We start from the raw sequence: 57,671 nt of genomic DNA on the forward strand, positions 1-57,671 counted from the left end.
TGAAACCGGACATCCCGCCTCCTGGAGAAAAGGGGCTTGACCTTTCAACTCGGATTACAGAAGGGATCGAAGCCGCACCGCGGCCGAGACGCAAAGCGGCTCGGTTCACGAGAGCCCGGTGCGGCGAAAGCCGCACGCGCGCAAGCGAAAGAACTCGCCAATCGAAGATCTAGATTTCCTCGCGCGCATTCGTCTGCGCGTCAAAGATCCTGATCTGAAGCATGGGAAAACGCCTCTTTAGTTCTTCTCCACCTGCCCTGGCTCCGTCTCTGGTTGCAAATTCGGCCTTGAGTCGACCGTCCACTTCAAGCGCATAACCAGAAGCCGGCAGTTCACGGGTGGCAGCAACCATGTCATTCCCATTGTGCAGCGAGGTATTGGGAATGATGACGTAGCGTGAGTCGCCCGAACCGCGCTAGACCAGAGCAGCCCGCAAAAGTGCGGTGATCGGCCGTCACACGTTATAGATAGAGGCCTTGCACTGAATCCTCATCTAGGATGGGCATTTGCATCGTCCGAACAGGCGGACGGATTTCCGTTTGCGCGGATGCAAGCGCGATAAAGCCACGGCTCGACATAGCTTCCCTTCCAGAGGCCCTGGCCAGCGCGCTCAGCTTCGCGTTGGGCTTCGCGATATCTGCCCTTCGAGTATTGGGGCCAATCCAGTGCAAGACCATTGCTCACAAGCCATTCCCCAAGATCCCTGCCTGCGACCGAACAGGTTGCCACTGTGCGGCCATACCGGTCGAGGCTGAGCGGGACACAGCTGACGGGGTGCCGGGCGATGTAGGCGTCGAGGTCGTTCGCAGCCTTCGAACCACAACGGTATTGTAAACTGTCCTCACCGCGACATAGCTGAGTGCTTTCCGGAGCATCCACACCCCAAAGGCGGATCCGCGTTCCGTGAATTTCCAACGTGTCGCCGTCAATGACGCTGGCCTGACCGACAAAGTCGTCGGCCAGAGCCGCGCTCGATAACAGCAGGAGCATCAACATGAGGACTGGGCGTTTGATCATGGCGTTGGGTACCAGCGATTACCGCAGATTGCGGGGATTGAATTTCGGCCAGTTCTCAAGCGGCTTCAGTACCGGCAGGTTTTCTGGTCGCTCGGGATAATGAAACTCGGTGCCACGGAGCCATCTTCCTTCGAAGCGGCCCCAGAACAGGATTGCATCCATCTGCCAGGCAAACTCGTACACCTTCCAAACGCCGTCGCTCTTGATGACTTCGCCAGTCGCATTGAACGGCAGGCTGTTGAGCTTGCAGAGCGCGTAGATTTCATCCCAGTGCTCGCGGATATAGCGATCCTCCAGGGCCACGTGATACGGCCGATCGGCGCGCCAGCGCGGGCCGCTGCCACGCGGATAGAAGCCCTGCCGCGGCATCAAGAATTCAGGGATGCGCGCAATTGCCTTGCCGATCCGGCGCGCCTCATCCGACGAAAGCTTGCCGACGCCGAAGCTGTAGCGCTGAGCGTCATCGCGGCAATACAGCCACGCGAGGGTCACGCCGTTGGCGTCCCTGACCACATAGCACTCGGAATTTTCCCGAACCAAGGTCCAGGGCGGCTTGAAACGGCGGCTTGACTCCATGAGAACAAAATAAGAACATACATCATCGACGGTCAACCTGGAACAGGACCGTGTCCTCCGTCTCTGAACCGAACGAACAGGACGATGGGCTGGATGCCGCCGTCGAGCAGGCGATCTCCGTTTGCGGCGGCGATATGCGCGCGACTATTCGCGCGCTGATCGTTGCGAACAATTTCCTGGGGTCGGAGAATGCAGAGCTGAAGAAGGCCGTCTCGCACGCCTACACGCGGGGGCGCTTTCGGACCTACACGGGATAGGCGACGCTGAATGTGCAATCTCTACTCGATCTCGACCAACCAGGCGGCGATCGCCGGTCTGTTCAGGCGCATGAACCGCTATGTCGGCAATCTAGCGCCGATGCCCGGTGTGTTTCCGGACTATCCGGCGCCGGTGATCCACAATGTCGGTGAAGCCGAAGAAATGGTGCTGATGCGCTGGGGCATGCCGCCCCCACCGAAGACGGGCGGGCCGCCGGTGACCAACATCCGCAACACGTCCTCACCGCATTGGCGCGGCTGGCTCAAGCCGGAGAACCGTTGCCTCGTGCCGGCGAACAGTTTCGCCGAATATGCGCCCGAGCCAAATCCGGAGACCAAGAAGAAAGACGTCGTCTGGTTCGCACTCGAGGAAAGCCGGCCGCTGTTCTGCTTCGCCGGCATCTGGACCGAGTTCAGGGGCGACCGCGGCACCAAGTCGAAGCCGATCCCGGGCTCTCACCTCGTCTACGGGTTCCTCACAACATCGGCGAACGCCGTCGTCGAGCCGATCCACTCGAAAGCCATGCCGGTGGTTCTGACCACTGAGGAGGATCGCGATATATGGATGCGCGCGCCATGGGACGAGGCAAAGGCGCTGCAGCGTCCACTTCCGGACGACGCGCTAAAGATCGTCATGCGCGGCGCCGACAAGGAGGACCAGGCGGCAGCTTAAAGAATAGCATAGCGATATTGATAGGAAGAAACGCGCCGTTATTCGGATGCTGCTCAGATGAGTGATTTCGATTCTCCCCCCCCGCGCTCGCGATAAATTTGGTTGAAAGAGCTAGTTGATTTCGGCAGCCATAAGTTGCAGCTTTCGTAGGGGACCAGTTGGAGGAACGGCCGATGCTCACAATACGACATCATAGCTCGCGCGATTACGCGGTGCTCCCGGACATCGATACTGCGGACGTGGGAATCATAACCGCCGATGATCAGGCTTGTCTGGACGAGGTAGGAAGTTGTTTGCTGGGAGCGAAAGTCCACTCGCGATTTGGCCTCACTCTTTTGCACAGCCACTTCCCGGTTTACGACGATGAAATGTTATTGGAGGAGGTGAACGCTGACGAGCGAGTGATTACCGTGCGGCCAGTTCGGGCCGATCTTTCGAGCGTCTTTGCCACAAACGTCTACTATGACGATGCAGGTCAGCTCGTGGGTCTGGAGTTCGCGTCTTACCAAACTCTCGCTGGCGTTGAGCCCATCAGCGATCTCGATTCCAATGTTCTGATCGGCATCGTCGAGATCCTTCAACGTTGCGCCAAGACAAAACGATTTGGTATTCGCCTTTTGCATGATCCACTCGGACTGGATGGAAGCGTACTTTTGGAAACGAGTGATCTGGCGCGTCGAATTCTGTCGAGTCGAGGCGAAACAGACAATCCAGCTCTGCTCCAATCGATCCCGACAGTGTTCCGTTGGGAAGAGGTCCGTGCAGGAAGCGGAGATGGACTTACGATCGACCAGGGATGTATGCAGTACTGCCGAACAGTGAGCCGCTGCGTACAACCCGTTCGCGGAAGTCACGATCGAAGCCGGAGCCACGAACCTACAGGGCACGAGAACGTTTAGACGGTTCGAGATCAATGGTCGTCTCGGATCGCAGGGCCCGAATCGGTAGCAAGAACTGAACCATGGAGCGCTTTACAAGTTTAAGCCATGTTCCTGCGGAAACCAGGCGACTCCTGCGAGACAGGCTGCGCCGTTTTTTACCCTCCTATCGCACTCCACGAGCAAGGGTGGATACAGCGTTGCTCGACGACGAGCTCGTACTCCGCTTGTTGTCGGGAATGCACATCGATATGGAAAGCGAACTGAATAGGGCGCGCGCGACTTATGAGGCCAACGCTCTAGCAGACGATGGCGAGCCCAGTTTTCAAGACTTGATCAATGACGGCTCGATTCGAGTTGTATGGGGACGCATCTCGGCGCCCATACACATGCGGGTTGCTGCAGCCCCGGAGAGGCCGAGGACCCGGTTTGGCGCCCTGATGGCAAAGCGCCATGGCCAAACATTGCGATTTTCGGATGACGTCCGGGCGCAAACCGATCTTGCTACCGCAATCGAGACCATGGAACGCAATGGCGGGGTTGCGTGTCAGACACCCGAATGGGTGGCGGCCCGGCTTTGGGATCGATCGTCAGCCGCTTCAGGCGCCCCGATTTCAGCGCTGCGGCTCTGGGTGGATCGTTGGCGAATGATAGGCGCGCCTTCAATCGTGCCGAGCCGTGTCTGGAGCGATTCGTTCGCCGAGGCATTCCGCGAAAGCGCGCTCGAGGTGCTAACGAGCGTCGACGGACTTGAGGGATGGAATGAAGCCCGCTCGCGCATCGTTGCCGAGTTAGCCTTGAGCGTCAATCAACCGACTTCAACTATCGAACTTCATGTCCCGGTCCCGCCCGCTACAGCGGTGGGTCGGGCGCTCTGGCTCGGCAACAACCAGATCGAACGCCCCCTAATGGAAGCACTTGTGTCGTGCGGAGATTTGTTTGGTCTGTTGCGACTGTTACTTGCCGATGTCAGGCACACGGACTCTTCGCCGGCCCCGAATAAGCTTGCTGAGCGCATTGTCGCCCTCGTCTTCGACCGGCCCGACCTCATGCACATGCTGATCCTGGCGGTTCGGCAAGATGCTGAGTTAATTGCTGATCTCTTGTTTTGTCCCTCCACTTCGGTCCTCGCCTGTCTCCTTGTCGCGCAATGGGAGGCCCCGCACAGCGCGTGGGATCGCGAGCTCACGTTGGGCGAACATCAGAATGCGAAAGCCAGTGCGTTCGCCGATACTGTTTCCGTTATGGGGCATCTTCTCAAGCGGGAGCAGGTCAATCCGGCGGAGGTCGCGGCCTTATTGACCTGGTTTCATTCAAATCCCGCTGGACGTGCCGCCAGCCTGCACGGCAGCGTCGATGCGATGCTTGAGATTTTGAGAAGCGAGCTCGTGGGCCAGCCAGTGAGTGTTCTTGAAGATTTGGCTACCGCACTAATGGTCTCGTTGCCAAGCTCTGGACTGGGAACGCCATCGTTCGCGGCGGCCCTCGATGTAATCCACACGGGCGGTCTGGCCGACAGAGTTGATCCATCGTCGATTGTCGACGCTTATGTGCGCAGCATCGCCGAAGGCGGCTACAATCTGACGGCCCACAGGATCACGCAGGGCTCGGCCTCGTCGCTGTCGGTCCTCGCGACCAGGCTGAGACCGGAACGACGTCATGGTTTTCTATATCCTGTTGACGTGAAGGGGCAGCTAAGCGCTGGGTCGCAAGAGAACCCTTACACTCTAGCCGACAATATCGCCCGCTCCATCCGGGCCCATGTTCGCGTGTTGAGCCGTGCGATCGCCGGTTCGACTGAGGTCGCGCCCGATGAACTGGTTGACGCACTAGCGGCGACGATACGTATGGGCTCCGTCGAGCATAAAGAGAAAGGGAGGATCGCGGCGTTTGCACCACGGTTTGAAGCGCAGACTCTGGATCGCCCAATCGCGGCCGACATTGGTGCTGCGATTAGCAGCCTAACCGCCAGCGCAAGAGAGCGTGTTTTGGCTGCGATTCTGACAACAGACGAGCCTATGGTTCTCGCTCAACTGTCGACGTTCGTACCCCATGCCCTTCGTGGGCAAATTGAAGCGCGTGTTCTTGAAATAACCCCCTCAGAGGCCGGCGCGGTCTGGTCTCTGACCGAGGTACAGGCTCGGATAGATCAACTGTTGGCTGCCGGGATGTCGACAGCGGCCGCATGGTTTATGGAGGAAGGACGGAATATCGGAACCTTGGGGAAGCCTCCGGGCCGGTCTATGACGCGCCTTTTTGCCGACCTGCGTTTGCATTTGCTACGGGGTGACTGGCAAGCCATTGCAGAAACGCAGCCGCCTCCGGACTTGTCGAAAATGGAGGAGTCCTCGGCTGCTGACACAATCAGCTTCTTTCGCGGGATTTCAGAACTGAAACGTCCGGACGGCGATGTCGAGGGTGCTGAACAGCTCTTTGCGCGTCTTTTCAACCGCCACCCTGAAACAGCTGCCTATGCTGTCAATCTGTTTGCCGCGCGAATCAGCTTGCTGCTGCGCCCGAATGCCTTTGCGGTGCTGGGGGGAGCAGCGCTGGCGCGCGGCCGCGAACTACTAGCGGAAGCGGAAAAGGCCACTCCACGCATACGCGGTACAGCCGATTCGGAGGTCTTTGCGAGCAATTTGGCTCTCTTGCGGCTTGCCGTCGGTCTGCCCGACTTGGCCCTCTATACGCTGACGCCGCTGCAAACGATCAACCTAAAGGATACGGTCGCGGCCTACACCGCAGTTGCGCTCGCGAGGTTGGGACGTGTCGCTGAGTCCTTGGCTGGACTGAAGGCCGCAGAAGAAAGCTTTGGCTTGACCGACGTTTTACGCGCCGCAGGAGAGCATATTCGAAATGGCACCGCTTTTTCTTCGATTGCGTCGGTCGCGTTGGAGAACGATTCGATCCCAGGCGCCAGACTTGCTCGCCTTGACTTCCTGCAAACGGATCATGAACGGCAAGCGCAGGTATTGAGTTCAGAGCCGGAGCCTTTCGACGGTTTGATGATTGATTGCATCCGGTCCTCGGCAGAGAGCGTCATATCGCTGGCTCCGGTGATAAGAAGTGGAGCCGCGGGCCCGGGCGAAGACGATCTTACAGCTGTCATCGGCCAAGTGCTCGCGGCTCATATCCTGTTCATGGGGTGGACGCTTGGTCCGTCGCCTGGAGGAGTCACCGCGAAAGGCAATCCGGGAAGGCGCGACCTCGTGCTCCAGAAGGGTAGCACGACTCTGGCCGTGGTCGAGGCAGTGCTATGCAACCGCCCGGTAACGCAGGAGTGGTCTCGTGCAGAGCTGATCAGTCATTTTCAAAAGCTTGTCGCTTATTCGACTTGTCGGCTCTTCTTTCACCTGACCTATGCCACGATCGAGAGCCCTGCTTCAATTATCGATCACTTGCGGCAGGCAGCGAAGAATGATGCACCCGCGGGGTTTGGCTACGTCGATTGCAAGAAGATACAACAGACAGATTCAAAGCCGACTGGTTTGATCGCCCGCTATCGGGGCGAATTTGGTGATGTCAAGGTCGTGTTTCTGGTCCTCGACTTCGGCCAGCACATTCAAAGAAGCGCTGCCAAACTCGCGAGCTCGACCAATCCGCGTAATAGGAATGCCGGATCCAGAGACTGACCAATAGACTTCAAGGCTGGTGAAATGACTGCACGTCTCGGCAAGAGGACCACCCGTGATATCGAGCGTCGTTATTTTGATGAGTTCAGCAAGGCATATAGCTTGCCGACGGGCACAATCGAATATGCCGATAAGCCGGATGTCGTGATCAGGGGCGACCGCACGACGGGCATCGAGCTGACACGTCTCTACTTGCAGGAGGGAAGCTCGCTCGCAAGCGAGCAAAGGCAAAAGCCGCTCCGTGAGGGCGTCGTATCGGATGCCCACAAGCTTCACTTGTATGCGGGCGGTAGGAAGTTCGAGCTTACCATTGGCTTTGACCCGGATCGGCCCATCACGCCCCCAAGAAGAAAGGCTCTTCCCAAGGAGCTGAGTGCTTTTGCCGCAACGATCAGCACTCATCCGAGCGGGCCGGTCGACCCGGAGCTGTTTCAATCGATGCCGGAAATCTCGACGCTTTATCTGAACAGCAAGGAGTACGACGACGCCAAGTGGCGCCTGGGCCAGGTGTACGCAGTCGACTTGATATCGCAGACGGAACTGGAAAGGATCATCAGGGAGAAAGAGTCCAAGGCCGCGGATTATTCTGCCTGCGATGACTATTGGCTTTTGATAGTCGTCGATTGGATGGACAATGCCCAAGAGCAAGAAATCAGTGTTGGTCATCTTAAGATTGCTTCGAACGTTTTCCAAAAGATCATCGTTTACAAGCCGGGCTTCGAGGACATCTTGGTGGTGTGGCCGTGACATACGATGGCTTAACCTCAAGATTTGCCGGCAAGCGCCCCCGGACTAGAAAAGTCATCGACTCAAATCAGCTACAAGAGGAGAGCCTTAGATCGTATCTTTCGGCATCGATCGACAACTACGCGGTCCTAACGGACTATCTGGCGATGGAGATCTACAAGGGAGACACCCTCACCTGGATCTATGGAACGATGGAGATCCTCTCCCGATACCCGAAGCAGGTGCTGATACTTAGGAGCACACGGGATATATGCCGTCTGCCAGGACGCGCGGCGGTTTCGCAAGAACCCTTAGTCGACGAGATGCAGACCCGAGGCTTTTCCGAATATTGCCAGACCTTGCTTGCCGCAAAACGCGGCGACGTCTCGCTTCAACGGCAGCTTTTGGACCATGGACGTGAAGCAACCGGTCATATTGCACGGATGCTCCAGGATATGCCTACCCTCGCGTTCGGAATCGACCTCGTCGAGAAAACCTATTCGCAGTCGGAGTTGAAGACGCTGCGTCGGCGCGAAGAAGACACGCCGCAAATGCGCGAGAAGTTCGTTCGAAATGTCATGTTGCTTACGGACGAACTTTTCAAAGATCATGGCGGCTTGAGAAAGCCGCCGCGAGTGCCGGAGGTGAGAAACACCTTCGTTTTTCGCTACGCGCTTTGCGGGTATATATCGATTCTGATGCGGATCGCTGATGGCGGCGCGAAGCAGACGAAACCGGATAGGCTACGTAACGATCTGATCGACGTAAATCTTGCGGCGTTCGCCACCTATTTTGATGGCCTGCTAACTGCCGACAAACGGGCGGGCAAGATATACGAGCACGCAAGCGTTTCGCTGCGCGAGGACTTTGCGATGCCACCATGGTGGTTGCGCCCTCTGCTTTGGCTTGGGGCGCGCGCTAGCAATACCGAGCCGGGACCCGTCAATATTTAGCTTTTGGGGCAGCAGCGTATCCAATGCGCTACGGTGGGCGAGGACGCATTTTGAAGACCAACACCTGTAGCCCGTGAACGACGACCAGGCCAAGAGGAACGAGCGCGGCCCAAGGCTTGACCGCGGCCGGTTGAGGACCGCCGAAGATGTACTCCCGCAAATCAAAGGGTCGCGGAAATGGATACGTCATCCAGAATGCAACGGCTTGTGCCAGCAGGGCAAACACAATCAGAACAATGAAGCTAAGAGAGCTTCGCGAGAAGCTCCTTATCGGACGGGATAGGATCCAGACCGCGAGGTAGCCGGTGCTGAGACCGATGATGATTTCGCCATTTTCAATCGATCTAGCAATTCCACGTAGTGAATTTACGATCAGAGTGTTGCAACCGTCGAATATCGAAGCCCAGGTGGGATACTCGATCTCAGGTATCGAGACGACCTTGGCAAGGTCCAGCAAGATCATTCCGAGCATCTCCGCCGAGGCTCGCGGCAGGAAATAGGCAAGCAATAGCCAGCAGGCCAAAGCCGCTTGGCTTGGAACGGATAGCGGGATGAGATCGGCCGATGCGCTATCGCAGGTGTGCACGACCGCAATCACGATCAAGCTAGCGCATGCGACTTGTTGCGCGCAAAAAACCCAGAAGACCTGCGGAAATGCCCATTGTGCCGGGCTGAGCGAGACAAGAATGGGGATGAAGATAAACGCAGCGAGATACTTGAACTTCGGCAGAATGAGGGAGCTACGATCGAGGAAATAGACAATGCGGTCTCGGAATGCAAAATGTGAAAAATTCAAGGTTAGGAGTGTCCAGGCGTCCGCAAACCAACGCCCAATGGCACCAAACTTCGCAGGCGGCCTATGATCTCGAAGGGTCTTCTCGAAAGACCGTGGAGCCTCGCAGGCGATTGCAATGCCGGCATCCGCTCGAAGTTCGATGAGTGAAAATATGTAACCGGCGTAGCGCATCGTCGCGACATAGCTGACTGGCGCGGGCAACAGAACGAATGCAAGAGCGACGAGATCGGTCAAGGGACCGCCGAGGCCGTTTTTGGTCTCCGGAATCAGAACCATGGACCGCACATCGTGCACACTGTCCACAAGCCAAAGCACGCTTAGAACCAGCGCGAGAGGAAGAAATGCGATCCGCGCAATGAACAGATATCTCCTTAAAGTGCGGTTGAGACGGGCAATGCGAGTAACATCGCCGTAGGCGATGTGGGAGAGCTCGTGAGCCAGAATGAGTGGCGTCAGCGGATCCTCCACTCCCTTGTCGAGCAGAGGTTCGCTCACGCAAATGCTCGCTTCGGTGCCGTCGGCGACAGCGAAAGCATCCAATACCGTCGTTGATCGAAAATAGCTGACAGACGGGACCGGTCCATTCCTATTGAACCGAGGCCACATCTCTGCGAGGACGCTCTCAAAAGAGACTCTCACATCATCCTCTCTGATCGGCCTGGGTTTCGGAGTCTCGAACGTATTCGAATTTTCGGCCGAGGGCAGATGGAGCCATATCAACGCGAAAGGCAGCGATTTTGCGCGTCGCAGCCACCAGAAAAATGCTAGGAGCAATATCAGGTAGAGACAGCAGGTCGCTCCAACAACGGAGAGGCTGACATTTGTCTGGAAAACGTAAACGGCAATGGTTTGCGCCACGAGCCCGAAGGAATAAACGGTAAGGGCTACAGTCGGGACAAAGAGGCTCAGGAGCGGGATAAGCACGAAAGTGAAAAAGAATTCGTGATACCCAATCTCCTTTGTGAGCGCGTCCAGAATGCGATGGTCGCTACTTCTTTCCAAGCTTGTCGACAGCTTCGAGGAGCTTCTTCAGTTTTGCCTGGCTGATCTTGCGCTTGTGCGCTTCGACCTCAAGACACTTCTTGATTTCGGAGATCGTTTTGTCTCGCTCCGAGCCCTCAAGGTTCTGTTCGAAAAGCTTGTCCAACAACGCTGCAGTCAAATTCGAGGCCTTTTCGGCCCCCGTTGCGACCAGTTTTTCCAGATAGACCTTCCAGAAAGCCTGAAGAGCCGAATATACGGCCAGGAGGATTGCCGAGTCCTCGAGGCCCGCGCCAAAACGACCCGGCCCCAACGGTTTGGTTTCGTTCAGCAGATCAGCGACGGGTTCGCCGGCCCGAAGATCGGCCAAAAGACGTGTCGCGCGTCGTTGTTCGGGGGCTTCGCCGGAGAGCTGAAGGATTGTTGCCGACGTGAGTAACGCCTGCTCATTGATAACCTGCTCGCTCATGCTTCCCTCAAAGACTGATGTCCCACGACAGGATCGGCTTAGCTGGCTCGAAAGGTTAGCACCGTGTCTCCTCTAAGTCTTCCCGGAGGAGCACTTGGACGATCTATCATCAGAATTTGACGGAGCGTGTGACTTACTGCTCAACCCAAACGACTGGATCAGGCAAGTTGGCTGTCCGGTTGTTGCGTGCGTCTCTTAGCGGGGAAATCCGATCCCGCATGATCTCCAGCATCTCAATTTTTTCGGCGAACGAAAGTGCGATAATGTTTCGCCGTCCTTCGGCTTTGCGCTGGAGGATATCCGAAATATCCGGGTAGATAGACTGGTTCTGCTTCACGGTTTAGACCCGTCGATGCATGGGTTGGCGATCTCAAATCTATCGCAGAAAGATTGCCATTTTGCCGCGAGGTTGTGCCTCTCCAAGACGCCGCGCAAGTATACGGGATCGAAATTACCCGCTTCGATGAATTGGACAATTCGAGCGTAATCTTTGGGGCGTCCGACGTCTAGGGCGGTCGCCATGAGGTGTTCAGCTCGCAAGATGCGACACTGAATCGTGGTTTCCGAATTGACCCGCAATTCGGTCGTGATTGCTTCCTTTAACCCCTCCTCATCGAGAGGTTTTGCTACCGGCAGAAACTGAACGGGCCAGCCAGAAACGACGACGCCCTCTTTTCTGAATTCGGTAAAGCCTTTTTCTGCCAGATATTTAAGGATAGGTCCGAGAGTTACCAGACCCGTGGCCTTGGCTTGGACCTGATCTTCGAATGAAACGAGAATGTCCAGATCTTCGGTGAATGACACCTCGATGTAATTGAAGGCGGCAACCGCACCGCCGATCGCATAGCGACCGACGACGCCGTCCGCTTCCATTTGGTTAATGACCGCGATCGTCTCTTTCATTCCCATCTCAAGCACCTTTCAGGCGGCACATTGGAAGTCTGTCAGGCAAAAGTCCATACGGTAATATTTTACCTCAAACCTACTAGCCTCGCTATCGAAGACATGAGGCGGGCGCTGGGGCTTGTCGAGACTTCCTTGCTGGGCGGCCGAGCGATCAATGCGCACGCCAAATTTCGACCTAGGCCGAAAGCGTGGGCACCGGCTCGTCAAATGGGAGGCGCAACTGCTCCCGGTAGGGAAATAGCGGAATCAGACACAGACGAAAGACCAGCCAACAAGCGTAAATCGCGTCAGGCCCATAGGGATCTCCGTCATGCAACAAGCCGTGAGCCAAGGCATGGCGGATGTGCGGGCCGGGCCTTTTAAGAAATACGCTCTCGATGTCAGTCGTGATAGCGGGGCCCAGTATCGCGTCGAGCTCGCTTCTCATTTGCTCGAAGAGGGATGAGATCGTCCGGTCCTGTTGCGTTTGCGTGGCGTCGTCGAAGATCGTGACATCGTGACCATTGGCCTTCAGCAGATGGCGGAGTGAGCTTTCCACCAATGGCGTGAGGATATAGAGGCCGCTCACAAAGTCTCCCTGAAAGAAGCGCAGGAAGCCGCGGCTGAATGTCCTTACCAATTCGTTCGGTACGAACGGAGTATGCACCAGAAGCGCGGCAAATATATCGTCAGACAGGAAATGCTCGCGGGCGATCGACTGGCGCGCAACCTCAATCTGCCCCGAGACGGTTATCTGGCGGCGAAAACTCTCGTCCCGTGTGATGTGGTCCTGGATCGCGGCTTCGTCAGCACCGTCGCCAAACCCCGCCCCTTCCGTGCGGTGTACCACCTTGCCCTCGCGATCGTGGTGCGATGCGCCAAAGAGCGATGAAAGCGGATGCTCCCTGATGGATTGCGATGCGCTCGCCGCGAGTTGCGCAGGGTCAGGCGACTGCTCGAGCGCCGCAAATACAAAGAGCTTTTCGCGAAGGGTCGGACGGACCATGGCTCGTTCGACGTCTCTTACGATCTCCTCCAGATCTAAAGGATGCGAAAACGGCGACATCTCTTCCGCGATTCCCGCCTGAACATCGATCAGGCGGTGACGCAATTCCCTTCGTCGATCCTTTTTACCGGGAACACCGTGGAGTTCGGCAATAGCGTCGGAGAGCAGGGACGACGCGATCATCGCCATGGGCTGGCGTTCAGCCATCAGAACGAACTGCTCGGCGGCCGCAGTTTGAGCACGATGTTTGTCGTCATCGCGCCTTGCAAGACGATATGCTCGCACGGCTAATCGCCAAAGATCGACAATGTGATGCCCGTCGGCATCTGGTGGTAGACCCGATATAATGGTCTCGACATCCGTCCCGATTGCCACTGGGTCCGAAATCCTGAAATCGAGATCAAGCTCGCTGAACCAAAAAGCAGGAAGTGCAAGCGATTCCTGGATTGACCTGGCGCGCAGGTGAGCCACCATCTCGCGGGCAGCAATCGCCTCTGTCTTGTCCCATCCCACCGCCTTGCCGATATGAAGAGCCCGTCGGAGCAGATCGCGCGCGTCGTGTTTCAACGCGCCCTGCCCTTCGTCGAACGGGAGTGTCAGTGCGCCGTCGTCCACGCGCTTGACAACGTCTGTGTAGGCCGCGACAGCGGCTGACCCCAGCTTTCCTTTCTTGCGATCGAGAACCCAGCAAAGGTCCGCAAGCCTCGCCTTCAGAGCCGGGTGTTTCGCTGCCTCAGCGGCAGTGGCTAGCACCTCTTCCGGTTGACCACGAAAGTCGGTTGGCGCCGGTGACCTGCGGCCATCTGGCAATACGAGCATCGGCCCGAATGGCTCGTTCTTCTGGTCGGGCCGGAGCATCATTCCTGCGGCCGCCGCAAGCATGCTGAATACGGACGCGGCCGACGTGTCTTCGTCGCCGGCGGCGGCGCGAAACAAGTCCCCCAGTTGACGGCTATCCGCACTTCTCGATCCGGCGATCGGCTGTTCGAAATCCAGCGCCTCAAGATCGGCGACAGATGCACGCAGCCAGATAGGCGGCGTCGTTCCTGTCTCGCTACTCTGCTCGCTTTCGGTGCCTGTCTCTTGATCCATGGAAAACCTGGCTCACCCTGCGCCGATATCAAAACAAGCTAGAGGCACCGCACTTTCGAGACTCAGGATGTTGATCGGGCGGAAGCGTGCCTCACTCGGATCGAGAAGCCACCGGGCACGTAGCACCGTCGGCATGGCCGTCGCTGGCGCCTTTTGAAAGCAGCGGCTCACATTGCTCTTACGAGAAAGCCGACACAGAGTAGTTCATTCGATTCGGGTTTGCTTGTCCATGCCGCAAAACAAAAAGCACCATTTTGTGCCGAAATTCTATCTTCGGAACTTCTCCGGGGATGGGAAGAGCATCGGGATTTACAACATCTCCTCGCAACGCGTGATATCCAAGGGAAATCTTAGAAATCAATGTTATCGGGACTATTTCTACGGCAAGGATCTGACGGTTGAGCATGCGCTTGCTGGTATGGAGGGCGCGGCCGCAGAGCTGATAAACAACACTATTCTTAAGAACGAAGCCGTTCCACGACCATTCTCTGCTGAGCATATCATCCTGTCGCATTTCATCGTGCTCCAAGCCGCACGGACAAGTTACGAGGCTGACGCGATGGCAGAGTCAACGGACAAGCTGTTTAAGACCATTTATCGTGGACAGTTTGACGATCTCGATCAATATGAGATCGGCTTCGAGGATCCGGTGCTGATGTCGCTTCAGGTCGCATCTCGGATGGTGCCGGCTGTGTACGATCTGAAGATCAAGCTTTTGCGGAACGACTCTGGACTCGGACTTATCACGTCCGATAATCCAATTGTTCGGCACAACCAGCATTTCGAAGGCAATGAACATGCCGGCCACACCGGGCTGGGACAGGCGGGGCTGCAAATATTTCTTCCTTTATCTCCGAAATATCTGATCCTGCTATACGATGCTCAAACCTACAAAATAGGCGAGAAAAACTGTCGCGTTGTCACTATCTCGTCGAGCGATGACGTCGCGGCGCTAAATGAGCTGCAGTGGCTCAACGCACACGAAAATATCTACTTCAGTGAGGGTGAAGAGGCCTCGGTCCATGCACAAGCTCTGCGCGCCGTCAGGCGCAGAAGAGACGAAAAGACTTCCGTAAAAGAACATCCTTTAGCGAACAGGGAGCCCGATCCAGAGCCGGAAACAACGCGCGGCTTGTTACACGAGTTTAGGCCGGGGTTGGATGTTCGGCTCAAGGTGGGATTCATGAAGATTCGTCGCCGCCCTAAGCATCAGCGGCATGACTTTCGCCCAGCACCGGAACGCGACAGCGACTACTCGGATCTAGTGGAAGAGTTCGGACGGCTCCTTGCTGCAAAGAAGGTAGCTCCCGAGGACTTTTTTGCGTTCGCAGCGAAGCATCGCCCTGCGACGCCACGGTAGCCCTCGCATCGTTGCTGGGTCCATAGAGAGCCTCATGATGATTGAATTTGCTGCCATACTTGATGGATATGTCGGACGCGATTTAGAGGTCAGCCAACGCATTCTGGCGAGTTCCAAAGGGCGGCGCACCCAACAATTTATCGCACGAAGGAACGGAGCTGAGATCGGCTTCGTTTCGTTCGACGAGCTTCCGGAAATGAATTGCCTAGCATTGTGCGAACTGTTTGTTGTTACCCGGTTCCGAGGACGCGGACTTGGCAAGCTGCTTCTCGAAGCGGTTGAGGCCCGTGCGCGCGCGGAAGGCTACGAATGGGTCACCCTCTCTCCATGGCCACTCGTAGGCTTTCCGGTAGACCGTCTTGCGACCTGGTACAGGAAGCAAGGCTATTCCGAACGAACCGGCTGCCCGACTGAGTTCGAGAAAAGGATAGAAGGCCCGCTTTAAAGTGGCCTTCGACTGCTTCTTGCCCTCAATTGGCATCAGCATCTCCTTCTGACCAGCGGCGGCGCGGCTTCTTGACGGCCTTCTTCGGAGACTTGGCTTTTCCCTCATTGGCGCGTTTCGCCGACGCTCCGCCGGAGCGCCTCCATCAGATTGACGACATTCTCGCCGCGCGGGACGCTCCTTCGCACGCGGTGGCGCTCGTCAACGTCAATCTATCGCTCGCGATGCGCAACGGCCTCGACCACCTGCAGGACGTCCGCGACGCACGGCAGACTGCATAGCTACGCCCCGCTCAGCCAGTCGGTCAGCGCTTTGACGTGCACGGCGAAATCTCTGGCCTCGCCCGGTCCGCCCTTATGATTGATTCCGGCGACCGCGCCGTCCTCGTCGAGCAGCGGACCGCCGGACATGCCTTGCGAGAGCTTTTGCGTCACCTCGATCATCGGTACGGCGCTCTTCGTGGGCAACGACGTTATCGGTCCGGATCGGACGTTGATCTTGTCGCCCGCCCCGAAGCCCGGAAATCCGAGCGCCGTCGTGATGTCGCCGACCTTGAGCGTACGTTTCGATATGTCGAACTCGTAGTACTCAGTGGCGGGTATTTCGTGCGTGAGAACAGCCAGGTCGCGATGCGTATCATGTTTGGCGACCGTCACCTTGAACTTATTCGAAGGCTTACTGGGGTGATAGATCTCGATCTCGGTCGCCCCCTCCACGCAGTGCGATGCCGTAATGAGACCGACCGATTTCAGGAAGAAGGCCGTGCCCTGCACGCTGCCTTCCGTCGCGGCATCGCCCCAATGCTCGACGACCCACACTGCACGCTCCCTGATCTCAAAAATCGTGGGCAGAATTTCGAGTTTCTCCGAGGGGAAGAGCTTGTTGTAGCGCGAGGCCAGACCGCGAAAGATCGGGTCCGAAGGTCCCTTGATGTGCCCCACCCAGGATATCCGTCCCCGAAGGTGCGAGGCGAGGGCCGCTTCGCGACCATACTTGTCCTTGAGAATCTTCTGGGCGGTCGTAGCGCCCTGCTTCTCGGTCACGAATAACGCCGCGCGGATGTTTCGCACAAATCTCCTGTCGACGTTGACGAGCTCGTTGATCTTCAGGCCGGTTACCGTTCGGCGCGAATACTTGTCGGCGTAGTGGACCTTCTGCGGATTGATCGCAAAGCCATTGGATCGGAAAGCTCCGCGAAGCCGGTCTTTGAGCAATTCGGGCGAGAAGCTGCCGGCCGGGGGCGTAGGTCCTTCGAACAGCAGTGTCAGCGGCTGGTAGCTGGAGAACGTGATATCGTCAGCGTACCTGGTGTAGATGCAGCGGCTTTCCTTCGCGATCGCCTGAAATTCCTTGTCCATCCGGAAGCAGATCATGTTGGAGATTATCGGACTGCTAGGTGCGCCTTGCGGCAGGACACCCTCGTTGCAGCAGATCCTCGCCAGGATTTCAGCGACACGGCTATCGATACCGAGCGCGCTCATCAGTCCGGAGACGCGCCCTTCCGTAATGGCCGAAAAGAAACCTTCGATATCCAAGTTCATCACGAACTTGCTTCGGAGATGAGCCGTAGCATTCGTTTTGACCGAACGGCCATCCACGAAACCATGAACGGGATTCCTGGGTCTGTATATCGGCGCGAGCGAAGACGCGATCTTGGTCTGCAGCATCTTCAGCCGGTGGTCCGGCGCGCTTATGACGCGCTTCTTTCCTTCGCCTTTCGAAATCTCGAATTTCTGATACATCCGGCCGCGAAACCACCAGATCTTCTTGAGCTCGGCTGTGGACAAGGCAAGAAACTTCAGCAGTTCGGCTTCGCTCGTAAGCTCGTTTGGAACGCTGACGCGGACCGGAGTGACGAAGAACGATGCGAAGCTGGGCACGAGGTCTCCCTTCCAATCACGCCAGGCATTCAGCGAGCAACGTGGCGCGCAAGATCCTTGATGAGACTTTCGCTCTTACGCCGCAGTTACGACAGCGCGTATGCGAGGGGAGACCTCGTAGATTCATCAATAGCAGTGCGGTCCGGAAACGCCACACGTCAGCAACAGAAATTCACATATTTTGCGCCGGTTAGAGCGGTCTTGGGCGGGCGAGACTTCCACAGCCGTCAACGAGGTTCGATACCCCCCATCGCGCTATTTGGCCAACGCACGCTTTCCATCAACGCCGCTTGGGACGTGGAGGGGTCGCTTTGCGGATTTTCGCGGCCACCGGGGTGAGAATGAACGCGCGCTCCAGGAAATTCTCTATGATGTTAAAGATGTGGTTCAGACGTTCGGCTTCAGGAGCGTAGCCGCGATGCGCCGACGCGTTGCCTGCGTCGGCGACCGCGTCGAGCGCCTCCTTGTCCGACTGGCTGATGAGCCCCGCAGTCGCCAGCGCGGAAAGTTTGCCTTCGAATCCACCCTTTACGTCACCGACGAGGATATTTCCGGCCCTATCGAGCAGAGTGCGAGCCCCAACCGACGCGAGCATCCGCAATCCACTATTGAGGGCCAGATAAGACTCGTCGAGAACATCCCGGAGGACGTCGTCGCTTAGGTCTTCGGCCCAGCGCGGTTTTGCGCGGACGGTCTGTGCCGGATGATACGTCACGTTGGCGCCGCGGCGCATCACCGGCTGACCTTGCTCGTCGAAGTCGGCCTCATCCCACTCCGACCGCCAGACCTCGTGTCGAACCGATAGCTTGTCGCAACCGCAACATTGCACCGTTTGATAGGTCTCGCTCCAAGCATCGGTGCCATCGCCTCCCTTCTCCGTGTACTCGGCGCGGAGCCAGGAATTCTTCTCTCCGTGGCAAACACCGCAGTGCGCCTTGACGGTCGCCCCCGCTTTCGTAGAGACCGGGGCCGGCACCACAGTTCCCGATCGCGTTTCCAACTTGGCCGCGGGTCGAAGTCGCTCCCACCCGGCCGGCGTGATCGAGATCGCATGATCGGGCATGAGTCGGATCAGTTTAACTTTGGCCGTCTCCGAGATCAGGTCGTCGACCCGCTGCCCGTCGAGCGTGCCGATCACCGCGGTGAGATCCTCCTCGTCGGGCAACTCGACCGAGCCGAGTTGGTCGTCGTCCAGATCCGCCGCGGCCCACGCGAGCAGGTTGGTCATCTGGCGATCGACCGAAGGAAGCGGCTGCTTGATCATGTCGTCCAAGTTGAACGAGTTAATCTCGGGCCATTCGACCTCTGACTTCAACGACATTGCGCGCGTCGCATGGCTCAAGCGCGCGACGCTCCTGGCGTCGTTCAGTCGCGAGTCCAGCATCGCCAATGCCGAACCCGTGATCTGGTACTTGCCACACTTGCGGCATTCCACGCGCCTGTAATCGCCGCCTGTCGGCTGTTCGAGGCTCGACGATGTCTTGCAGATCGGACAATAGCCCATCTCTCACCCACAAATTCCCGCTGTTCCGACTTTGGCGATCCCCGATATTCACAGGATCGCGCTTTGCCGAATCGGCTACATTGTAGCGGTTCGCTGGGGGCTGACGGAGGATCGCGATGAATCTTCTTTTCCGTCTTTTCGACCCGAAAGTGGCGCGTGCATTCTATGACTGGATGATGGGTTTGTGGGTGGCCGCCACGATCTTCGTGGGCGACGCGAACCTCGATCGTTTCCAAAGATGGCTCTGGGGCACGCCTCGGGAGCATCAGGCAACTCTATCGCCGATCAACGACCCAGCCTTGACCGAAAACGTCCAGGCACTGTTCGATCTATTTCAACGACAGATGGATGCTCAATACGGCGTGAGCGTTCTTCGACGCCAGCTGCTGACCTTACCGGCGGCTCCCGATCAGGGTTATTGAAGAGAGATCGGAGCAACTCGCGAAATCGTTCGCATCACCCGTAGATATCGATCATCTTGGGATCCAGGATCCGCAGAAGCGTCAGCGCTTCGCCCTCTATCGTCCGGACGCTTTGGACCTTGACGTCGAATTGCTCGATGTGCCGGCGATCGAACCAATAGCTCGCCGACTCCTTCTTGACGGGTCCGACCCGGTTGACGCCTGCGAGCGACACGCTCACGCTCGATCTCAGATCGATATCGTCCCGAACCCTCAGACCTCCGACCGTGATCCCCGGCCACTGCCATTTCGTGCCGGCCAGATCCTGTGCGATCAGGATCAAAGGCTCGCGCGTCATCCGCATGATCCGGATGCCCGTGGCAGCCAGGCTGGCCGAGAACTCGTGAGCAAGTCCTACTATCGCGTCGAGCGAAATCTCTCCAATCGCATGAAGCTTCGGCTTGATGAGGTATGGGGGAAGGATGAGGTCGGCGGAATAGACGTCGGCCATCCGCTCGGCATTTCGCGAGCGCTCGTCCAAGGGGCGACCGATGTCATCGGAACGGCAGACGAACGACTGGCCTCGGTGGTGATGCCAATGCCCAAGCTCGTGACCGGTGCTGAACCTTTTCCTGTTCGGTTTCGCTCCATCGCTGACATAGATGATCGCTCGGTCCTTGAAGCCGATGATTTGAGCCTCGCAGCCGACGAGCCGCCTGTACAGGACTTGCGCGCCGACGCAATCGGCGATGGCGAGGAGATCGATTTCCTTGGCCTCGGAAATGCCGAGTTCGACGAGGAGTTGTTCGGCCGGGCGCAAGAGGTCATTCCTTTAGCTTGCCGGATTCGTCGATAAGTCCGAGCCGCAGACAAGCTTCGAGGAAGCTGTCGAGATCGTCGTCGGATTCGATGCGCCGATTTCGCGCCGCTATAGTCATGTCGCCGGTGGCATCGACCTTCTTCTTGACGGCAGAGTGGATCTCGCGCTTCTTCGCCGGGTCGAACGATAGGATCGAAGCGCTGAGGGGGGCTTGAGATTCGCGCGGACGCTGCCGGGCGGCCGCAAATTTCCGGCGCTTCGCGGCGATCTCGGGACCCTGAAAAACCGCGTCGAAGCTCTCTAGCAGATCGTTAGGATCCATGCCCAATGCGATTAGATATTCATCCAACGCGGGTCCTTCGAGCGAAAGAATCTCCTGCTGTATTTCTTCCAGGAGCTCTTCGCGAAACGTGAGTTCACGATCGGTCTCCATCACAGTTTCCCTTCCTTGTAGAGGGAGGCACCCCACTTCTTCATTCTCTTCCTGACGGTTTCATAGTTCGTTACGTCCCACCCTGTTTCGGCGAGGATTTCGGCCCGCGTCGCATTGTCGTCCAGGAGGAGCAGCAGCGTTTTGACCTCCTCGTCGTCGCAGATCCGGTAGATCTGCTCGCGGAGGTACGCGTCATCCTGGGAGGGGCCCAGATCCTGCGCGAGTTCGATCGGGTCGGGCGCATCGGTGGACGCGGCGACGAGCCGTTTCCCCTCAACACGACGAACCGTGGCGCTTCGGCGCCTATCGTTGGACGCGATGCTGTTCACCGCGCCCGACAGAACTTCGAACGCATCGTGTCCGGCGGTCGAATCCGGATTCAGCCAGCGCGCCTTGGCGCCCTGCAGGAGGTCCTCCGCTTCCAAGGTGGTGCCGCGCGCCTTCACCCGCGCCAAGGCGGCCAGCTTCTTCCGCTGGTCCGCGGTGAGCGTCAGCAACGCCGCCGCTTTGGGAGATTGATCGGTCAATCGGCTTCCTCCGAAAGCCATAGCTCGCGAATCGAGCGAAGTCGGAAATAACATTTAGCGAATTTTCGCGTCCGACTTCGCGCCGGTGACGAGCTTTAGAGGTTAGGGGCTCACTTCGAGCCGAAATACCATTCAGAAAGACCACCGATATGACAGCTAAACTGACCTTTCATCCCCTCGGCAATGCCGACTGCACCCGCATCGACATGACCAACGGCCGCAAGATGCTGGTCGATTACGCAGACATGCGCAATCCCAACGACATGTGGGATGCCCGCATCGACTTGCCCGAGGTGCTCAAGGCCGATCTGCGCGCCGCCAAGCGCGATTATTATGACGTGGTCTGCTTCACCCATCTCGACGACGACCACTGTTGCGGTTCGGGCGACTTCTTCTGGCTCGAACATGCCGCGAAGTACCAGGGCGAAGGCCGGATCAAGATCGACGAGTTGTGGGTGCCGGCCGCGGCGATCCTCGAGGACGGTTGTGAGGATAGCGCCCGCATCATCCGTCAGGAGGCGCGGCACCGGTTGCGCGTCGGCAAGGGCATCCGCGTCTTTTCGCGCCCGACCAAGCTCAAGGAATGGCTGGAGAAGCAGGGTCTGACGCTGGAATCGCGCGCGCACCTGATCACCGACGCGGGCCAGTACGTGCCCGGCTTCTCGATGTTCGGTCCCGAGCGCGTCCAGTTCTTCATCCATAGCCCCTTCGGCTGGCATCAGAACGAGAGCGAGATCATTGACCGCAACCAGCACAGCGTGGTCTTTCAGGCGACGTTCCTGGAGGGACGCCGCGAGACCTGCGCGCTGTTCATGTCTGACATCAACCACGACTCGATCAACCAGATCGTGATCACGTCCAAGCGCCACGGCAACCAGGACCGGCTGCTGTGGGATATCTTCAAGATCCCGCACCACTGCTCCTACCTATCGATCGGGCCGGAAAAGGGCGTCGACGTCACCAAGCCGACCGATGAGGTCAAGTGGCTGTGCGAGACTCAGGGGCGCGAGCGGTCCATCATGATATCCACCAGTTGGTCAATCCCGTCCAAGGGCAGCGATGAGGACCTCGATTCGCAGCCGCCGCACCGCCAGGCCGCGGCCTACTACCGGTCGGTCGCCGATCTCAAGGACGGCCAGTTCAAGGTCACAATGGATTTGCCTTCAAAGAGCAAACCCAAGCCGAGCACCATCGAGATCACCGACCGGGGAGCCCAGCTGTTGCTTGTTTCGGCCACCGCCGCCGGCGCGGTGAGCGTCGCGGCGACCCCGGTGCGGGCGGGCTAGGCATGGCGATCCACGCGTGGTGGACGGCCTTCGGCGAGGCGATGACGATCGACGGCGTCGCCTCCGGTCCGGCGCGTTCGTTCGTGGAATCCGCGCTCGCCGGGCTCCCGGCGACCACGCTCGTTGAGATCAAGGAGGATAAGACGACCGGGTATGTCGGCGTCTATGTCGAGATCGACGTGGAACGCCCCCAGGACCTCGCCTACCCTATCCGCGCCAGAGAGCCGATCGGCATTCTCTTCTCGTCGCCGCACGTCCGTCCCGCGGTGCTGGCGCTGCGGGACGACTTCCCGCACACCATGCATCAGAACGGCGTGCCTGAAGAGATGCCGTTCTCGCTGTGCGTGGACGATCGGCCTTGGCCGGAAGCCCGCCTCACCTACACGCCGACGGAATTCTCGCGGCTCATCCAGCTTTGGCTCGCCAAGGCGGCGCGCGGCAAGCTCCACGATCCGGCGCAACCGCCGGATCCGCTATTTTACGGCGCGGACATGGCTGTGGTCTTGCCGCGCAGCGTCTTCGAGGCCGGCTCTGCGACCTCCGAATTCGCTGGCTTCGTGCGTGCCGACAACCAGGGCCTGGTGTTCGCCATTCCATCCAAGCAGGCCCCGCCAGGCGGTATCGCGCTGACGGTGATGGCTTTCGCGCTCCCGCCGCAAATCATGACCTCGATCCGGCGCCTGCCTCGGACGCTGGAAAGTCTGGCCGCAGAACTCGCGCCGACCGGCCTTAGGCTACTCGACGAGATCAAGGAGAGATTGAAGGCGTGGACCGGTATCGCCGACGACGGCGCCAGGCGGATGGCCGGCCGGATCGCCATCGTCGTCGGTCTCCCTATTACCGCCGAAGGAGGTCGCGGCGCCGACGACTTCCGCGCCTTCATCACCACTAACACCGCGGGCGAGATCGGGGTCCTTCTGGGCATATTGCACGCCAACAACAGCAACGTCGGCAAGGGTTACGTCCGGGCGTTCCCCGAAGTGCCGATCGCGGGAGCTCCGTTACCTGTCGCGCCGGCGCAGGTTCATTTCGCTTTCGATCGAGACCTCGCGGCTTCGATCGCCGGCAACACGGTCGCGGACCGAAGGAAGGCCGTCATGATCGGCGCGGGTTCGCTTGGCTCTCAACTCGGCATGGATCTCGCGCGCGAGGGCGCTTTCGAGTGGACCATTGTGGACAGTGACGCGCTGTTGCCGCACAACATGGCTCGCCATGCGCTGTTGGCCGACGAGATCGGTGCGCCAAAGGCCAACGCGTTGGCCAGGCAGATTTCGGTACTGCTCAACGAGGCCCAATCAGCGATCGTCACCGGCGTGCTCGCGCCGAACGCGGATCAACAAAAGGCGCTGGATGCCGCCTATGCAGCCGCCTCCGTCATCATCGACGCATCGGCGTCGGTCGGCGTCGCCCGCCATTTGAGCGATCTGCCCTTTGCCGCAAGACGCGTCTGTGCCTTCTTCAATCCCTCGGGCACCGCCGTCGTACTTCTCACGGAAGATGCACGGCGTGATATCACGCTGCGCGATCTCGAGGCGCAATATCACCGCCTGATCCTGACCGAGCCGTCGCTGGCAGATCATCTCGACGCTTCGCAAGGCGGCGTGCGCTACAGCGGCTCGTGCCGCTCGCTGACCAACAGGATCCCTGCGACCCGAGCCGCGCTCCTGAGCGCGCTGGCCGCAAGGGGCATCGCCGACTCGCTCTCGAGCGATGATGCTAAGGTGACGGTCTGGACGCTCGGCCCGGACGGCTCGGTCTCCGTCGTGCAGCGAAACGGCGAACCCGTTACGCGCGCCGAGATCGGCGCCTGGCAAGTAAGCTACGATCGCGGGTTCTTGGATCAGCTTTCCGCGCTACGCGACGAGCGTTTGCCCAATGAGACCGGCGGAGCCATCGTCGGCATCGCCGATTTCAGCCGTCAGGCTCTCCACCTTGCCCATGCGTTTCCCCAGCCGGAGGACAGTCTCGGCAGTCCGACACGGTTCGAACGTGGCGTGGTCGGCCTGGCCCAATCCATCGACGACGTCGCCCGCCGGTCGATGCACCAGGTGCGGTACCTCGGCGAATGGCACTCCCATCCGCGCTATGCGAATGCGCGTCCGAGCGACACCGACATCGCCCAACTCGCTTATCTGGGCGGCGAGCTCGCGGCGGACGGATTGCCCGGCCTGATGGCCATCGCGGCCCACCACGGCGACTTCTCGCTTCTCAGCTTCGACCCGTCGCTCTGCCGGGAGGAAGGGCGCATCCTCAGGGTTGCCATTCACCGTGGGCACGATTGAGTTTTCGGATGGAGGAAGCGATCTCGCCTAAAATCGGATTGGCTCTCTCAGGGGGCGGCTCCAGGGCAATGGCATTCCATCTTGGTTGCCTGAGAGCGCTCGACCAGCTCGGGCTGCTGCGTCGGATCGACGTCCTCTCGACCGTATCGGGCGGCAGCGTGATTGGCGCATTCTTCCACGCGCACAACGGCGACTTTGCGTCGTTCGAAACAAAGATGCGCGAGATTCTGTCTCAAGGCCTTGCCAGGCGCATGTGCCGGAAACTGCTCAGCCCGCTCGGCCTGAAGGTGGCCGCAGCCTTCGTACTGATCGGCGCCGTGGCCGTCGTTGTAGCGCTGCTCAGGACGATGGTAGGCGTACTCGAACTGATAACGCCTTCATCGCTCGCGCGGCATTTCGAATCTTTCGACGTCAGGTCACCTGTTCATCGCTTCGCGAGCCGAACCAGCCTGCTCGAAGCGGTGTTAGACGAGCTTCTTTTCAGCGGCGCTTCGATGAGCAACCTGCGGCCCGCGCCTCACCTTGTCATCAATGCCACCGAGCTTAGAACCGGTTCGGCCTTCCGGTTCGGAACCAAGGAGTCGGGCTCGTGGCGTTGGGGGAAGTTGCATCGAAACGACGTGTCGGTCGCGCACGCCGTCGCCGCGTCGGCCGCCTACCCGCTGTTTCTTCCGGCCTTCGACGAAACATTTACGTTCGACAACAAGGGCGCACTACGAGCCGAGCGGGTGGTCCTGACGGACGGCGGGATCTACGATAATCTCGGTCTCGGCTGCCTCTGGCCAGACCGCTCGCCGGACGTCAGCCTGAACGTGACGCCCGTCGATACGATCATCTGCTGCTCGGCGGGATACGGCCTGCGGCAGGAGCCTCCGAGCCAGTTCATGCTCGCGCGGATGTCGAGCGTCTTCGGCGCGCTGTTCGATCGCGCGCAGAATGCCTCGATCCACCGACTGCATGCGGCGCAACGCTCCGGGCAGATCAAGCACTTCATTTTTCCCTATCTCGGCCAACTCGACAAAACCTTGCCGGACCCACCTTCCAACCTGGTACGCCGGGAGGAGGCTCATTCGTATCCGACCGATTTCAACGCGATGCCGACGGAGTGGATCGACCGGCTTAGTCTTCGCGGAGAACAACTGACGTTATGTTTGGCTCGCGCTTATATTCCTCATCTGATCGGCAAACCCGCAATCTGCTGAAATGAGGACACGTAGGTCAGCAGATGGCTTCCGCCGGTTTCTTCTTTGTGCGTCATGCCAGCCGTAGCTTTTTGGCGCTTCAGCCGGAGGACGCGATCGGCTTATACTCTTGCCAGAAGACGACCTTCATAGCGTCCTTGAGCTTCCGAAGCTCCAACCCCTCGTGAGCATCGGGCTCGAGCAATCCAGCGACAATCGAGCCATATCGTGATGCACGCTCGTACTCGATGGCGGCGCTTTCCCGCGTGATATCCCTCGGCGAATTCTTAACCCGGCAGCTTTTGTCGACGTCAATGTAGATCGCGTCCTGTTTTGCTCGGTCCCTCTCGCCGATAGCGACCGCGAGCACATCCGGCTCATACTCGTTATCGTCGAAGAAATTGCCGCGTCGGATCATCTCGAAATAGAGAATATTGAGAGCGCTGCTGATGCGCGACGGGAAACAGTCCCCGAGATCGTATTCTGCCGTAAGCTTGGCTTGGAGTTCCTCGATGGTCTCCCAGTCCGGACTGACGTACTCCATGACGATCGCAAGCAAATGTTTGCAAGCATGGCTTCTCATGATGCGCAACAGGTCCGTATCCCACGGCAGAAGCTCTTCACGCACCATGTAAAGAAGGAAAGCCTTTGCGTACTCCTCCTGCGCCAGCACGCAGATGGCAAGGCGGCCGCCGCCCCGTTCTTGGAATTCGAGCATCAGCGCGTCGTCCATCAAGCGCGATGCATTTGCGAGGCAAGCATCGATCGTGGCTTCCACGTCCGACTTGCGAGGAGTTTTCAAGAGTTTTGCCTTCCGCATTCGTCACACCCCTGGCCAATAAGCCGGGCTAGCTGCTTCTCACGATACGCTGGACTTCCAGCATCGTCGCACAGAATCCAAGCAGATCAACTTGAAGCGCGGTGCTTCACAAAGCAAGGCACCCCGCCAAGCGGGCTTCGCCCCCATCACGCAGCTCGCACCCTGACTAGCGGAGCGACATAGCTCAGGACCTCATGCTGCTGCCCATCTTGGAAGAGAAAGTGATTGGAGCCTCCCTGGCTGAGCTTCCCGCGGAGCGCCTTGCTTACCCGAAGCTGCGTCGGCTCCATCCACGCGTACATCCCAGCATCAATGACCTCGTCTGAGAGGATATCGATGAACTGATTATGCCGACTGCCGACCGCGAGCTCGCTTTTCTGGCTAAGGCCCTCAGCAAGGCTGTCGAACGTCATGATCTTGAAGTCATCCGTTTCAGCGGCTCTCACGAGCCGCCGGCGATCCGCGTTGCCTTCGTATTCCGCGCGTCGCCCAAAGACGAGCACGTACTTGTTATAAGTCGGATTGCTGGCCATATGCCGCGGCACCTGGACGGCGCTGACGGACGCCAAAAAGCCCGCCTTGTTCTGGTCCGAGAGAAACCATGCCTTCCACTGATTGATCTGCTGCAACGCGCGCGAAAAATCGCCGTGATACTCGTTCGTGTTGCCCTTGAAAAAGCTCGACCAGGGCTTTTCCAGCTCGATAAAGACGGCGTTCCAGTCATCCGTGCTCTTCGAGAAATAGAAGAAATCGGTTTTGTAGTCGGCGCCGAAAGAGAGCTTGCGAAGAACCAAGCTAAGCCCGATACCGTGGTTCTGTACGAACTCCCGCGGGATGAAGCGCGTGTGCTGCTCAAGGTAAGCTTGATACGCTTGCTCCTCGCGTTTTTCGTCGAGCAACTGCACGAACCGCGCTGCTTCTTCATCCAAATTCATCTTGGCTCCAAAGGCTGGGCGCTAGTTTTAACCTACTATCCCGGCGCCCCCCGGCTTGAGCAAGGATTTTGATAACCGGGAAGCCCTGCGAAAACGGGCGCGGTTCGTCCTATTTGTACGCCACAGATACCCAGCAGCCATGCCTGCTCGCTCGATTTCTGTATTCCTGCTGAGGTCTGCGATCTTATTGCCTCAAACCGATCAGGGTTTGGGCTGAGGCATGAACGGCAAAGACAAAAAGCCTCCGACCGAGGCAATGGGGTCGCCAAATAGTGGTGAAATGCCGCCTGCCACAAAGCGGCGTCGCAAGAACCGTGGCATGCCGCCTCCGGCGACGTTTGATATCGATACACTGCCGAGCAGCTCAAATTTGACGGCATTAGAGGCGGCCGCGGTCATCCGGCGCACGCCCGGAGCGCTGGAACAGTGGCGGCGCGATCCAAACCACCCGCTGAAATGGCGCTACGTCGATGGCCGGCCCCTCTATCGTGTCGATGCGGTGCGCGACTATCTGGCGAAGTGCGATAGGACCACTAGGGCGCCTCAGCCGCATAATGCTCACGGAGACGGCCGAGGAGCTCGGCCTTGATCGGGTCAAGCGGATTCGTCCGCTGAAGGCGCGCGATTTTGCCGACCCGTTTCGCGCCGACCAATTCCGCAATGTAGTCGTGGGCCGCTTCGAACGCCATCTTGCGGATGATCCACTGTTCGTCGTGATTGTAGACCTGATCAATTCCGCCTGGCTTTTGCCCAACACACAGCCGCTGGATTTCGTTGTCGTAGCCGCAACGCGACATGATGGTGCGCAAGCTGCGCCTTAAGTCATGCATGGTGAACTTGGCGACGCTCGCTTCCTTGACCAGGCGATTGACCATCTTGGTGAAGCCGGACATCTGGCCGCCGGTCTTCGGTGATGGGAAGACATAGTCGGAGGTTGCCCGCTGGAAATGTTTCGCGGCCGTGAGGACCTCGTCAACCAGGTGAGTGCGCGGCACATCGTGGTGCAGCCCCATCTTGGTCCACGCCGCATCGAAGGTGATCCGGTCGTCCATGATGTGCTTTCGCCACTCGATCATGGTAGGCTCGCTGCGGCGCGGGCCGCCGAGCAGACACGTGCGTGCCAGGAGACCGAAAGCCCCGAGCTTGCCGGATGCATCCCAGACCTTGATGATTTCCTCATCGGACAGCGCGCGGCCCTTTGTTCGGCGCCCGACTCTCTGCGCGCGAGTTTCCTTGGGCGCGCGATAGCCGGCGAGCACGTTGTGCTCGACGTAGCCTTCGCCGACGCACCATTCGAGGAAGGTGTGCACGTGCTTGCGCAAGTCCTTGGCGGCACCGCGCTTGCCGGTCTTGGCAATCTTGTCGACCGCAGCCATGATCTGCCGTCGCGTCAGGTCCCCCACGCCGCTCTCGGCGTGATCCTTGAGCCCGCGCCGCAGCGCCGACATTGCTGGCTTCCAGTTGACGACTTGACGTTCGGTCAAGGACGTCTGGTAGGGACCATCTTCATCAATGAGGGTCCCTAGCGTGGTGCGCTGCTTCTCGGCTGCCTGTTGCCGCCTCGCCTCGCGCTTCGCGTCGTTCGGGTCCAAGCCCTTGACGACCTCGCCTGCGGCGATGGTGGCGGCCTTGCGCGCGGCCTTCTCATTATATTTGGGCCACGCGCCAAGGGTTTTGCGCTGGGTCCCCCTCACCCCCGGCTTGGTGAAGAGGTAGACCCAGGTCCGGCCGCCGGTGGCGCGCATGCGCAAGGCGAGGCCGGGCAGCTTGTCGTCGTGGAGATAATGCTGCGCCTTACCCGGCGGCAGCGTTGCGTTGCGGATCACCGCATCGGTGAGTGTCAGCTGGTTGGCCGGCTCCGTCATGTTTCCTTCCCTCTCTCTGTGCCCAGCGTGCCCGCAAGAAGGGCAGTCAGCCCTCGAGCAGAACCGCGCCTCAGACCCTCCCCTTGCCGTGTGCCCGCGCGGAGAGGATCCAGAGACCCAAACAGAACCGGGTCTCAGACCTCCGTTGCTTTTGTGCCCCAAGGGAAAATCCACGGCGGGCACAACGGGGGCATACAAAATGTAGCAAGGTCACCTATGGGCTCTTATGGCCAAACAAGGCCACAACCAACGTCAATTAAAGGGTTTTTACATTTCAACTATGGCCGGATTTGGTTAGCTCGGGTCTACGGATTGTGGTTCACACGGGAGAGGTCCAAGGTTCGATCCCTTGTGCGCCCACCACGCTTCGCCAAAAGGTTTCGCGTGGCGCAGCCACGCCCGATAATGACGAAGCGTGTCCGGCGTAGCTCGAAGAGCGCAGACGGACCGGGGCGTCTCCGTCAGAAGTGTCGAAACAACCCCATGCACAGTAGCCGACGCCCGCCGGATCAAGGGATTGCGAATTTTCCGAATTTCAGTTGACGCGTCGGGCAAAACACCGGCAGAATGGCAGCATCCCGGAAGAGGACCGCGCTGCCGACGACTCGCACCGGGCGATTGAAACCGTATCCTCACTGGTGAGCGTGACCTTCCGGCCATTCGCGAGGAGCGGCACGGCTCGATCCCGTTCGCGCAGTTGCGCTCCTCCCCGAGCCACCCGTATGCCCTCAGGCAATTTTGAGGAGCGCATTGGGAGATCGCGACGCTGAAGACGGCTATCGCGCCGCTTTTCTCGAACGCTTCTTGACTGCGGTGTGCCGGTGTCTTGGCACTCATGCTTCACTCCCTTGTGCAGACGGCAGAACCCGCTCAATCCTGGGATCGAGCGGGCCAAGCGGCCGTTCGTCATTCTGCAAGGATGGGCGCCGATTTGCTTCCACCGGTCGGCTCCGGTGCTCGGATCGAGTGTTCCTGCGAGATCCGTCGAGATGCAGGCAAGGTCTTTATCAATTGACTTGTCCGCACGAGAGTGGTCACGTGACCGCACCAGACCGCATCGCATGTGACAAGCGGATAGGCTGGTCCGGAGCTGGCGACGAATGTCGCTGCTACTATCCTGAAAACTCGCAATCAAGCTCCTGCGCAATTGGCTGCCTGCAGGACGTGTCGCATTTGCAGCCCCAAGCGAGGAGGATCAATGCAGGTCGTCGTCAGAGACAACAATGTCGAGCAGGCGCTTCGTGTTCTCAAGAAGAAGATGCAGCGTGAAGGCGTCTTCCGGGAGATGAAGCAGCGACGCTCCTACGAAAAGCCCTCTGAAAGGAAGACTCGCGAGAAATCCGAAGCCATTCGCCGAGCCCGTAAGCTCGCTCGAAAGCAGGCGATCCGGGAAGGATTGCTGCCCGCACCGCCGAAAAAGAAGCCCTTCGAGCGCAAACCGCCTTTGCCCGAGGTCAAGGCCCGGGTCCCTACGGCCTGAAATCGATACCGCGCAACACGAGCTCAAGAAAATGGCGCGCGAATACAAGGTCCGCGCTGATTGTGGCTGGAAGCGCATCAGCGAGACGATCAGGGAACAGCTGCCACGGACTGCCCTCTCTGACCAACGGCGCCTGTGGCAGGCGCCGTCGGTCTGCTGCGCGCCCTCACGGCTTCGCGCCGGGCTGAACTCACGCCGATGGAAACGGGTTTGCCGCCTTGGTGTATTTCAGCGCGCCGATGCCAAAGCCTTCCTGGCTGCGGTTCTGGATGAATTCCTTGTGCTCGTAGTGCGGCGACAATTCGCGCCATAGCTGCGGGACGCCGCCGGCCCAGGCGCTGGTGTTGCCGCTGGACTCGCAGATGTCGTGGAACAGGATGATCCCGCCCTCGCGAACGAAGTGCCGGTAGCAGAGAAAATCCTGCTTGACGCCTTCGTAGCGATGATCGCCGTCGATGAACAAGGTGTCGATCAACCTGCCGTTCAGAAACTTCTCGACCCGCTTGACGGTATCATCCGCGTAGGACGGCATGTCGAAGAAGGTCCATTGCTGCTTCGGCGTGGCGAGCAGCTTCAGCATTTCCTTGTTCTTCACGTGCAGATCGATGCAGATCATCGTCTCCATCGTCGGCAGAAATCGCCCGAACAGGAGCGAGGTGCCGCCGTTCAGCGTTCCGATTTCAACCACGAGCTTCGGAGCGGAGGCGGCGATGTAATCGAGCGCCGACGAAATCTCCGTCTCGATCTGACAGGAGCCTGTGCCCATATGATGCTTGGTGAAATCGATCACGTCCTGCACGCTCGATGCGCGCTTGTACTCGCCGATGATCTCGTCGCGCCTTTGCGTATTGAATTTGAGGCGCAGTGCAGGTCCGCTGTCGGCCAGACGCTTCTTGACCTGTCGGACCGCGAGGACGGTCGGATGAAATTTCAGTTCCGTGAGTCGCTCATTCAAGGCTTTGCTTAACGACATTATCGAACCTCAATTCACTGAGAGCCCCGCACAACCGAGTGCTAGGATCGTTGCGAATTTGGGACAACTTAAGGTTTTTGCTTGACGGCAAAATGACCCGACGAGCTGACCTCGCCGGGCGATTGCAAGAGTCTCGAGTTCCCGAAGGCCCTCGCCGGCGAAACCGCCCACAGACGCGACAGATCGGCACGCACCCGTGAGTGCGTCTTGCTCAAACTCTATGCACTGCGTTGTCACTGGTGGTGACCGTGATATCGGCGTAGCGACACGCGCCGTGGCGGCGCTGGAACGGTGCGACCGCCAGCAACCAGATTTTCGAGATCGCCTTCGCCGGTCCGCCGATATGGGCGGCGTAGTCTGCCGCGATGTCGCGTTCATGCGCTTGCCAGGTTCCGAGACCCGCCTTGCCGGAACGAACGATCATATGCGTCTCGATCGCTGTCCAGGCGGGCAGCGGGCATCGGAAGACCTTGCCCTCGGGCAAGTGCTCGCTCCAGATATAGGTCAGATCCTGCCCGTCTTCGAACTTCACGCCGATCGAAAGATAGTCATGCGTCGCAGCCTGGTCTTCCGCGACGACCGATGGCAGTTGATCGATCTTCCAGCGCCATGCGAGACGCGGACGGGAGGTCAACGGAACCGGCAGTGGCCGCTCGATGATACTGACATGGCCCGTGGTATCGCAGACGATCTCGCCGTCGGCGGCCTGATTGAAGACTTCCTGCCCACCACCGAAACCGAGCAGGTTCGACCACCCCGCCGGCAGCTTAGCTCCACGCTCAAGACGCGCGAGCTCGGACTTGAGCAGACCGCCGACATCGCCATGCGCCAGCAGGCTCTTGATGCCGACAGCCGCATCGCCGCGCCACAGCAGGGCAACGCCGGTGATTTCGACATCCGCCTTCTTGTAAATGTCTTCCGGCGTCCCCAGCACACCGTCCTCACTGGTCCATTCCGCGGCCGAGCGCGCGACCTCGATTGGTCCGTCATGGGAGACCGGCATCGTTCCCGTATCCAGCATCGGATTGTACATCGGCCGCAGCCCGCGCGAGCGTGCGTGGAAGACCAGACCCGGACCGAACCAGAGATCATGCTCGCGCGACAGCCACATGCGACCGCCCAGCAGGAACGTCACTTGCTGGCCGCGCGCCGCGTCGAGCCCGAAATCGGTCCACGGCAGATCGGCGCCCTTGAGCTCGAAAGCCCTGGTGGCGAGCAGCTCCGCTGAACTCGCCTTCGCGATGAGATCCTTGATGCCGCTGACGATGTCGACCTGAACGCTCTGCTCCGCCGCTTGCGCTGTCCGCAGCGCCGGGCCGGCAAAGGGCAGCGCCAGGCCGAGCGCGGAGGCACGTAACATGACATCACGCCGGGAAATCTTCCCGGCAGGAGACGAGAAGCCAAGACAAGCAAAGCACATACAATCCTCCCTGCCCCACCGCGATGCGGGCGTATGGCCGTAGTCCATCGGGACTCGCATGCTATGTTTCCGTGCCGAGTTCGGCCCGCCAGGATGCGCCGATCTCGCCGCCAATTTGGCGCATGAGGGCAGATGCACCAGACCGGTTACACGCGCGCGAGCACGCTCGGCCCGATCGCAGAGGTCGTAGCGGCGGCCGGAGGATCGATCGAGCGGGTGTTTCGCCGCGCCGATCTTCCCCTCGCCTTGCTGGACTCGCCGGACACGCTGTTGCCACTCCGTGATCATTTCCGGCTGTTGATGATGACCTCGCGGGAATTGCACGACGAGGTGTTTGCAGCGCGCCTCGGTCGCCAGGCGTCGATGGCCGGCCTCGGCGTTTTCGGCCGATGGGTCGCGCAGGCGCCAACCCTACTCGAGGCGATCCAGCGCGCTGGAACCAGCCTGCCGCACATGCTGCAGAATGCCACGCAGCTGGTGGTCCGCCGCTACGGCAACGAAATTCACTGGTCGTACGAAGTATCCGACCCGGCGCGCGACGGGCGCCTGCAGAACGAGATGCTCGCGATCTGGTACATGATCGCCGTCGTCAGGCATTTTACCGGCGCGTGGTGGCTGCCTGACAGAATCATCCTGGGCGGCCTTCCAAGCCGGCTGCGATGTCAGGCCGGCGAGTTGATGGGCACCGACACGGCCATCGACAACGCCGCGAGCGCGATCGTGTTCGATCGACGGTTGCTGAGGTCAGTCAATCCAAATCTTGGGCAAGACGATGGGCTGGCCGCAAGCGAACTTGGACGCATTTTTGACCTGCCGGATCCGGACGACCTGCCGGGTCGTCTCTCCGTGCTGATCGAACTGGAGCTGCTCGATCGTCGTCCGTCTCTCGCGCACATGGCAGCCCGATCGGGACTCGCGAGACGAACGCTGCAGCGCCGGCTCAGCGAAGCCGGCCTGAGCTACAGCGACCTGCTGCGAAACGCGCTGCAGCGACGGGCGGTGAGACTGCTATCTCAGACCGAGCGCTCGATCAGCGAAATCGCAGCCATGCTCGGCTATGACGACCCCTCTCATTTCAGCCGGGCCTTCGAACGCTGGAGCGGCGTTCCCCCCACCCATTGGCGGCGTCTCCTGGAAGCGCGCGCGCAGCCGGACACCCACCCTTCAAGTTCCTGACCGCGTTCCTAAGCGATCTCGACGAGCTCAATCTCCTGCGCGCCCGCCCCCACGACATCGCCCACGGCTTTTCCCATCAGCGACTTCGCGACCGGCGATACGAACGAGATCGACCCGGCCTTCGGATCGGCTTCGTCCTCGCCGACGATACGGTAGGTCTGCACGCGGCCGTCGGCCCGGCTGAACGTCACGGTGCTGCCAAAGGCAACCGTCTCATGCGACGCCGGATTGGCGACGAGCTGCGCGGTGCGCAGCCTTTCGGCGAAGTAGCGGACGTCGCGCAAGGGAACCGCCGACTGCCTTCGCTTTTCGTTGACGTCGTCGATGGCTTGCGCGGCTTCATAGGCCTCGCGCGCGTCCTTGAGCTGCCTCTGCAGCGCCTGCAAGCCCGTCTCCGTCACGAGGTTTGGATGCGACGAGATCGGGCGATCCGGCAACAGCGTTTCGGAGGCGGTCTCGGCGCTCTCTTCTTTGGTAAAGGCGACGCTCAATTCGAATATCCTGTCGAACAGTTTTGGAAATGATCGCCGCGCACTCGCACCGCGATCCACCGGAGTGAACCGCGCGGGGGGCGCCGGGCGATCATCCTCGACTATATCTCAAGTTCGACGAAACGGCGTAGCTTGAAGACGAGGTCGGGCAGAGCCTGGCGGAACCGGGTCGCGTTCTGGAACGTCGTCGAAAACGGCGCGAAGGTGATCATCGCGTTCCAATTCCGATAGCCATAGACCGTGACCGAGACGCCGGACGGGGGAAAATCCTCGATCTTGCGCAACTCGCCGAGCACGAGCTCGGCAATCGCGTCCGCCGGCAGAAGGCGCTTGCCGTCCGCCGTCAGGGATGGAGCGGCAGGCCCAACCGGCGTCGGCGCCGCGACCGCTTGATCGGCAGCATCCTGGAGCTTCGGAGACTCCGCCTCCGGGACTTGCGCCACGTCCGCGGCCGGTGCGGCTGCCGGCCCGGCCGGCATGAAGTCAGCAAGCGGCGGCGGGCTGGCGGCCTCTGTGCGCTTGCCACCTCCCAGGATGCTGCTGATCATGGCCACAAGGCCAGCATCCCTCGCGTCGTCACTCATCACGATTCCCCCCGGCTAGGGCTACTCTAGCATCGGCAGTGTACCCTGCCACAGGGGTCAGCTGATCAGATCGAGCCCTTGCTGCTGCATGGCTCCCAGCCAGTTCACCGCGGCGCAAGAGGGGGAGCACCTCGCGCCGCGGTGCGATCGGTCACTGCTTCTCGAACGGAATATATTGCTGGTACTGCTTCGGCACGGAGTTGCGATAGCGCGCGGGGACGGTGCCGGTGTCGACCGAATGATCGATCTCCTGCTGCCGCGTCATCTTCTTCTTGGCCGGCTTCTTCTCGGCGCTCTTCTTCGCACCGGCCGGCGGGGTCGAGGTGTCCGTGGTCGCGGCCGGTGCAGTGGTCGCAGCAGGCGCCGTCGTGGTGGCCGCGGCGGCCGGCGGCGTGCCGCCCGCGGCCGGCGCGGTTTGCGCCAGCGCGAGCGGCGTCTGCATGATGAGCGCCAGTGCCGCAGTCGCAGCCAGCAAATATGATTTTTGCATCAGAACCTCCAAAATGCCTGATCCCCAATGACGGATGGTCCCGCGGGATCGACGCGTGCAAGTCCGCCGAAGATAGGCGTGAGCCCGGCTGCAAACTGTGGCCGAGATCACATTGTCCACGGCGGCGTGCGGCATCATAGGCGCATGCCGAACGCGGCGCACGCGCCGAGACCTAGACGCGCGCGACAATGTGTCGGGTGAGTCCCGGAACGCACGAGGCATCCGGCGCCACGCCCTTTCGCGCCCCCGCGACGATTGACGAGGCGACGCACGCGCCACAATTTTTGCGCGAGCACGGCGTTCGCCACGCCACATCGTCTCACCGATTAGGTCGGCGAAGCTGACATTGCTTTGCGCCGACATTTTCGATGACGAGAATGTTATTCGCCATCGGTGCGGGAAGAATTTGCAAGATACATCCGTAGCTTGATCGCAACGTTTGCTCACGGAACCGCATCGACGTCGCGCGATGTGTGAAGCAGTGCATTGCGACGCCAAATTCCGCGATCTAGCCTCGCATGCATATCCTATTACGAACAACTTTAACTTTAGTTGCTTGCCGTCGTAACTTTTCATGGAGGTTCTTTATGAGCAGTCGTCACGCCATTACGCCCCGCGGTCTCAACGCCACCCGCTCGCCGCTGTCACAAGGCCGCTTCGGCCGCATGTTCCGCAATCTGACGCCGGCGAAATTCGGCCCGAACGAGGCCGATAACATCGCCAACCTCTCTGCGCTCGCCGACAACATGATCGGCGATTTCGACGCCCCCAAAGACAGCCCCGATGGCGAGGAGAGCGGAATTCCCGCGCTCTACACTTATTTCGGCCAGTTTGTCGATCACGACATCACCTTCGATCCGGTGAGCTCGCTGACCAAGCAGCAGGACCCGGACGGGCTCGTCGATTTCCGCACGCCCTCGTTTGATCTCGATAATCTCTACGGGCGCGGTCCGAACGACCAGCCCTACATGTACGACGGCGCCGGCAAATTCCTGCTCGGCGAGACCTTGACCGGCACCGGCGTCTCCAACGCCTTCGACCTGCCGCGCTTCAAAGGCCGCGCACTGATCGGCGATCCCCGCAACGACGAAAACAGCATCGTCTCGCAGTTCCAGGGGCTGATGCTGCGTTTCCACAACCGCATGGTCGACGACAATGACAGCCTCTCGTTCCAGGACGTGCAACAGCGCGTCCGCTTCCACTACCAATATGTCGTGCTGAACGACTTCCTGCCGCGCATCGTCAATGCCTCCGTGCTGAACGATCTCAAGAGCGGCGGCCATTACGATCGCAGCAAGCTCGCCTATTATCATTGGAAGAATTATCCCTACATGCCGGTCGAGTTCTCGGTCGCGGCCTACCGGCTCGGGCATTCCATGATCCGGCCCGGCTATCGGCTGAACGACGCCGACAACATGCTGTTGCAGATCTTCCCCGATCCCAACAATCCGGACAACAATGCGCTGACCGGCTTCCGCGCGATGGGTCCGGGACGCGCCATGGACTGGGGCCGGTTCATCGACATCGACACGCGCGCCTTCGGCGACGAGGGCGACGACACCAATCCCGACAACAAGCGGCGGCTGCAGTTCGCCTATCGCATCGACACCTCGCTGGTCGATCCGCTACGCAGGCTGCCGCCGGAGGTCGCCTCCAATCCGTCCTCGCTGGCGCTGCGCAATCTCGAGCGCGGCTGGCGGCTTGGCCTGCCCTCGGGCCAGGCCGTCGCCAAGGCGATGCACGTGACGCCGCTGACCGACGAGCAGATCATCATCGGCCGCGCCGTCGACAATCCCGATCCAGCCGGCGATCCGCAGGTGCCGATCGCGTCGATCGCGAACGGCGTGTTCAAAGGCAACTGCCCGCTGTGGACCTACATCCTCGCCGAAGCGCGCCAGTTCGCGACCAAGGTCACGGTCCCCGCCACCGGTGCACCGGCGGGCGGCATCAACACGCCACAGCTCGGGCCCGTCGGCGGCCGCATCGTCGCCGAAGTCTTCCTCGGCATGATGTTCGGCGACGCTTCCTCGGTGCTGTCGCTCGACCCGAACTGGGCGCCGGTGACCGGTCCCGATTTCAAGCTGAAGGATCTCGTGACCTACGCGCTGGGTAACGGCGCGCCGCTGCATTGATGTTCTGAAGAGACGATTATCCGTGGGGCTTGCTCCGCCTCTCCCGCTTGCGGGAGAGGCGGACGCGCTCGCAGAGGGTGAGGGTTCTCACCACGCAGGGGCAATCCCTAGCCAGCAATCCCGACGTGGAGAGACCCCCACCCCAGCCCTCCCCCGCAAGCAAGAGAGGGAGCCCATTGTCGACGCCGCAACATCGTGCAGTCAAACGCGATTGAAGCAGTGCGTACGAACTCTCGTTCTAATGCGCGGCCCCAAGACCGCTCTCCGAAAGCCGCTCCGCAAACCAGAGCGACTGCACCTGATCGACGACGCCGCTGACATAGACTTCCGACATCGTCACGCCGTGCCTGTCGAGCACCAGCAGCACGCCGATCCAGTAGGCGAACCAGACATGCGGGTCGGTCATCGCTTTCAGCTTGTGCTGGTCGTGCTCCAGCGGCGTGTGATTGCTCGCCTTGCGGATCTCGACAGTGAGCAGATTGTTCGGGATCTCGCGCTGATGCACGACGACATCGGGGTAGATCGACTTGCCGAGATGATCGTCGGTCGAGATGATGGTGCCATGCGGCAGGTGCAGCGTGCGCTCGCCGAGCCGGTCGTAATTGCAATCGACCGCCCAGCCCTGGAATTGCCGTTCGAGATAGACGGCGAAGCGGTGCGTGACGGCGCGCTCGCCGATATCCTTCTCGAACAGGAAATCTTCGTGGGCGTAAAACTCCCGGAGCGCCGCGATCACCTTGTTCAGCTCGGTCTGCATCGTGCCTCCGGGCTCATCACGCTCTTAGTTCAGTGTCGTCCCGGCGTAGGCCGGGCCCCACCGCGACATTTATCGTGTACGCACAGTGCACGCACCGAACGCCTAGTCTTCGCCAAACCTCTCCCTGGGGTGATGGGTCCCGGCTTTCGCCGGGACGACGTGGGGAGAGAACTTGGCCTACATCACGACTTCGATCAGCCGCGGTCCCGGCTCGGCGACGGCCTCGGCCAGCGCCTTGTTGAACTCATCGGCATTGGTGACGGCGCGGCCGGGCACGCCCATGCCCTTGGCCAGCGCCACGAAATCGAGCGTCGGACGATCAAGCCGCAGCATGTCGTTGGCGCGCTGGCCGGGCTCGCCGGCACCGACATTGTCGAACTCGCCGCGCAGGATCTGGTAGATGCGGTTGGCGAACACGATGGTGACGATATTGAGATTCTCGCGCGCCTGGGTCCACAGCGACTGGATCGTGTACATCGCGCTGCCGTCGCCGACCATGGTGATGACCTTGCGGTCCGGGCAGGCGATCGCCGCGCCGATCGACAGCGGCGTCGAGAAGCCGATCGAGCCGCCCATGTTCTGCAGCCAGTCATGCGGCGCGGCTGCGGCCGTCGGCGGGAAGAAGCCGCGGCCGGTGGTGAGGGATTCGTCGACCATGATCGCGTTCTCGGGGATCGCACATGCGATCGCCTGCGCGATCGAGGCGAAGGTGAGCGCGCCGGTCGGCTTGACCAGTTCCTGTAACGCCTGCGGCTTGACGTCCCTGGCGCTCGCCTTCACCGCGCCGGCGAGCGCTTCCAGAGCCGCGACCGAATTCTCGCCCCAGGAGGTCATGCGATGGACCTCGCAGCCATCGGGCTTGAGCATGCTCGGCTTGTTCGGGTAGGCGAAGAACGCCACGGGATCGTCGGACTCGACAAGCACGATGTGACGGAACTTTGCCAGCATCGGCAGCGCGTTCTCGATGACGTAATGGATGCGGTCGATCGAGAAGCGGCCGCGGCCACGTGCCATCTTCGGGCGGAAGGTCGGGCCCATCACGGTGCAGCCGGTCTTGCCGGCGATGCGCTCGGCCAGCGCCAGGCCGTGCTCGCTCAGCGCGCTGCCGGTCATCAGGAGCAGCGTGCCCTCGCCGTCACCATGCAGGGTCCTGGCGGCCTGCTCGACCGCCTGCGGCGAATAGCTGGCGCGCTGCTGCTCGGCCGGGACCTCGGCGACGCCGTCGGCCTCGTTCCAGGCGGTGTCGGCGGGCAGGATCAGGGTCGCGATCTGCGGCGGAGCGCTCTTGGCGGCGGCGATCGCGGCGGCGCCATCAGCGGCGACCGATTTGGCATTCGGCGAGGTGCGGACCCAGGACGACATCGGCCGGGCCAGGCCCTCGATGTCGGAGGTCAGCGGCGCGTTGTAGTCGATGTGGTAGACGGCGTGCTGGCCGACGATGTTGACGATGCCGGAATTGGCCTTCTTGGCATTGTGCAGATTGGCAAGGCCATTGGCGAGGCCGGGGCCGAGATGCAGCAGGGTCGAGGCAGGCTGGCCCTTCATGCGGAAATAGCCGTCGGCCGCACCCGTCACCACGCCCTCGAACAGGCCGAGCACACAGCGCATGCCCGGCACGCGGTCGAGCGCTGCGACAAAGTGCATCTCGGAGGTGCCGGGGTTGGTGAAGCAGACGTCCACCCCGCCCTTGACCATCGTCCGCACCAGGCTTTCCGCACCGTTCATTCTGTCTGCTCCCGCAACCGGCGATTTCCAGTGATCCGTCCGACCAATCATTGTTCGCAGGCCCGGTCAAAGCAATAGCCGGCATCGCGGCCCTGCCCCGCATGACGATGCGCCGGCTTGGATGATTTTTTCCGCCAAATGGACGCCGTTGCCGATTTGGTAACGCCATCCGTTAACGATGCCCTGCCTCACGGGGCCGTGGCTTGCGAAATGCCGGCAAATATGGCCTCTGGCTGTCGTTGAATCGATTTTTTTCTGGGGGAAACAATGATCCGGTTTTTTGCCGCGCCGCTTGCCGCAATGGCACTCTTGCTCACTGGCGTGGCCGACGCATCCGCAGCGGGGATGGTGGACTTCACGGGCACCAGCTCCACCGGCTTTCTCGGCGGCGGCGCGAGCCCGATCCCCCGCACCACCGTCATGTACAACGGCAACTATGCCCCCGGCACGATCGTGGTGAACACGGCCGAGCGCCGGCTCTACCTGGTGCTCCAGGACGGCCAGGCGCTGCGCTACGGCATCGGCGTCGGCCGTGACGGCTTCCGCTGGGGCGGGGTGCACAAGATCACCGCCAAGAAAGAATGGCCGGAGTGGACGCCGCCGTCGCAGATGATCGCCCGCCGGCCGGACCTGCCGCGCCACATGAAGGGCGGCATCGAGAATCCGCTCGGCGCGCGCGCAATGTACCTGGGCTCGACGCTCTACCGCATCCACGGCTCCAACGAGCCGGAGACGATCGGCCAGGCGGTGTCCTCGGGCTGCTTCCGCATGACCAATGACGACGTCACCGACCTCTACGGCCGCGTCGGGGTCGGCACCACCGTGGTCGTGCTGAACAACTGACCGGCCGGCCGCGAGCGGAACCTGCTCGGCGCGGGAATTTGCGGACTTGTGCGGAGGCACCGAATACGGCAGCGTTGCGCAACGATGCGCGCCTTCAACCCGCTCTCGGTTCCCCTCCGCATCGCCCTGGTGGCGCTCGCAACGCTCATCTGCGTGCCTGACACCGCTACCAAAGCGATCGCCGGCGAGCTGCCCGCGATCGCCTCACGCCAGCGCACCGAGAAGAAGAGCTTTACCGACGCCGAGATCGTCGACGGTTTCTTCAAGACCGCGTTCGGCGCCGAATACCACCTCGCCGGCCGCGTCGATCGCATCCGCAAGTTCGACGGGCCGGTGCGCGTGTTCGCCGAGACCGACCGGGCCGACCGCAAGGCGCAGCTCGCGAAGGTCGTGGCCGACATCGCCGCGCGCGTGCAGCACCTCGACATCGCCATGACCGACACCAGCGAGGCGGCGAATCTGCGGGTGAAGCTCGTGCGCGACCGCGACCTCTACCGCACCATTGCGAGCTTCTACGGCGCGGAGAAGGCGCGCGATATCCGCACCTCGCTCGATCCGCAATGCCTGTCCGGCTTCCGCAAGAACGATCAATTCGAGATCGAGCATTCCGACGTCATCCTCACCGTCGACATCAGCGATTTCACTTTCCTCGACTGCGCCTATGAGGAGGTGCTGCAATCGCTCGGGCCGATCAACGACACCGCGAGCGTGCCGTGGACGATGTTCAACGACAATGTGTCGATGGGCTATTTCGACGTCTACGACCAGTACATCCTCAACCTGCTCTACGATCCCCGCATCAAGGCCGGCATGACCGTGCTGGAGGTGCGATCGGTGCTGCCCGAAGTGCTCACCGACGTGCGCGCCTGGGTGAAGCGGGTGAACGATCTGAAAGAGCAGTAATCCCGGTCGCCGTGGCGACGTCCTATTGCACCAGATCGGCGACGGTGGTCGCGGCCTTCAGGCCGGTGCCGGTGAGGACCGCAACCGTGGTCTCGTTCGCCTTGATGGCGCCGCTGGCGGAGAGTTTGTCGAGCGCCGCAGCTGCGCTGGCGCTGGTGGGCTCGGTGAACAGGCCCTGCCGCGCCAGACGCCGCAGGGCGGCCACGATCTCGACCTCGGTAAGCGCAACGGTGCCGCCGCCGCTTTCACGCAGCGCAGCGATGATCTCGCGCAGCCGCAGCGGGTGCTTGATCGCAGTGCCCTCGGCGATGGTCTTGTTGACCTCGCGCGCGACGGGCGTGTCGGCGCCGGCCTTGAAGCTGGCGTCGATCGGCGAGCAGTTGAGCGGCTGCGCCGCAAACAGCCGCGGCAGCTTTGCGATCTGCCCCGCTTTCAACAGCTCGCGGAAGCCGAAGGCGCAGCCGAGCAGGCTGCTGCCGGCGCCGACGGGAACGATGACGTTGTCCGGCGCGCGAAAACCGAGGTCTTCCCAGATTTCATAGGCGAACGATTTGGTGCCCTCGAGGAAGAACGGCTGCCAGTTGTGGCTGGCATAGAAAGTCTGGCTCGACTGCCTGATGGCCTCGGCCTCCGACTCCTCGCGCGGGCCCTCGACGAGCTGCACCTCGGCGCCATAAGCACGCACTTGTGCAATCTTGGCTGGCGACGTCGAGGCCGGCGCCAAGATCTTCACGCGCATGCCTCCGGCAGCGCCAAGCCCGGCCATGGACGAGCCGCCATTGCCGGAGGAGTCCTCGAGAATGGCGTCGACGCCGATCTGGCGGAGGAAGGACAGCATGACCGCGGAGCCGCGGTCCTTGAAGCTGCCGGTCGGATTGAACCATTCGAGCTTGAAGAACGGACGCAGATCGCCCCAAGACTGCTGCACCAGCGGCGTGCAGCCAACGCCGAGCGAAATCGGGTCCTTGATCTCCACCGGCAGCGACGCGCGGTAGCGCCACAGCGACCGCGTGCCGCTGTCGATATCCGCGCGCGAGATCCCCGCGCCTGGCGTCACCAGCAGCGGCGTGCGCTCGTCCGAGCACCAGCGCGGCTCGTGAAGCGGATAGAGCTTTCCATTGCGGGGATCGATGTAGCTGGCGGCAGGCATGGCGCACTCCGAAAACGAGGCCGGAGGCTGCAGGGTATGTCTGATTGTCTAGGCCTTGCCTAGTCCGATGCGCTGCATGAGACCCTTGAACCGCGCATCGCCGCGAAGGGGATCGAAGGCGGGGCGGAGCAGGATCGAGGGATTGAAGCGGGCGTCGTAGGCCTTGTCGAGCCAGTCGAGCGCGGCGTCGCGATCGCCGAGACCGACATAGATCAGGGCGATATTGGCCTGCGCCGACGGATAGAGGTCGCCGTGTGCGGCCATGTCGGCGGCGATCCTCGTGGCGTCGTCCTTGCGTCCTGAGAGGGCATAGGCATAAGCGAGGTTGGAATCGAATACACTGCTGTGGCCGGAGATCTCGATCGCGTCGCGGAATTCGGCGATGGCGTCATCGAAGCGGCCGAGCTGCACCAGGGCCTGACCGAGCTCGTAATGGCCCACGGCGAATCGGGGATCGAGCTCGAGCGTCTTGCGGCTCTGCGCAACCGCCGCGCCGAAATCGTGGACGATGCAGAGCGCATCGGCGATGTCGGCGCCGATGATGAGGGAGAGCGGATCGAGGCTTTGCGCCTGGCTGAACTGCTGCAGCGCCTCGGTCGTCTTACCCGCCAGCATCAGATGCCAGGCGTACCAATGATGCGCGGTGGCGTAGCTGGGGTTGAGGCGGATCGCGGCCTCGTATTCGGAGGCAGCGACGTCCCAGTCCCAGCCGTAGAGATCGAGCGCGAAGGCGAGCGAGGTGTGGGCTTCGCCGAGCGTACCGTCGAGCTCGAGCGCCCTGCTCGCCGCCGCCGTCGCCTTGGAGAACGCCTCCGTGGTCGAGAGCACGCCGTATTCCCAATCACCGGCCAGCGCATAGGCATCTGCAAGGCCGGAATGGGCCTCGGCGGAGTTGCGGTCGATCTCGATGGCCTGGCGGAAATATTTGATTGCCGCCCTGAGTCCGTCGCCGGTGCGCTTGTTCAGGAAGTAACGCCCCTTCAAATAATCTTCGTAAGCCAGAGGATCGATGCTGCGCGGCTTGTCGAAGGCGGCGCGCTCGCCATGGTTCAGCGTGGCGCGTACTTGCCCGGCCACGGCGCGGGCGACGCGGACCTGGAGCGTCAGCGCGTCGCGCACGTCGCCTTCGTAGGAGTCGGCCCAGACGCGGCTGTCATCGACGACGTGAATCAGCTGCGCCGTGATCCGGACGCGTCCGTTCGCGCGCATCACGCTGCCCTCGATCACACCGTCGACGTTGAGCTCGCGGGCGATGGCCGCGAGCGATTTGTGCACGCCTTTATATGTCATCGTCGAGGTGCGGGAGATCACCCTGAGCGTATCAACCTTGCCAAGCTCCGTGATCAGCTCGCCGGTCATGCCGTCGGCAAAAAAGTCCTGCGAGGGATATTCCGAGGTGTCGACGAGCGGCAGCACCGCGAGCGAATGGATCGTTCGCGCCTCCTGACGCCATGGATAGAGCCAGGCCGACAGCGCCACGGCGAGAAGCAGGATCAGACCGATCGAGGCGGCCAGACCCTGCCAGTGACCGACGACGGGACGTGCCGGCAGCGCGGCCTCTGACGCCGGAGCCGGAGCCGGCGAATCGGGTTCACGCGGCGTGCTTCCATCGACGGCGACCGTTACGTCGGCGAGAAAGCGATAGCCCCGGCGCGCCACCGTTTCGACGAAGCGAGGGCTTTCCGCGGAATCGCCGAGCGCCTCCCTGATCTTGCTCACGGCCTTGTTGAGCCCGTGATCGTAGTCGACCACTGTCTGCGGCCAGAGCAACGTGCGCAGCTCCTCGCGCGTCACCACCTCGCCCGGCCGCTCCAGGAGCGCCGCGAGCAATTGAAACGGCTGCTCCTGCAAACGCACCCGCCGGCCGTTCTTGACCAGCTCGCCACTGCGCGGATCGACCTCGAACACACCGAACCTGGTGCGTCTTACAGGCTGCGTCGCGGCGGGTCGGTCGATCAATTCCGGTTCGTGCAGCATGGACGACTCGTCGAAGCGTTGGGGAGGTGCGGCCGGAAGTCGATGATTTCACTCATCTTCCCGGGGGATTGCGATTCCAGAGAAAGATCACCTGCGGTCCATTGAGAGCGGCCGTAGTCGGAGCGAAGAGAGACGCGCACATCAACACGGGATCGCGCGAGGCTGACGATGCAGGACGGCGTCATTGCAAATCGAGACGGCATGCTGACGCTCGACTCGGCTTATAATTTTGCGCGGTTCTTAAGCGGCGACGCTGATGCCGCCGAGCACATCGTGCAGGCGGCTTTCCTGCGCGGCGATGGCGACTCGGGGCGACGAAGCCGGACGTCGATGTTGAGGGGCGTGCGGAATTGCTATCGGACATGGCTGACCACCCGGCGACGACGCGATCGGCAAAGTGATGTATTCGCACACAAGCGGTTACCTGATGCGCGTCCCCCTTCCGTCCTCCGAACGGACGACCGCGCCGACAAAATTTCGGCCCGCACTGACGTCGATGCGAGCGCGCTGCGTTGCGCCATCGAGACCCTGCCGCGTCGCCTGCGCGAGATCCTGGTGCTGCGCGAGATCGACAAGCTGTCCTACCGGGAGATCTCAGAGGTGACGTCGCTGCCGATGGGCGAGGTCATGTCGCGCCTCGCCTGCGCGCGACGCAGGCTTGCCAACCGGGTCAAGCAGCGATAAATAATACAATTATATCAATATCTTAAACGAAGTTCGTCGCAAGCAGACCGGCCGGCCGGTATGGCGCCTGCCATTCCAGCCAGCCCTCCCGATGCCCATATGAGGGGCAGACAAACGGCCCTGCCCGCATCGCACGATTAACTTGTCTGTCGCAGCTAGCCGCTACAATATGGTGGATTGCGTCGCCGGGCTCTGGTCCGGCAACGCGGTTGAGCCAGGCCCGTCCGAGCGGCGGGCCGTTGGCTTTTTAGGAGTTTGGCCATGAGCCGCGCGAACCGCACTGAGCATATCCGCCTCACCTCTCATCCGGAGCCGGGCAAGAAAGCCGCCTACCCGATTCACTGGGGCGCCACTGACGCGCGCGCCCGCGGTCCAATCATCGGCACGGTGTCGCGCGCCGGGGATCGCAACGTGATCGGCAGCCACGGCGGCTCCTACGCGATGTACCGCGCACTCGCCGTCTCCGCCGGCGCGCTCGATCCGATTCGCAGGCCAGATCTCACCAACACCTTCCCGGCCGCGACCATCGGACCGTTCGAGCAGTGGCGCGATCCCGCAAAGATCGTCGCGCTCGATCCCTGGGGCCATCTGGTCGCCGAGAATTTCGGCAAGGACATCGCCGAGGGCGTCGATATCCGTCCGAGCATCGCGATCACGCGCGCACGGCTCGACCTGCCCGAAATTCGCGAGGCACTGGCCGCCAAGCGCCTGCGCGCCGACGGCGAGGTCGTCCACGCCAATGGCAGTGTTTCCGTGGTGAAGATCGCGATCGATCCGGTCTGGTACCTGCCGGGCCTTGCCGAGCGCTTCAAGACCAACGAGACCGAGCTGCGCCGCACGCTGTTCGAGCAGACCGCCGGCATGTTCCCCGAGCTCGTGACCCGGCCGGACCTGAAAGTGTTTTTGCCACCGATCGGCGGCACCACCGTCTATATGTTCGGCGATGTGACAAAGCTGCCGGACCATCGCACCAAGATCACCTGCCGCGTGCATGACGAGTGCAACGGCTCGGACGTGTTCGGCTCCGACATCTGCACCTGCCGGCCCTATCTCATTCACGGCATCGAGGAATCCGCGCGCGGCGCGCAGGAAGGCGGGCTCGGGCTCGTCGTCTACAACCGCAAGGAAGGCCGCGCGCTCGGCGAGGTCACCAAATTCCTGGTCTACAATGCGCGCAAGCGCCAGGAGGACGGCGATGCCGCCGCCGCCTATTTCGAGCGTACCGAATGCGTCGCGGGTGTCCAGGACGCGCGCTTTCAGCAATTGATGCCCGACACCATCCACTGGCTGGGCCTGAAGCGCATCGACCGCTTCCTGTCGATGAGCGACATGAAGTACGACGCGCTGACCTCACAGGGCATCGACATCGTCGAACGCGTGCCGATCCCGCCCGAGCTGATCCCGGCCGACGCCTATGTCGAGATCGCCGCGAAGAAGGCGGCCGGCTATTACTCGACGGACATCGCGCCCGAGAAGGACGTCGACGGCGTGGTCGGGCGTTCGCTGGAAAAATACTGATCGATTGATGGCGCACGCTTTGGAACACGAGGCACGCGCGCTGCTCACCGCAAAGGCGGTTCGCGCGCGCGCCGGGCAAATGCTCGACATCGGCCTGCACAACGGGCTCACGCATTTCACCATCGATCTCGATCGGATGGACGGCGTCGCGGAGGCCGTGCTGGCTGTCACGCGAAAAGCCTATCCGACGCTCGATATTCCCTTCCACGCGCGGTGGCGGCACTTTGTGTTCGGCGGCATCGACCGTTGGGCGCAATTGGCCGACGCGGCGTCATGGCCTGATCGTGCGGCACGGGCGCGTGCGGAATTCGACCTTGCCATCGTCAGCGTGCTGCTCGATGCCGGCGCAGGTGCCACGTGGCGCTATCGCGACGCCGCGACGGGACAAGCGATCGTCCGCTCCGAAGGGCTCGCGATCGCAAGCCTCGATATGTTTGCCGGCGGGCTCTTCTCCGCTGATGCGCGCGCGCCGTACAGGGTCGACGCGGACGTGCTCGCAAAGCTGCCGCTCTCAGCGCTGACGTCGGCCTTCCAGGCCAGCGACGCCAATCCGTTGCTCGGCCTCAAGGGGCGTACCGATCTGCTTCATCGCCTCGGCAAGCTGGTCGCGTCGCGCGCCGACATTTTCGGCCTGCACGACACGCCACGGCCGGGCGGCCTGTTCGATCACATCGCGGCGCACGCCGTAGGCGGCGCCATCCCGGCCCCCGCGATCCTGTCCGCGGTGCTGAACCAGCTCGGCCCGATCTGGCCGTCGCGGCTCGAACTCGCCGGCGTCCCGCTCGGCGATTGCTGGCGTCATCCAGCGATCAAGGCTGATGATGCGACCGTCGGCCTCGTGCCGCTGCACAAGCTGTCACAATGGCTGAGCTATTCGCTGATCGAGCCGCTCCAGCGCGCAGGCTTCGACGTCACCGATATCGACGGCCTCACCGGGCTTGCCGAATACCGCAATGGCGGCCTGTTCGTCGATCACGAGGTGCTGCGCCTGCGCGACGCCGCGGACGCCGAGCGTGCGCATGCGGTGGATTCGCTGCTCGTCGTCGAATGGCGCGCGCTGACCGTCGCGCTGCTGGATCGTGTTGCCGAACTGGTTCGCGCCAAGCTCGGCCGCACGCCAGAGTCGCTGCCGCTTGCCAGCATCCTGGAAGGCGGCACCTGGGCCGCGGGCCGCGCCATCGCGTTTTCACGTCGTCCCGATGGCTCGCCGCCGCTCAAGGTGATCAGCGACGGCACTGTTTTCTAAACTCTCTCCCCTTGTGGGAGAGGGTGCCTCGCGAAAGCGAGGCGGGTGAGGGGTTCTCTCCGCGGACCCATCTCTCGGTGAAATTCGCGGAGAGAACCCCTCATCCGGCGCGCTCAGGAGTGCAATTGCACTCCAAAGCGCGCCACCTTCTCCCACAAGGGGAGAAGGGAAGAAGCGAGAGCATCCGATCATGGAAGGCGTCACGATCGTCGATCACCCGCTGGTGCAGCACAAGCTGACACTGGTGCGCGACAAATCCATCTCGACAAAGTCGTTCCGCGAGCTGATCAAGGAGATCGGCATGCTCTTGTGCTACGAGGTGACGCGCGACCTACCGCTCACCGACACCGTGATCGAAACACCGCTGGCGACGATGCACTCGGCCAAGATCGCGGGCAAGAAGCTGGTGTTTGTGCCGATGCTGCGCGCGGGCACTACCTTCGTCGACGGCATGATGGATCTGGTGCCGACCGCGCGCGTCGCCCATATCGGCCTCTATCGCGAGCCCGAAAGTTTTGCCGCGGTCGAGTACTTCTTCAAGTCGCCGTCCGATCTCGGCGAGCGCCTCGCGATCGTGGTGACGCCCGTCGTCGCAACCGCCAACACGGCGGTGGCTGCAATCGACCGGCTGAAGGAGCGCGGCGCCAAGGACATTCGCCTCGCCTGCCTGATCGCCGCGCCGGAAGGGCTCGAGCGCCTGCGCGGCTTGCATCCGGACGTGCCGATCTGGACCGCGGCGGTGGACGAAGGCCTCGACGACAACGGCTTCATCCTGCCGGGCCTCGGCGATGCCGGCGACCGCGCCTACGGAACGCGATAGCCGCGAAGAAGGTGCGCTCCCTCTCCCGCTTGCGGGAGAGGGTTGGGGAGAGGGTGTCTCCGCAACGGGACAAACCCCAAGAGGAAAGAACCCTCACCCGCCACGCGCGGGACGATGCTTCGCATCGCCCGGGGCGTGTCGGCCTCTCCCGCAAGCGGGAGAGGCTGAACCGAACCCGCGGCCAATAGATTCGACTTACAGCTGCAGCCTTCAAATCTTCCCGCTGCCGCAGACACCCTTCAGCGCCTGCCATTCGGTGTACGTCAACAGCGGCGGGCCGGAGGCGGGACGGTCTTCCTTCGTCATACGGGCGAGCCGGTCCTCGGTGAGCGGATGGCTTGCCAGGATCGTCGCGAAGCTCGAGCCACCCTCCTTGCCGGTGATGCGGAACATCAACTCAGCCGCAGGCTTCGGCGAGCGGCCGAGCGCATGCATGGTCTCGATCGCAAAGGTATCGGCGGCGGTTTCAGCCTCGCGCGAATAGGAGGCTTCGACCACGCTGCGCGAAGCGAAGATCACCGCGGACGAGCCGGTGACGTCGCCGAACAACAGGCCGATCAGGAACGAGGTGCCGCCGTTGTAGATCAGGCCGCGCATGTTGTCGTGATGCCTGAGGTGGCCGAGCTCGTGAGCGAGAATGCCGGCGAGTTCGTCCGGACTTTCTGCCTTGTCGAGCAGGCCACTCAGCACGAAGACCTTGCCGCCCGGCAGCGCGAACGCATTCGGCACCGAGGTTCGGAGCACGCCGGCGGTCATGGCATCGTCATCGAGGCCGGCGGCGTCGCGCAGGCGGTTGACGAGCTTGCCGAACGCCGCCTGACCGGCCGGGTCGTTGCAGGAGCCACCGCGGAAGATCGTTTTCACCTGCACCTCGGACGCATCGCCAATGCGCCGCTCGATCGGCTTCGGCACCAGCGGCGCGAGGCGATCGGCGGCCAACGGCACGCCGAACAGCACGACGCAGACGATGGAGACGGCCGCCGCAACCGACCAGCCGACAATCTTCGCAATGCCGCGGCGGGTGGTCTGATGCTCGTCGAGACGAAGACATCTTGCGACGAGATCGACCGAGAAAGCCGCATCGCGGATCTCGAGCCGCGCCAGTGGCGGCGCGGACCTCGCGGTGAGGCGCAGAATGCCGGCAGGACTGTCGGCCCGCCGAATTTCATCATAGGCCCAGCGCGTGACGGTGGGGCCAGCCTGCCCATCGCTCAGCTCGGCGATCTCGAGTGCGTCGCCGAGCGTCAGCACGACCTGCCGCCGGCGGCTCGACAGGCCATCGAAGAAGATCGCCGGCTGTCCGGGTTTCGTCCCGAGGTCGGGCTCGGCCGTCACATCACTCACATCTAGAATCCCGCGACATCGAGTCCATCGGCAAAGCCTTCGCCGAGCGCGCTGGCAAGCTCGCCACTGGCGCGGACGTCGGACGCTGCGCCAATATTATGCACTTCGACGGTTTCCAGCACCTTGGCCCAGAGATCGCGCTGGAGATAGACCCGCATGATGATGTTCATGGCGAGCGCCAGCGCGAAATAACCGATCACCATCATCACCAGCATCGGGATGCTCTTGGCTGCGTGGCCTGGCCCGAATACTTGCTCGGCCGGCACGCCACTCACCTTGACGACGAGCAAGGTGGCGCCGCCGATATAGAGGCCGAACAGGGTCGTGAGCAGCACCCACCAGCCGACCATCTTCCAGTAAAGGCCGTAGAAGGCATTGTGCGGCAGGTCCGAGGACAGGCTGACGTCGCCGATGCGGATGCCGTTCAACCACCAGCGCCATTCGCGCGCCTTGAACTCGGCATAGAAGAACGGCGCAAGCGGGATGATGATCATCGCGATCGGGCTCAGCAGCCACAGCCACCAGCCACGCTTGAAGAACTCCCAGCCGTTGCCTTCGAAGTCGCCTTGCAGATCGCCGAAATGCGTATGCTGCATCTTGTAGCGCTCCAGCGACGCCTCGCGCCATGGCAGCGCCAGGCCGAGCGTCAGGAACACCAGGAGGCCCCACAGCATCGCGCGGAACGAATAGGCCCAGCCCGAGCCGTCCATCCAGAACCTGACGCCGCGCCAGACCGTGCGCGTCAGCCGGTAACGCCGTGCGCGAAAGATCGCGAACTGGCCGAAGGCATAGAAGGAGATGAACAGCGGCATCGAGGCAAAGCCTTGCCAGCGCTCGAACTCGATGCCGACGAGGAAATAGGCGAGATAGATCGGCACCAGGATCGCGAGCGCGAACAGGAAGCCGACCAACAGCTCCTTGGCCCGGCCGGTATATTCAGCGGCATCGCCGTCGACCGCGGTGTTCGACCACAAATGGCGACGAATGTCGGTAACGAGCCAGAAGCGGTAGAAGCCGAAAGTGATAAGCTCCAGCATGGCCCCCTTGGTGACCATTTTGCGGAACTCGGTGCGGTTGCCGGTGAAGTCGACCCGCATCGGCGGCAGCGGCGGCGGGACCGGTTCGGAGCCCGCGGGGGCCCATTGCATGTCGTTCACGGCGGCAACCTCGGGATGCGGATAAGATCCGCTCAAACTATAGATCAGAGATTAGTCGATCCCCAAGATGGGCGGGTTCGATTTACCTCGGTTTCGAGCGAATTATCGCGTGATTTCATCGGCTGAGGCGTGCTTGAGATCACGTTGGTGAAGTCCCGCAGCCCGGATTTCGCTTTGCTCCATCCGGGCTGCGCACCTCGCTTGCGGCAAAACTGCCGCTTGCTCCGAAGCGCGTAACGCGTTGTAATTGCGCTTCAAATACCGCAGCGCAGAATTCAATGAGAACGCGCGGTTCATGCCAGGGAGAGCGGTCATGCACGGGACCATCGAGAGCGCCGCAAACATCGACGCACTGCGCGAGCGCGCTGCGTCACTGCCGCTGGCACAATATGATCCCGGCGATCCCGAATTGTTCAGGACCGATACGTTCTGGCCCTATTTCGATCGCCTGCGTCGCGAAGATCCCGTGCACTATTGCAAGGATTCGATGTTCGGGCCGTACTGGTCGGTGACACGCTACAACGACATCATGGAGATCGAGACCAATCATTCGGTGTTCTCCTCGGCCTCCTCGCTCGGCGGCATCACCATCCGCGACATCGATCCCGATTTGCGCCGCGAGAGCTTCATCGCGATGGACCCGCCGCGGCATGCCGCGCAGCGCAAGACCGTGGCCCCGATGTTCACGCCGACGCATCTGGACAATCTCGCGCTCAACATCCGCAAGCGCTCGGCCGAGTGCCTGGACAATCTGCCGCGCGGCGAAGTGTTCGACTGGGTCGACCAGGTTTCGATCGAGCTAACCACACAGATGCTCGCGGTGCTGTTCGACTTCCCCTGGGAGGACCGCCGCAAGCTGACGCGCTGGTCGGACATCGCGACCACCATCCCGGGTCCCGACGGCCTCGTCGCGACCGAAGACGAGCGTCAGGCCGAGCTTGCGGAATGCGCAGGCTATTTCGCGCGGCTGTGGAAGGAGCGCATCGCGCAGCCGCCGAAGAGCGACCTGCTTTCGATGATGGCCCATGGGGCCGCAACCCGCGACATGGATGCCAAGAACTTCCTCGGCAATCTCGTCCTTTTGATCGTCGGCGGCAACGACACCACCCGCAACACCATGTCGGGCTCGCTTCTCGCGCTGAGCCAGTATCCGGATCAGTACCGCAAGCTGCGCGAAAACCCCGCGCTGCTCGACAGCTTCGTGCCGGAGGTGATTCGCTGGCAGACGCCGCTGGCGCATATGCGCCGCACCGCGCTTGCCGATTTCGAGTTCCGCGGCAAGCACATCAAGAAAGGTGACAAGGTCGTGATGTGGTACGTCTCGGGCAACCGCGACGAGGAGGCGATCGAGAAGCCCTACGATTTCGTTATCGACCGCGCCCGCCCACGCACGCATCTGTCGTTCGGCTTCGGCATTCACCGCTGCGTCGGATTGCGGCTTGCCGAACTCCAGCTCAAGATTATCTGGGAGGAGATCCTGAAGCGGTTCGACCATATCGACGTGGTCGGCGAGCCGAAGCGGGTGTATTCGAGTTTCGTAAAGGGTCTTGAAACCTTACCGGTCAAGATTGCGGCGTAAAGCAACGCCCCACGGGAGCCACCACCATGAACATTCAAACGCCGGTCAGAGTGGACAAGGCCGAACGCATGCGCCGCGCCCGCGAGGAGGCTTATGCGACGCCGCTGGCGCAATTCCACCCGGGCGCTCCGAGGCTGTTCCAGGACGACACCTTGTGGCCGTGGTTCGAGCGGCTGCGCAAGGAAGAGCCGGTGCATTACTGCACCAATGCGCCGATCGAGCCGTACTGGTCGGTGGTGAAATACAACGACATCATGCATGTCGACACCAATCACGGCCTGTTCTCCTCGGACTCGACGCTCGGCGGCATCTCGATCCGCGACGTGCCGGAGGGCTACGACTGGCCAAGCTTCATCGCGATGGACCAGCCCAAGCATTCGTCGCAGCGTAAGACCGTGTCGCCGATGTTCACGCCGACACATCTGGACGAGCTCGCAAAGCTGATCCGCCAGCGCTCGCAGACCGTGCTCGACAATCTGCCGCGCAACGAGACCTTCAACTTCGTCGAACGCGTCTCGATCGAGTTGACGACGCAGATGCTGGCGACCCTGTTCGACTTCCCCTGGGAAGAGCGGCGCAAGCTGACGCGCTGGTCCGACGTCTCCACCGCGCTGCCGAAGAGCGGCATCGTCGAATCCGCCGAGCAGCGCCGCCGCGAGATGGACGAGTGCTACGCCTACATGTCGAAGCTGTGGAACGAGCGCGTCAACTCGGCGCCGCGCAACGATTTGCTGTCGCTGATGGCCCACAACGACGCGACGCGCTTCATGGATCCCGACAACCTGATGGGCAACATCATCCTGCTCATCGTCGGCGGCAACGACACCACGCGCAACACCATGACCGGCTCGGTGCTGGCGCTGAACGAGAACCCCGAGCAGTACGACAAGCTCCGCGCCAACCCAGGACTGATCGACACCATGGTGCCGGAGGTGATCCGCTGGCAGACGCCGCTCGCGCATATGCGGCGCACGGCGCTCCAGGATACCGAGATCGGCGGCAAGCACATCAGGAAGGGCGACCGCGTCGTGATGTGGTACGTCTCCGGCAACCGCGACGAGGAGATGATCGAGAAGCCGAACGAGTTCATCATCGACCGCGCCCGGCCCCGCACCCATCTTTCGTTCGGCTTCGGCATCCACCGCTGCGTCGGCATGCGGCTTGCCGAATTGCAGCTCCGGATCGTCTGGGAGGAGATGCTGAAGCGCTTCGACCGGATCGAGGTCGTCGGCGAACCGAAGCGGATCTATTCGAGCTTCATCAAGGGATATGAGTCGCTGCCGGTGCGGATACCGGGGTAGCCCATTTCAGGCGAGGTCCACTTCTGGGATAGCTCCTAGGCAACTGCCTCGTGGCAAGCCGCCTCGTCAATCTCCGCTGTCATGCCCCGCCTTGTGCGCAATTGCGCACTGGGGCGGGCATCCAGTACGCCGCAGTCTCTCGGTTCCAGCCGCGCCGCCTCTGGAATACTGGATCGCCCGCATAAGGCGGGCGATGACAGCGGCGTATGGGGCAGCCAGCTATAGAATTTCGGCATGACAGCTCGCGCCAGATGCGAAGACAACGCGGCGCCTGACTGTTCTACGACAGCAGCGCATCTAACTCAATTTGATGTCCCACACGCCTTCCTTGCGGCAGGCGGCGACCTCCTCGCGCAACAGCGCGGTGACGGCCAGCGAGGCCGTCGAGGCCGGGCGGTCGATCGGAGAGGCGAAAATGAGCTCGCGCGTCATAGGCTTGGAGACGGCAGCGGTTTCCAGCCGCCCGTCCGCGACCTCGCCGTGCACCGATGACGGCGGCAACAACGCGAAGCCGAGCCCTTCCTCGACCAGGCTCGTCAACACGCGAAACGAATCCGCCTCCAGCTGGACGTTGAGCTTGATCTTGCGCTGGGCGGCGGCGTGCTCGATCAGCGCACGGAGACCGTGCGAATGACTGGGCAGCACCAGCCGCTGCCGCAGCAGCCAGCCGACATCGATGCTCCTCTTGCGCGCGAGCCCGCAGCCGCGCGGGCCGACCGCGACGATGTTGTCGCGACCGAGGCTCTCGACGTTGAGATGCAGATCGGCCGAGCGGCCGTAGAGGATAGCAAGGTCCATCTCGCCGCGATGCAGCCATTCGACGAGATGGCCGCTGTAGCTTTCGACAATGCGCAGCGAGATGCCGGGAAACTTTTCGACGCAGCGCCGCGCAAAGCGCGCCGACAACACGCAGCTCACGGTCGGAACCAGGCCGAGCACGACCTGGCCGGACGGCGGTCCCTTGGCCGACTGGATGTCGTCGCGGATCTGGTCGATCTGCCGCACGATGCCGGAGGTGCGCGCCAGCAGAAGCCGGCCCGCTTCGGTCAGCACCATGCCGCGGCCGTTGCGCGTGAACAGTTCCGTGCGCAGCTCGTGCTCCAGCAGCTTGATCTGCCGGGACAGTGCCGGCTGCGCTACGCGCAAGGTGTCGGACGCCTTGCTCAGGCTGCCGAGCTCCGCCACGCAACTGAAGGTCCTGAGCTGCCGGAAATCCATGCTTGCCAATCCTGGAAGGCTACTCCATACGCTATAGCAAATGAGCATAGGGGGCTGGCGATGTTTTCACAACGCCAGAGGATTGGCCGGCGTTATCCTAACTGCAGCCAGATACGAGAAACGCCATGAGTGAAGACCACCACAGTGAAGATCACGCCGACATCCGCGAAGCCGTCGCAAAACTCTGCGCGCAGTTTCCCGGCGAATATTGGCGCAAGCTCGATCGCGAGATGGCCTACCCGAAGGCCTTCGTCGACGCGCTGACGCAGGCGGGCTATCTCTCGGTGCTGATCCCCGAGGAATATGGCGGAGCGGGCCTGAAGCTCTCGGCCGCAGCCGCGATCTTGGAGGAGATCCAGCGCGCGGGCTGCAACGGCGGCGGCTGCCATGCCCAGATGTACACGATGGGCACCGTGCTGCGACACGGCAGTGCTGAGCAGAAGGCAAAATACCTGCCGAAGATCGCGAGCGGCGAATTGCGGCTGCAGGCGTTCGGCGTCACCGAGCCGACCAGCGGCACAGACACCTCCTCGCTGAAGACCTTTGCGCGCAAGGAAGGCAACGACGGCTACATCGTCAACGGCCAGAAGATCTGGACCAGCCGCGCCGAACATTCCGATTTGATGGTGCTTCTGGCGCGCACCACGCCGAAGGAGCAGGCCAAGAAGCGCACCGATGGTCTCTCCGTGTTCATCGTCGACATGCGCGAGGCCAAGAACAACGGCCTCGAGATCCGCCCGATCCGCACCATGATGAACCATGCCACCACCGAAGTGTTCTTTACCGACATGAAGGTGCCGGCGGAGAATCTGATCGGCGAGGAAGGCAAGGGTTTTCGCTACATCCTCTCCGGCATGAACGCCGAGCGCATCCTGATCGCCGCCGAATGCATCGGCGACGCCAAATGGTTCATCGCCAAGGCGACCAACTACGCCAAGGAGCGCAGCGTTTTCGGCCGGCCGATCGGCCAAAATCAGGGCATTCAGTTCCCGATCGCCAAGGCCTACGCCTCGATGCGCGCCG

General features: G+C 61.3%; 53 protein-coding genes and 1 pseudogene (1 of these 54 running past the window's edge). 25 read left to right on the forward strand and 29 right to left on the reverse strand.

Annotation, left to right across the window (positions count from 1 at the left end; translation table 11 throughout):
- Nucleotides 1-169: 169 nt before the first annotated feature.
- From JQ587_RS34845 to JQ587_RS34855, 3 genes are all read right to left on the reverse strand, one after another.
- A complete protein-coding gene (locus tag JQ587_RS34845; RefSeq protein ID WP_212428364.1) occupies nt 170-352 on the reverse strand; it encodes a hypothetical protein in 183 nt (60 codons plus the stop codon).
- Between the two features lie 137 nt (nt 353-489).
- Complete coding sequence (locus JQ587_RS34850) at nt 490-1,017, reverse strand: thermonuclease family protein (RefSeq protein ID WP_212428365.1); 528 nt, start codon at nt 1,015-1,017, stop codon at nt 490-492.
- An 18-nt stretch (nt 1,018-1,035) separates the two neighbouring features.
- Nucleotides 1,036-1,509, reverse strand: a complete 474-nt coding sequence (locus JQ587_RS34855; RefSeq protein ID WP_349629554.1) for a hypothetical protein — start codon at nt 1,507-1,509, stop codon at nt 1,036-1,038.
- A 134-nt stretch (nt 1,510-1,643) separates the two neighbouring features.
- On the opposite strand from JQ587_RS34855, the gene JQ587_RS34860 reads away from it, so the two are divergent.
- From JQ587_RS34860 to JQ587_RS34885, 6 genes are all read left to right on the forward strand, one after another.
- Complete coding sequence (locus JQ587_RS34860) at nt 1,644-1,850, forward strand: hypothetical protein (RefSeq protein WP_212428366.1); 207 nt, start codon at nt 1,644-1,646, stop codon at nt 1,848-1,850.
- Nucleotides 1,851-1,860: 10 nt separating this feature from the next.
- Entirely contained in the window at nt 1,861-2,523 is a 663-nt protein-coding gene (locus tag JQ587_RS34865; protein WP_212428367.1) for an SOS response-associated peptidase, read from the forward strand.
- Between the two features lie 212 nt (nt 2,524-2,735).
- A complete protein-coding gene (locus tag JQ587_RS34870) occupies nt 2,736-3,422 on the forward strand; it encodes a hypothetical protein (RefSeq protein ID WP_212428368.1) in 687 nt (228 codons plus the stop codon).
- Between the two features lie 179 nt (nt 3,423-3,601).
- The gene (locus JQ587_RS34875; RefSeq protein ID WP_212428369.1) at nt 3,602-7,033 is read left to right on the forward strand and encodes a hypothetical protein; all 3,432 of its coding nucleotides are present in this window, start codon (nt 3,602-3,604) and stop codon (nt 7,031-7,033) included.
- A gap of 24 nt (nt 7,034-7,057) precedes the next feature.
- The gene (locus JQ587_RS34880) at nt 7,058-7,780 is read left to right on the forward strand and encodes a hypothetical protein (RefSeq protein WP_212428370.1); all 723 of its coding nucleotides are present in this window, start codon (nt 7,058-7,060) and stop codon (nt 7,778-7,780) included.
- Nucleotides 7,781-7,926: 146 nt separating this feature from the next.
- Nucleotides 7,927-8,712, forward strand: a complete 786-nt coding sequence (locus JQ587_RS34885; RefSeq protein ID WP_212428371.1) for a hypothetical protein — start codon at nt 7,927-7,929, stop codon at nt 8,710-8,712.
- A gap of 28 nt (nt 8,713-8,740) precedes the next feature.
- Here the strand turns inward: JQ587_RS34885 and JQ587_RS34890 are convergent, their stop codons facing one another.
- The 5 genes from JQ587_RS34890 to JQ587_RS34910 form a co-directional block, all read right to left on the reverse strand.
- A complete protein-coding gene (locus JQ587_RS34890) occupies nt 8,741-10,432 on the reverse strand; it encodes a M48 family metalloprotease (protein ID WP_349629555.1) in 1,692 nt (563 codons plus the stop codon).
- A 64-nt stretch (nt 10,433-10,496) separates the two neighbouring features.
- Nucleotides 10,497-10,958 carry a hypothetical protein gene (locus JQ587_RS34895; protein WP_212428373.1) on the reverse strand — a complete coding sequence of 154 codons (462 nt, stop codon included), beginning with the start codon at nt 10,956-10,958 and terminating at the stop codon, nt 10,497-10,499.
- 133 nt (nt 10,959-11,091) lie between these two features.
- Nucleotides 11,092-11,295 (reverse strand): hypothetical protein, encoded by a 204-nt coding sequence (locus JQ587_RS34900; RefSeq protein ID WP_212428374.1) that lies wholly within the window; start codon nt 11,293-11,295, stop codon nt 11,092-11,094.
- Nucleotides 11,292-11,861, reverse strand: coding sequence for a hypothetical protein (locus JQ587_RS34905; RefSeq protein ID WP_212428375.1), 570 nt, complete (start codon nt 11,859-11,861; stop codon nt 11,292-11,294). The genes JQ587_RS34900 and JQ587_RS34905 overlap by 4 nt, the downstream gene beginning before the upstream one ends.
- Before the next feature lie 178 nt (nt 11,862-12,039).
- Nucleotides 12,040-13,941 carry a DUF7380 domain-containing protein gene (locus tag JQ587_RS34910; protein WP_212428376.1) on the reverse strand — a complete coding sequence of 634 codons (1,902 nt, stop codon included), beginning with the start codon at nt 13,939-13,941 and terminating at the stop codon, nt 12,040-12,042.
- 229 nt (nt 13,942-14,170) lie between these two features.
- Between JQ587_RS34910 and JQ587_RS34915 the strand changes: the two genes are divergently transcribed.
- From JQ587_RS34915 to JQ587_RS34925, 3 genes are all read left to right on the forward strand, one after another.
- Nucleotides 14,171-15,301: a DUF4238 domain-containing protein gene (locus tag JQ587_RS34915; protein ID WP_212428377.1), complete on the forward strand. Its 1,131-nt coding sequence runs from the start codon at nt 14,171-14,173 to the stop codon at nt 15,299-15,301.
- Between the two features lie 34 nt (nt 15,302-15,335).
- Nucleotides 15,336-15,746, forward strand: a complete 411-nt coding sequence (locus tag JQ587_RS34920) for a GNAT family N-acetyltransferase (RefSeq protein WP_212428378.1) — start codon at nt 15,336-15,338, stop codon at nt 15,744-15,746.
- Nucleotides 15,747-15,817: 71 nt separating this feature from the next.
- Nucleotides 15,818-16,027: a hypothetical protein gene (locus tag JQ587_RS34925; RefSeq protein WP_212428379.1), complete on the forward strand. Its 210-nt coding sequence runs from the start codon at nt 15,818-15,820 to the stop codon at nt 16,025-16,027.
- Here JQ587_RS34925 and JQ587_RS34930 read toward each other — a convergent pair whose 3' ends face one another.
- Both JQ587_RS34930 and JQ587_RS34935 read right to left on the reverse strand, forming a co-directional pair.
- On the reverse strand, nt 16,028-17,488 hold the full coding sequence (locus JQ587_RS34930; protein WP_249154675.1) for a trypsin-like peptidase domain-containing protein: 1,461 nt from the start codon (nt 17,486-17,488) through the stop codon (nt 16,028-16,030).
- A gap of 418 nt (nt 17,489-17,906) precedes the next feature.
- The gene (locus JQ587_RS34935) at nt 17,907-19,130 is read right to left on the reverse strand and encodes a DUF4145 domain-containing protein (protein ID WP_212428381.1); all 1,224 of its coding nucleotides are present in this window, start codon (nt 19,128-19,130) and stop codon (nt 17,907-17,909) included.
- Between the two features lie 116 nt (nt 19,131-19,246).
- On the opposite strand from JQ587_RS34935, the gene JQ587_RS34940 reads away from it, so the two are divergent.
- Nucleotides 19,247-19,552, forward strand: coding sequence for a hypothetical protein (locus tag JQ587_RS34940; RefSeq protein ID WP_212428382.1), 306 nt, complete (start codon nt 19,247-19,249; stop codon nt 19,550-19,552).
- A 34-nt stretch (nt 19,553-19,586) separates the two neighbouring features.
- On the opposite strand, the gene JQ587_RS36830 is transcribed toward JQ587_RS34940, so the two are convergent.
- The 4 genes and pseudogenes from JQ587_RS36830 to JQ587_RS34955 form a co-directional block, all read right to left on the reverse strand.
- Nucleotides 19,587-19,889 carry a hypothetical protein gene (locus JQ587_RS36830; RefSeq protein ID WP_249154676.1) on the reverse strand — a complete coding sequence of 101 codons (303 nt, stop codon included), beginning with the start codon at nt 19,887-19,889 and terminating at the stop codon, nt 19,587-19,589.
- 66 nt (nt 19,890-19,955) lie between these two features.
- A pseudogene (locus tag JQ587_RS37235) lies at nt 19,956-20,351 on the reverse strand (ImmA/IrrE family metallo-endopeptidase); the annotation flags it as partial.
- Between the two features lie 4 nt (nt 20,352-20,355).
- On the reverse strand, nt 20,356-20,784 hold the full coding sequence (locus JQ587_RS34950) for a hypothetical protein (protein ID WP_212428384.1): 429 nt from the start codon (nt 20,782-20,784) through the stop codon (nt 20,356-20,358).
- Nucleotides 20,784-21,311, reverse strand: coding sequence for a hypothetical protein (locus JQ587_RS34955; protein ID WP_212428385.1), 528 nt, complete (start codon nt 21,309-21,311; stop codon nt 20,784-20,786). Before JQ587_RS34955 ends, JQ587_RS34950 begins: the two co-directional genes overlap by 1 nt.
- 149 nt (nt 21,312-21,460) lie before the next feature.
- On the opposite strand from JQ587_RS34955, the gene mblB reads away from it, so the two are divergent.
- From mblB to JQ587_RS34970, 3 genes are read left to right on the forward strand one after another with little or no spacing between them, the layout of a single operon-like run.
- Entirely contained in the window at nt 21,461-22,597 is a 1,137-nt protein-coding gene (mblB, locus tag JQ587_RS34960) for an anti-phage 6A-MBL system MBL-fold protein (protein WP_212428386.1), read from the forward strand.
- A gap of 2 nt (nt 22,598-22,599) precedes the next feature.
- Complete coding sequence (gene cap2-3, locus JQ587_RS34965; RefSeq protein WP_212428387.1) at nt 22,600-24,879, forward strand: anti-phage 6A-MBL system cap2_3 protein; 2,280 nt, start codon at nt 22,600-22,602, stop codon at nt 24,877-24,879.
- Nucleotides 24,880-24,887: 8 nt separating this feature from the next.
- The gene (locus JQ587_RS34970) at nt 24,888-26,081 is read left to right on the forward strand and encodes a patatin-like phospholipase family protein (protein WP_212428388.1); all 1,194 of its coding nucleotides are present in this window, start codon (nt 24,888-24,890) and stop codon (nt 26,079-26,081) included.
- 79 nt (nt 26,082-26,160) lie between these two features.
- Here the strand turns inward: JQ587_RS34970 and JQ587_RS34975 are convergent, their stop codons facing one another.
- The 3 genes from JQ587_RS34975 to JQ587_RS34985 all read right to left on the reverse strand — a co-directional run bounded on the left by JQ587_RS34975 (nt 26,161) and on the right by JQ587_RS34985 (nt 29,680).
- Entirely contained in the window at nt 26,161-26,880 is a 720-nt protein-coding gene (locus tag JQ587_RS34975; protein ID WP_212428389.1) for an AbiV family abortive infection protein, read from the reverse strand.
- A 146-nt stretch (nt 26,881-27,026) separates the two neighbouring features.
- Complete coding sequence (locus JQ587_RS34980; protein WP_212428390.1) at nt 27,027-27,815, reverse strand: Shedu anti-phage system protein SduA domain-containing protein; 789 nt, start codon at nt 27,813-27,815, stop codon at nt 27,027-27,029.
- A gap of 533 nt (nt 27,816-28,348) precedes the next feature.
- Entirely contained in the window at nt 28,349-29,680 is a 1,332-nt protein-coding gene (locus JQ587_RS34985) for a tyrosine-type recombinase/integrase (protein WP_212428391.1), read from the reverse strand.
- 1,198 nt (nt 29,681-30,878) lie between these two features.
- Here JQ587_RS34985 and rpsU point away from each other — a divergent pair.
- Nucleotides 30,879-31,160, forward strand: coding sequence for a 30S ribosomal protein S21 (rpsU, locus tag JQ587_RS34990; RefSeq protein ID WP_212428392.1), 282 nt, complete (start codon nt 30,879-30,881; stop codon nt 31,158-31,160).
- A 190-nt stretch (nt 31,161-31,350) separates the two neighbouring features.
- Here the strand turns inward: rpsU and JQ587_RS34995 are convergent, their stop codons facing one another.
- The gene (locus tag JQ587_RS34995; protein WP_212300037.1) at nt 31,351-32,115 is read right to left on the reverse strand and encodes a class I SAM-dependent methyltransferase; all 765 of its coding nucleotides are present in this window, start codon (nt 32,113-32,115) and stop codon (nt 31,351-31,353) included.
- Nucleotides 32,116-32,344: 229 nt separating this feature from the next.
- A complete protein-coding gene (locus tag JQ587_RS35000) occupies nt 32,345-33,493 on the reverse strand; it encodes a DUF3047 domain-containing protein (protein WP_249154678.1) in 1,149 nt (382 codons plus the stop codon).
- Between the two features lie 192 nt (nt 33,494-33,685).
- Between JQ587_RS35000 and JQ587_RS35005 the strand changes: the two genes are divergently transcribed.
- Nucleotides 33,686-34,729, forward strand: coding sequence for an AraC family transcriptional regulator (locus JQ587_RS35005; protein ID WP_212428394.1), 1,044 nt, complete (start codon nt 33,686-33,688; stop codon nt 34,727-34,729).
- 8 nt (nt 34,730-34,737) lie between these two features.
- On the opposite strand, the gene greA is transcribed toward JQ587_RS35005, so the two are convergent.
- The 3 genes from greA to JQ587_RS35020 all read right to left on the reverse strand — a co-directional run bounded on the left by greA (nt 34,738) and on the right by JQ587_RS35020 (nt 36,294).
- Nucleotides 34,738-35,220, reverse strand: coding sequence for a transcription elongation factor GreA (gene greA / locus JQ587_RS35010; protein WP_212300297.1), 483 nt, complete (start codon nt 35,218-35,220; stop codon nt 34,738-34,740).
- 101 nt (nt 35,221-35,321) lie between these two features.
- Nucleotides 35,322-35,804 (reverse strand): hypothetical protein, encoded by a 483-nt coding sequence (locus JQ587_RS35015; RefSeq protein ID WP_212428395.1) that lies wholly within the window; start codon nt 35,802-35,804, stop codon nt 35,322-35,324.
- 151 nt (nt 35,805-35,955) lie between these two features.
- Nucleotides 35,956-36,294 carry a hypothetical protein gene (locus tag JQ587_RS35020; RefSeq protein WP_212300041.1) on the reverse strand — a complete coding sequence of 113 codons (339 nt, stop codon included), beginning with the start codon at nt 36,292-36,294 and terminating at the stop codon, nt 35,956-35,958.
- A gap of 587 nt (nt 36,295-36,881) precedes the next feature.
- Here JQ587_RS35020 and JQ587_RS35025 point away from each other — a divergent pair.
- Nucleotides 36,882-38,426, forward strand: a complete 1,545-nt coding sequence (locus tag JQ587_RS35025) for a peroxidase family protein (RefSeq protein ID WP_212428396.1) — start codon at nt 36,882-36,884, stop codon at nt 38,424-38,426.
- A 238-nt stretch (nt 38,427-38,664) separates the two neighbouring features.
- On the opposite strand, the gene JQ587_RS35030 is transcribed toward JQ587_RS35025, so the two are convergent.
- Nucleotides 38,665-39,183, reverse strand: coding sequence for a hypothetical protein (locus JQ587_RS35030; protein WP_212428397.1), 519 nt, complete (start codon nt 39,181-39,183; stop codon nt 38,665-38,667).
- 177 nt (nt 39,184-39,360) lie between these two features.
- Nucleotides 39,361-40,908 carry an acetolactate synthase large subunit gene (locus JQ587_RS35035; RefSeq protein WP_212428398.1) on the reverse strand — a complete coding sequence of 516 codons (1,548 nt, stop codon included), beginning with the start codon at nt 40,906-40,908 and terminating at the stop codon, nt 39,361-39,363.
- Nucleotides 40,909-41,253: 345 nt separating this feature from the next.
- Between JQ587_RS35035 and JQ587_RS35040 the strand changes: the two genes are divergently transcribed.
- Both JQ587_RS35040 and JQ587_RS35045 read left to right on the forward strand, forming a co-directional pair.
- Nucleotides 41,254-41,751: a L,D-transpeptidase gene (locus JQ587_RS35040; RefSeq protein WP_433995255.1), complete on the forward strand. Its 498-nt coding sequence runs from the start codon at nt 41,254-41,256 to the stop codon at nt 41,749-41,751.
- An 84-nt stretch (nt 41,752-41,835) separates the two neighbouring features.
- The gene (locus JQ587_RS35045) at nt 41,836-42,654 is read left to right on the forward strand and encodes a DUF2927 domain-containing protein (protein WP_212428399.1); all 819 of its coding nucleotides are present in this window, start codon (nt 41,836-41,838) and stop codon (nt 42,652-42,654) included.
- A gap of 22 nt (nt 42,655-42,676) precedes the next feature.
- Here JQ587_RS35045 and JQ587_RS35050 read toward each other — a convergent pair whose 3' ends face one another.
- Both JQ587_RS35050 and JQ587_RS35055 read right to left on the reverse strand, forming a co-directional pair.
- Nucleotides 42,677-43,804 (reverse strand): threonine synthase, encoded by a 1,128-nt coding sequence (locus JQ587_RS35050; protein WP_212428400.1) that lies wholly within the window; start codon nt 43,802-43,804, stop codon nt 42,677-42,679.
- Nucleotides 43,805-43,852: 48 nt separating this feature from the next.
- The gene (locus tag JQ587_RS35055; RefSeq protein WP_212428401.1) at nt 43,853-45,781 is read right to left on the reverse strand and encodes a winged helix-turn-helix domain-containing tetratricopeptide repeat protein; all 1,929 of its coding nucleotides are present in this window, start codon (nt 45,779-45,781) and stop codon (nt 43,853-43,855) included.
- 168 nt (nt 45,782-45,949) lie between these two features.
- Between JQ587_RS35055 and JQ587_RS35060 the strand changes: the two genes are divergently transcribed.
- The 4 genes from JQ587_RS35060 (at nt 45,950) to upp (ending at nt 50,049) form a co-directional block, all read left to right on the forward strand.
- A complete protein-coding gene (locus tag JQ587_RS35060) occupies nt 45,950-46,465 on the forward strand; it encodes a sigma-70 family RNA polymerase sigma factor (protein WP_212300049.1) in 516 nt (171 codons plus the stop codon).
- Between the two features lie 261 nt (nt 46,466-46,726).
- Complete coding sequence (locus tag JQ587_RS35065) at nt 46,727-47,983, forward strand: GTP cyclohydrolase II (protein WP_212300050.1); 1,257 nt, start codon at nt 46,727-46,729, stop codon at nt 47,981-47,983.
- 7 nt (nt 47,984-47,990) lie between these two features.
- Complete coding sequence (locus JQ587_RS35070; protein ID WP_212428402.1) at nt 47,991-49,229, forward strand: URC4/urg3 family protein; 1,239 nt, start codon at nt 47,991-47,993, stop codon at nt 49,227-49,229.
- Between the two features lie 190 nt (nt 49,230-49,419).
- Nucleotides 49,420-50,049, forward strand: coding sequence for a uracil phosphoribosyltransferase (gene upp / locus JQ587_RS35075; RefSeq protein ID WP_212300052.1), 630 nt, complete (start codon nt 49,420-49,422; stop codon nt 50,047-50,049).
- 210 nt (nt 50,050-50,259) lie between these two features.
- Here upp and JQ587_RS35080 read toward each other — a convergent pair whose 3' ends face one another.
- The gene (locus JQ587_RS35080) at nt 50,260-51,393 is read right to left on the reverse strand and encodes a M48 family metallopeptidase (protein ID WP_212428403.1); all 1,134 of its coding nucleotides are present in this window, start codon (nt 51,391-51,393) and stop codon (nt 50,260-50,262) included.
- A 2-nt stretch (nt 51,394-51,395) separates the two neighbouring features.
- Nucleotides 51,396-52,541 (reverse strand): YjgN family protein, encoded by a 1,146-nt coding sequence (locus JQ587_RS35085; protein WP_212428413.1) that lies wholly within the window; start codon nt 52,539-52,541, stop codon nt 51,396-51,398.
- Nucleotides 52,542-52,863: 322 nt separating this feature from the next.
- Between JQ587_RS35085 and JQ587_RS35090 the strand changes: the two genes are divergently transcribed.
- Nucleotides 52,864-54,129, forward strand: a complete 1,266-nt coding sequence (locus JQ587_RS35090) for a cytochrome P450 (protein WP_212428404.1) — start codon at nt 52,864-52,866, stop codon at nt 54,127-54,129.
- 26 nt (nt 54,130-54,155) lie between these two features.
- Nucleotides 54,156-55,430, forward strand: coding sequence for a cytochrome P450 (locus tag JQ587_RS35095; protein ID WP_212300055.1), 1,275 nt, complete (start codon nt 54,156-54,158; stop codon nt 55,428-55,430).
- A 297-nt stretch (nt 55,431-55,727) separates the two neighbouring features.
- Here the strand turns inward: JQ587_RS35095 and JQ587_RS35100 are convergent, their stop codons facing one another.
- On the reverse strand, nt 55,728-56,648 hold the full coding sequence (locus tag JQ587_RS35100) for a LysR family transcriptional regulator (protein ID WP_212300056.1): 921 nt from the start codon (nt 56,646-56,648) through the stop codon (nt 55,728-55,730).
- A 125-nt stretch (nt 56,649-56,773) separates the two neighbouring features.
- Between JQ587_RS35100 and JQ587_RS35105 the strand changes: the two genes are divergently transcribed.
- On the forward strand, nt 56,774-57,671 hold the 5' portion of the coding sequence (locus tag JQ587_RS35105; protein WP_212428405.1) for an acyl-CoA dehydrogenase family protein. It continues 272 nt past the right edge of the window; only the first 898 of its 1,170 coding nucleotides appear in the window; the start codon lies at nt 56,774-56,776; the stop codon falls past the right edge of the window.

The organism is Bradyrhizobium manausense, from assembly GCF_018130615.1.
Lineage (GTDB): Bacteria > Pseudomonadota > Alphaproteobacteria > Rhizobiales > Xanthobacteraceae > Bradyrhizobium > Bradyrhizobium manausense_A.

Coding starts and splice junctions, on each gene's coding strand:
- JQ587_RS35100 (WP_212300056.1), bottom strand. CDS start 56,648: ATGGATTTCCGGCAGCTCAGGACCTTCAGTTGCGTGGCGGAGCTCGGC.
- JQ587_RS34985 (WP_212428391.1), bottom strand. CDS start 29,680: ATGACGGAGCCGGCCAACCAGCTGACACTCACCGATGCGGTGATCCGC.
- JQ587_RS34930 (WP_249154675.1), bottom strand. CDS start 17,488: ATGTATCAGAAATTCGAGATTTCGAAAGGCGAAGGAAAGAAGCGCGTC.
- JQ587_RS34865 (WP_212428367.1), top strand. CDS start 1,861: ATGTGCAATCTCTACTCGATCTCGACCAACCAGGCGGCGATCGCCGGT.
- JQ587_RS35095 (WP_212300055.1), top strand. CDS start 54,156: ATGAACATTCAAACGCCGGTCAGAGTGGACAAGGCCGAACGCATGCGC.
- JQ587_RS35085 (WP_212428413.1), bottom strand. CDS start 52,541: ATGCAATGGGCCCCCGCGGGCTCCGAACCGGTCCCGCCGCCGCTGCCG.
- mblB (WP_212428386.1), top strand. CDS start 21,461: ATGACAGCTAAACTGACCTTTCATCCCCTCGGCAATGCCGACTGCACC.
- JQ587_RS34845 (WP_212428364.1), bottom strand. CDS start 352: ATGGTTGCTGCCACCCGTGAACTGCCGGCTTCTGGTTATGCGCTTGAA.
- JQ587_RS35035 (WP_212428398.1), bottom strand. CDS start 40,908: ATGAACGGTGCGGAAAGCCTGGTGCGGACGATGGTCAAGGGCGGGGTG.
- JQ587_RS34980 (WP_212428390.1), bottom strand. CDS start 27,815: ATGAATTTGGATGAAGAAGCAGCGCGGTTCGTGCAGTTGCTCGACGAA.
- cap2-3 (WP_212428387.1), top strand. CDS start 22,600: ATGGCGATCCACGCGTGGTGGACGGCCTTCGGCGAGGCGATGACGATC.
- rpsU (WP_212428392.1), top strand. CDS start 30,879: ATGCAGGTCGTCGTCAGAGACAACAATGTCGAGCAGGCGCTTCGTGTT.
- JQ587_RS34920 (WP_212428378.1), top strand. CDS start 15,336: ATGATGATTGAATTTGCTGCCATACTTGATGGATATGTCGGACGCGAT.
- JQ587_RS34935 (WP_212428381.1), bottom strand. CDS start 19,130: ATGGGCTATTGTCCGATCTGCAAGACATCGTCGAGCCTCGAACAGCCG.
- JQ587_RS34940 (WP_212428382.1), top strand. CDS start 19,247: ATGAATCTTCTTTTCCGTCTTTTCGACCCGAAAGTGGCGCGTGCATTC.
- JQ587_RS34905 (WP_212428375.1), bottom strand. CDS start 11,861: ATGAAAGAGACGATCGCGGTCATTAACCAAATGGAAGCGGACGGCGTC.
- JQ587_RS34975 (WP_212428389.1), bottom strand. CDS start 26,880: ATGCGGAAGGCAAAACTCTTGAAAACTCCTCGCAAGTCGGACGTGGAA.
- JQ587_RS34885 (WP_212428371.1), top strand. CDS start 7,927: ATGGAGATCTACAAGGGAGACACCCTCACCTGGATCTATGGAACGATG.
- JQ587_RS35060 (WP_212300049.1), top strand. CDS start 45,950: ATGCAGGACGGCGTCATTGCAAATCGAGACGGCATGCTGACGCTCGAC.
- JQ587_RS34895 (WP_212428373.1), bottom strand. CDS start 10,958: ATGAGCGAGCAGGTTATCAATGAGCAGGCGTTACTCACGTCGGCAACA.
- JQ587_RS34910 (WP_212428376.1), bottom strand. CDS start 13,941: ATGGATCAAGAGACAGGCACCGAAAGCGAGCAGAGTAGCGAGACAGGA.
- JQ587_RS35040 (WP_433995255.1), top strand. CDS start 41,254: ATGGTGGACTTCACGGGCACCAGCTCCACCGGCTTTCTCGGCGGCGGC.
- JQ587_RS34850 (WP_212428365.1), bottom strand. CDS start 1,017: ATGATCAAACGCCCAGTCCTCATGTTGATGCTCCTGCTGTTATCGAGC.
- JQ587_RS34880 (WP_212428370.1), top strand. CDS start 7,058: ATGACTGCACGTCTCGGCAAGAGGACCACCCGTGATATCGAGCGTCGT.
- JQ587_RS35090 (WP_212428404.1), top strand. CDS start 52,864: ATGCACGGGACCATCGAGAGCGCCGCAAACATCGACGCACTGCGCGAG.
- JQ587_RS34970 (WP_212428388.1), top strand. CDS start 24,888: ATGGAGGAAGCGATCTCGCCTAAAATCGGATTGGCTCTCTCAGGGGGC.
- JQ587_RS35030 (WP_212428397.1), bottom strand. CDS start 39,183: ATGCAGACCGAGCTGAACAAGGTGATCGCGGCGCTCCGGGAGTTTTAC.
- JQ587_RS35020 (WP_212300041.1), bottom strand. CDS start 36,294: ATGCAAAAATCATATTTGCTGGCTGCGACTGCGGCACTGGCGCTCATC.
- JQ587_RS35045 (WP_212428399.1), top strand. CDS start 41,836: ATGCGCGCCTTCAACCCGCTCTCGGTTCCCCTCCGCATCGCCCTGGTG.
- JQ587_RS35050 (WP_212428400.1), bottom strand. CDS start 43,804: ATGCCTGCCGCCAGCTACATCGATCCCCGCAATGGAAAGCTCTATCCG.
- JQ587_RS35025 (WP_212428396.1), top strand. CDS start 36,882: ATGAGCAGTCGTCACGCCATTACGCCCCGCGGTCTCAACGCCACCCGC.
- JQ587_RS35065 (WP_212300050.1), top strand. CDS start 46,727: ATGAGCCGCGCGAACCGCACTGAGCATATCCGCCTCACCTCTCATCCG.
- upp (WP_212300052.1), top strand. CDS start 49,420: ATGGAAGGCGTCACGATCGTCGATCACCCGCTGGTGCAGCACAAGCTG.
- JQ587_RS35070 (WP_212428402.1), top strand. CDS start 47,991: ATGGCGCACGCTTTGGAACACGAGGCACGCGCGCTGCTCACCGCAAAG.
- JQ587_RS35000 (WP_249154678.1), bottom strand. CDS start 33,493: ATGTTACGTGCCTCCGCGCTCGGCCTGGCGCTGCCCTTTGCCGGCCCG.
- JQ587_RS35055 (WP_212428401.1), bottom strand. CDS start 45,781: ATGCTGCACGAACCGGAATTGATCGACCGACCCGCCGCGACGCAGCCT.
- JQ587_RS35005 (WP_212428394.1), top strand. CDS start 33,686: ATGCACCAGACCGGTTACACGCGCGCGAGCACGCTCGGCCCGATCGCA.
- JQ587_RS36830 (WP_249154676.1), bottom strand. CDS start 19,889: ATGACGCGCGAGCCTTTGATCCTGATCGCACAGGATCTGGCCGGCACG.
- JQ587_RS34950 (WP_212428384.1), bottom strand. CDS start 20,784: ATGGAGACCGATCGTGAACTCACGTTTCGCGAAGAGCTCCTGGAAGAA.
- JQ587_RS35015 (WP_212428395.1), bottom strand. CDS start 35,804: ATGAGTGACGACGCGAGGGATGCTGGCCTTGTGGCCATGATCAGCAGC.
- JQ587_RS34915 (WP_212428377.1), top strand. CDS start 14,171: ATGCCGCAAAACAAAAAGCACCATTTTGTGCCGAAATTCTATCTTCGG.